At 32.2% G+C, this 57,671-nt stretch carries 50 protein-coding genes and 2 rRNA genes (1 of these 52 running past the window's edge); 27 read left to right on the top strand and 25 right to left on the bottom strand.

Annotated features, from left to right (window positions below):
* The 4 genes from KW502_RS01940 to KW502_RS01925 form a co-directional block, all read right to left on the bottom strand.
* Positions 1 to 53: the 5' portion of an SMI1/KNR4 family protein gene (locus KW502_RS01940; protein ID WP_219038848.1), read on the bottom strand. Its footprint begins 991 nt before the window's first position; 53 of the gene's 1,044 nt are visible here — the first part of the coding sequence; it begins with the start codon at positions 51 to 53; the stop codon falls past the left edge of the window.
* A gap of 121 nt (positions 54 to 174) precedes the next feature.
* A complete protein-coding gene (locus KW502_RS01935; protein WP_219038847.1) occupies positions 175 to 1,311 on the bottom strand; it encodes an adenylosuccinate synthetase in 1,137 nt (378 codons plus the stop codon).
* The gene (locus tag KW502_RS01930) at positions 1,312 to 2,169 is read right to left on the bottom strand and encodes a hypothetical protein (RefSeq protein ID WP_219038846.1); all 858 of its coding nucleotides are present in this window, start codon (positions 2,167 to 2,169) and stop codon (positions 1,312 to 1,314) included.
* Positions 2,170 to 2,171: 2 nt separating this feature from the next.
* A complete protein-coding gene (locus KW502_RS01925; protein ID WP_219038845.1) occupies positions 2,172 to 2,522 on the bottom strand; it encodes a hypothetical protein in 351 nt (116 codons plus the stop codon).
* A gap of 213 nt (positions 2,523 to 2,735) precedes the next feature.
* On the opposite strand from KW502_RS01925, the gene KW502_RS01920 reads away from it, so the two are divergent.
* Genes KW502_RS01920 through KW502_RS01910 form a run of 3 tightly spaced genes read left to right on the top strand, consistent with a single transcriptional unit; the run spans position 2,736 to position 4,680 of the window.
* Positions 2,736 to 3,176, top strand: a complete 441-nt coding sequence (locus KW502_RS01920; protein WP_219038844.1) for an SMI1/KNR4 family protein — start codon at positions 2,736 to 2,738, stop codon at positions 3,174 to 3,176.
* Positions 3,177 to 3,197: 21 nt separating this feature from the next.
* The gene (locus KW502_RS01915; protein WP_219038843.1) at positions 3,198 to 4,103 is read left to right on the top strand and encodes a DUF6892 domain-containing protein; all 906 of its coding nucleotides are present in this window, start codon (positions 3,198 to 3,200) and stop codon (positions 4,101 to 4,103) included.
* Positions 4,104 to 4,110: 7 nt separating this feature from the next.
* On the top strand, positions 4,111 to 4,680 hold the full coding sequence (locus KW502_RS01910; RefSeq protein ID WP_219038842.1) for a putative DNA-mimic protein: 570 nt from the start codon (positions 4,111 to 4,113) through the stop codon (positions 4,678 to 4,680).
* 181 nt (positions 4,681 to 4,861) lie between these two features.
* Here KW502_RS01910 and KW502_RS01905 read toward each other — a convergent pair whose 3' ends face one another.
* The 4 genes from KW502_RS01905 to KW502_RS01890 form a co-directional block, all read right to left on the bottom strand.
* A complete protein-coding gene (locus tag KW502_RS01905) occupies positions 4,862 to 5,464 on the bottom strand; it encodes a hypothetical protein (protein WP_219038841.1) in 603 nt (200 codons plus the stop codon).
* Positions 5,465 to 5,564: 100 nt separating this feature from the next.
* Positions 5,565 to 6,017, bottom strand: a complete 453-nt coding sequence (locus KW502_RS01900; RefSeq protein WP_219038840.1) for a hypothetical protein — start codon at positions 6,015 to 6,017, stop codon at positions 5,565 to 5,567.
* A gap of 203 nt (positions 6,018 to 6,220) precedes the next feature.
* Positions 6,221 to 6,553, bottom strand: coding sequence for a hypothetical protein (locus KW502_RS01895; RefSeq protein ID WP_219038839.1), 333 nt, complete (start codon positions 6,551 to 6,553; stop codon positions 6,221 to 6,223).
* Between the two features lie 116 nt (positions 6,554 to 6,669).
* Entirely contained in the window at positions 6,670 to 7,296 is a 627-nt protein-coding gene (locus tag KW502_RS01890) for a DUF1444 domain-containing protein (protein WP_219038838.1), read from the bottom strand.
* Positions 7,297 to 7,461: 165 nt separating this feature from the next.
* On the opposite strand from KW502_RS01890, the gene KW502_RS01885 reads away from it, so the two are divergent.
* The 8 genes from KW502_RS01885 to KW502_RS01845 all read left to right on the top strand — a co-directional run bounded on the left by KW502_RS01885 (position 7,462) and on the right by KW502_RS01845 (position 17,303).
* Positions 7,462 to 8,079 (top strand): YwqG family protein, encoded by a 618-nt coding sequence (locus tag KW502_RS01885; RefSeq protein WP_219038837.1) that lies wholly within the window; start codon positions 7,462 to 7,464, stop codon positions 8,077 to 8,079.
* 144 nt (positions 8,080 to 8,223) lie between these two features.
* The gene (locus KW502_RS01875) at positions 8,224 to 9,471 is read left to right on the top strand and encodes a hypothetical protein (protein WP_255553947.1); all 1,248 of its coding nucleotides are present in this window, start codon (positions 8,224 to 8,226) and stop codon (positions 9,469 to 9,471) included.
* A gap of 23 nt (positions 9,472 to 9,494) precedes the next feature.
* Positions 9,495 to 10,280, top strand: a complete 786-nt coding sequence (locus KW502_RS01870) for a hypothetical protein (RefSeq protein WP_219038836.1) — start codon at positions 9,495 to 9,497, stop codon at positions 10,278 to 10,280.
* 22 nt (positions 10,281 to 10,302) lie between these two features.
* On the top strand, positions 10,303 to 10,809 hold the full coding sequence (locus tag KW502_RS01865; protein ID WP_219038835.1) for an endonuclease V: 507 nt from the start codon (positions 10,303 to 10,305) through the stop codon (positions 10,807 to 10,809).
* A 347-nt stretch (positions 10,810 to 11,156) separates the two neighbouring features.
* Positions 11,157 to 11,750, top strand: coding sequence for a TetR/AcrR family transcriptional regulator (locus tag KW502_RS01860; protein ID WP_219038834.1), 594 nt, complete (start codon positions 11,157 to 11,159; stop codon positions 11,748 to 11,750).
* Between the two features lie 21 nt (positions 11,751 to 11,771).
* The gene (locus KW502_RS01855) at positions 11,772 to 12,818 is read left to right on the top strand and encodes an efflux RND transporter periplasmic adaptor subunit (protein ID WP_219038833.1); all 1,047 of its coding nucleotides are present in this window, start codon (positions 11,772 to 11,774) and stop codon (positions 12,816 to 12,818) included.
* A gap of 21 nt (positions 12,819 to 12,839) precedes the next feature.
* Entirely contained in the window at positions 12,840 to 15,944 is a 3,105-nt protein-coding gene (locus tag KW502_RS01850) for an efflux RND transporter permease subunit (protein WP_219038832.1), read from the top strand.
* 18 nt (positions 15,945 to 15,962) lie between these two features.
* A complete protein-coding gene (locus tag KW502_RS01845; protein ID WP_219038831.1) occupies positions 15,963 to 17,303 on the top strand; it encodes a TolC family protein in 1,341 nt (446 codons plus the stop codon).
* A gap of 34 nt (positions 17,304 to 17,337) precedes the next feature.
* Here the strand turns inward: KW502_RS01845 and KW502_RS01840 are convergent, their stop codons facing one another.
* From KW502_RS01840 to KW502_RS01820, 5 genes are all read right to left on the bottom strand, one after another.
* A complete protein-coding gene (locus KW502_RS01840) occupies positions 17,338 to 19,089 on the bottom strand; it encodes a hypothetical protein (RefSeq protein WP_219038830.1) in 1,752 nt (583 codons plus the stop codon).
* A 370-nt stretch (positions 19,090 to 19,459) separates the two neighbouring features.
* The gene (locus KW502_RS01835; RefSeq protein WP_255553943.1) at positions 19,460 to 20,596 is read right to left on the bottom strand and encodes a cytochrome-c peroxidase; all 1,137 of its coding nucleotides are present in this window, start codon (positions 20,594 to 20,596) and stop codon (positions 19,460 to 19,462) included.
* 2 nt (positions 20,597 to 20,598) lie between these two features.
* Positions 20,599 to 22,191: a DUF6850 family outer membrane beta-barrel protein gene (locus tag KW502_RS01830; RefSeq protein ID WP_219038828.1), complete on the bottom strand. Its 1,593-nt coding sequence runs from the start codon at positions 22,189 to 22,191 to the stop codon at positions 20,599 to 20,601.
* The gene (locus tag KW502_RS01825) at positions 22,192 to 23,520 is read right to left on the bottom strand and encodes a DUF4876 domain-containing protein (RefSeq protein ID WP_219038827.1); all 1,329 of its coding nucleotides are present in this window, start codon (positions 23,518 to 23,520) and stop codon (positions 22,192 to 22,194) included.
* Positions 23,521 to 23,530: 10 nt separating this feature from the next.
* Positions 23,531 to 26,191 carry a TonB-dependent receptor gene (locus tag KW502_RS01820; RefSeq protein ID WP_219038826.1) on the bottom strand — a complete coding sequence of 887 codons (2,661 nt, stop codon included), beginning with the start codon at positions 26,189 to 26,191 and terminating at the stop codon, positions 23,531 to 23,533.
* A gap of 312 nt (positions 26,192 to 26,503) precedes the next feature.
* On the opposite strand from KW502_RS01820, the gene KW502_RS01815 reads away from it, so the two are divergent.
* Positions 26,504 to 26,692, top strand: a complete 189-nt coding sequence (locus KW502_RS01815; protein WP_219038825.1) for a hypothetical protein — start codon at positions 26,504 to 26,506, stop codon at positions 26,690 to 26,692.
* Between the two features lies 1 nt (position 26,693).
* Here KW502_RS01815 and KW502_RS01810 read toward each other — a convergent pair whose 3' ends face one another.
* Positions 26,694 to 27,995, bottom strand: coding sequence for an NAD(P)/FAD-dependent oxidoreductase (locus KW502_RS01810; RefSeq protein ID WP_219038824.1), 1,302 nt, complete (start codon positions 27,993 to 27,995; stop codon positions 26,694 to 26,696).
* A gap of 126 nt (positions 27,996 to 28,121) precedes the next feature.
* Between KW502_RS01810 and KW502_RS01805 the strand changes: the two genes are divergently transcribed.
* The 4 genes from KW502_RS01805 (at position 28,122) to KW502_RS01790 (ending at position 33,531) form a co-directional block, all read left to right on the top strand.
* Positions 28,122 to 28,616, top strand: a complete 495-nt coding sequence (locus KW502_RS01805; RefSeq protein WP_219038823.1) for an RNA polymerase sigma factor — start codon at positions 28,122 to 28,124, stop codon at positions 28,614 to 28,616.
* Between the two features lie 4 nt (positions 28,617 to 28,620).
* Positions 28,621 to 29,238 (top strand): DUF8845 family protein, encoded by a 618-nt coding sequence (locus KW502_RS01800; RefSeq protein ID WP_219038822.1) that lies wholly within the window; start codon positions 28,621 to 28,623, stop codon positions 29,236 to 29,238.
* A gap of 100 nt (positions 29,239 to 29,338) precedes the next feature.
* On the top strand, positions 29,339 to 32,251 hold the full coding sequence (locus KW502_RS01795) for a PEP/pyruvate-binding domain-containing protein (protein ID WP_219038821.1): 2,913 nt from the start codon (positions 29,339 to 29,341) through the stop codon (positions 32,249 to 32,251).
* A 2-nt stretch (positions 32,252 to 32,253) separates the two neighbouring features.
* Positions 32,254 to 33,531 (top strand): serine hydrolase, encoded by a 1,278-nt coding sequence (locus KW502_RS01790; RefSeq protein ID WP_219038820.1) that lies wholly within the window; start codon positions 32,254 to 32,256, stop codon positions 33,529 to 33,531.
* A gap of 10 nt (positions 33,532 to 33,541) precedes the next feature.
* Here the strand turns inward: KW502_RS01790 and KW502_RS01785 are convergent, their stop codons facing one another.
* The 4 genes from KW502_RS01785 to KW502_RS01770 form a co-directional block, all read right to left on the bottom strand.
* Positions 33,542 to 36,358: an Npt1/Npt2 family nucleotide transporter gene (locus KW502_RS01785; protein WP_219038819.1), complete on the bottom strand. Its 2,817-nt coding sequence runs from the start codon at positions 36,356 to 36,358 to the stop codon at positions 33,542 to 33,544.
* A 22-nt stretch (positions 36,359 to 36,380) separates the two neighbouring features.
* A complete protein-coding gene (locus KW502_RS01780; RefSeq protein WP_219038818.1) occupies positions 36,381 to 37,298 on the bottom strand; it encodes a serine hydrolase in 918 nt (305 codons plus the stop codon).
* Positions 37,299 to 37,451: 153 nt separating this feature from the next.
* Positions 37,452 to 38,273 carry a lysophospholipid acyltransferase family protein gene (locus KW502_RS01775; RefSeq protein ID WP_219038817.1) on the bottom strand — a complete coding sequence of 274 codons (822 nt, stop codon included), beginning with the start codon at positions 38,271 to 38,273 and terminating at the stop codon, positions 37,452 to 37,454.
* A gap of 42 nt (positions 38,274 to 38,315) precedes the next feature.
* Positions 38,316 to 38,957 carry an NUDIX hydrolase gene (locus KW502_RS01770; RefSeq protein ID WP_219038816.1) on the bottom strand — a complete coding sequence of 214 codons (642 nt, stop codon included), beginning with the start codon at positions 38,955 to 38,957 and terminating at the stop codon, positions 38,316 to 38,318.
* Here KW502_RS01770 and KW502_RS01765 point away from each other — a divergent pair.
* The gene (locus KW502_RS01765) at positions 38,951 to 39,709 is read left to right on the top strand and encodes a peptidylprolyl isomerase (RefSeq protein WP_219038815.1); all 759 of its coding nucleotides are present in this window, start codon (positions 38,951 to 38,953) and stop codon (positions 39,707 to 39,709) included. The two genes, KW502_RS01770 and KW502_RS01765, sit on opposite strands and share 7 nt — an antisense overlap.
* A gap of 2 nt (positions 39,710 to 39,711) precedes the next feature.
* Here KW502_RS01765 and KW502_RS01760 read toward each other — a convergent pair whose 3' ends face one another.
* Positions 39,712 to 40,335 carry a trimeric intracellular cation channel family protein gene (locus KW502_RS01760; RefSeq protein WP_219038814.1) on the bottom strand — a complete coding sequence of 208 codons (624 nt, stop codon included), beginning with the start codon at positions 40,333 to 40,335 and terminating at the stop codon, positions 39,712 to 39,714.
* On the bottom strand, positions 40,336 to 41,049 hold the full coding sequence (locus KW502_RS01755; RefSeq protein WP_219038813.1) for an RDD family protein: 714 nt from the start codon (positions 41,047 to 41,049) through the stop codon (positions 40,336 to 40,338).
* A gap of 36 nt (positions 41,050 to 41,085) precedes the next feature.
* On the opposite strand from KW502_RS01755, the gene KW502_RS01750 reads away from it, so the two are divergent.
* From KW502_RS01750 to KW502_RS01715, 8 genes are all read left to right on the top strand, one after another.
* Positions 41,086 to 42,051 carry a stage II sporulation protein M gene (locus tag KW502_RS01750; protein WP_219038812.1) on the top strand — a complete coding sequence of 322 codons (966 nt, stop codon included), beginning with the start codon at positions 41,086 to 41,088 and terminating at the stop codon, positions 42,049 to 42,051.
* A complete protein-coding gene (locus KW502_RS01745) occupies positions 42,044 to 42,910 on the top strand; it encodes a hypothetical protein (protein WP_219038811.1) in 867 nt (288 codons plus the stop codon). Before KW502_RS01750 ends, KW502_RS01745 begins: the two co-directional genes overlap by 8 nt.
* The gene (locus tag KW502_RS01740; RefSeq protein WP_219038810.1) at positions 42,911 to 43,657 is read left to right on the top strand and encodes a DUF4129 domain-containing protein; all 747 of its coding nucleotides are present in this window, start codon (positions 42,911 to 42,913) and stop codon (positions 43,655 to 43,657) included.
* Complete coding sequence (locus KW502_RS01735; protein WP_219038809.1) at positions 43,657 to 44,853, top strand: DUF4350 domain-containing protein; 1,197 nt, start codon at positions 43,657 to 43,659, stop codon at positions 44,851 to 44,853. The genes KW502_RS01740 and KW502_RS01735 overlap by 1 nt, the downstream gene beginning before the upstream one ends.
* A gap of 41 nt (positions 44,854 to 44,894) precedes the next feature.
* Positions 44,895 to 45,908, top strand: coding sequence for an AAA family ATPase (locus KW502_RS01730; RefSeq protein WP_255554020.1), 1,014 nt, complete (start codon positions 44,895 to 44,897; stop codon positions 45,906 to 45,908).
* A gap of 1 nt (position 45,909) precedes the next feature.
* A complete protein-coding gene (locus tag KW502_RS01725; protein WP_219038807.1) occupies positions 45,910 to 47,241 on the top strand; it encodes a DUF58 domain-containing protein in 1,332 nt (443 codons plus the stop codon).
* Positions 47,242 to 47,348: 107 nt separating this feature from the next.
* The gene (locus KW502_RS01720) at positions 47,349 to 47,759 is read left to right on the top strand and encodes a DUF2141 domain-containing protein (RefSeq protein ID WP_219038806.1); all 411 of its coding nucleotides are present in this window, start codon (positions 47,349 to 47,351) and stop codon (positions 47,757 to 47,759) included.
* A gap of 116 nt (positions 47,760 to 47,875) precedes the next feature.
* The gene (locus KW502_RS01715) at positions 47,876 to 48,814 is read left to right on the top strand and encodes a hydrogen peroxide-inducible genes activator (protein ID WP_219038805.1); all 939 of its coding nucleotides are present in this window, start codon (positions 47,876 to 47,878) and stop codon (positions 48,812 to 48,814) included.
* A 68-nt stretch (positions 48,815 to 48,882) separates the two neighbouring features.
* Here the strand turns inward: KW502_RS01715 and dnaK are convergent, their stop codons facing one another.
* Positions 48,883 to 50,799, bottom strand: coding sequence for a molecular chaperone DnaK (gene dnaK / locus KW502_RS01710; RefSeq protein WP_219038804.1), 1,917 nt, complete (start codon positions 50,797 to 50,799; stop codon positions 48,883 to 48,885).
* Positions 50,800 to 51,108: 309 nt separating this feature from the next.
* Between dnaK and KW502_RS01705 the strand changes: the two genes are divergently transcribed.
* A complete protein-coding gene (locus tag KW502_RS01705) occupies positions 51,109 to 52,542 on the top strand; it encodes an L-serine ammonia-lyase (RefSeq protein WP_219038803.1) in 1,434 nt (477 codons plus the stop codon).
* Between the two features lie 78 nt (positions 52,543 to 52,620).
* Entirely contained in the window at positions 52,621 to 54,030 is a 1,410-nt protein-coding gene (locus KW502_RS01700) for a hypothetical protein (RefSeq protein WP_219038802.1), read from the top strand.
* Positions 54,031 to 54,091: 61 nt separating this feature from the next.
* Here KW502_RS01700 and lon read toward each other — a convergent pair whose 3' ends face one another.
* The 4 genes from lon to KW502_RS01680 all read right to left on the bottom strand — a co-directional run.
* On the bottom strand, positions 54,092 to 56,539 hold the full coding sequence (gene lon / locus KW502_RS01695) for an endopeptidase La (protein ID WP_219038801.1): 2,448 nt from the start codon (positions 56,537 to 56,539) through the stop codon (positions 54,092 to 54,094).
* Positions 56,540 to 56,852: 313 nt separating this feature from the next.
* A complete protein-coding gene (locus tag KW502_RS15575; RefSeq protein WP_219038800.1) occupies positions 56,853 to 57,143 on the bottom strand; it encodes a sugar transferase in 291 nt (96 codons plus the stop codon).
* Between the two features lie 182 nt (positions 57,144 to 57,325).
* Positions 57,326 to 57,434: ribosomal RNA gene (gene rrf, locus KW502_RS01685) — 5S ribosomal RNA — on the bottom strand.
* 121 nt (positions 57,435 to 57,555) lie between these two features.
* Positions 57,556 to 57,671, bottom strand: a 23S ribosomal RNA gene (locus KW502_RS01680); the annotation flags it as partial.

Raw genomic sequence — 57,671 nt, 5'->3', positions numbered from 1 at the left:
TCGCTCCATTGTTGCTGAGTTAATTCGTCTTTATATGCAATTGTACTTTTCATAATAGCTTCTTTTTTACAAGAAGCTAAGGTATTCTAGAATAGCGTGGAGCGCATCCCCGAAAAAGGTGATTTTAAAAAATACGCGTTTTAATTAGAGAATTTTTTAGCTTAAAAAAACAGCTTAATTTGTAGAATTTATTACTTGAATGGTTTTTGAACTAGGACCATAACTCCCGTATATTTCTAAAAACGAAACCGAAATTTCTTGAAGTAAATTTGCTACCGAAAAATCAGGCAACTGATCTAAACAGGTGATCATTAATTTTTTAGTAATTGGTAACTGTTGATGATGAATGGCATCGCAACTCAATGCATAATTAAGTAATTCAGGATCTAGAGCTTTTGTACGGAATTCACCCTGAAACTCATTAGTCACATTCGCTTCATTTTCGTTATTGATCAAAGTGACATTTGGCATATCGCTCATAGGACCATTACCGTGGCGAGTTTGATAACATCGCGTTACATAATAAATACTAATCTGAGTATCGTTTAATTCTTTTTCAATAAGCTGAATGGCATTTTTAGAAGTAGTTGAACTCCAGGTAGTATGCGGATAAAAACCGTGTTGGGTATCTAATAAAATACCCTGACTGCCTTCAAAAATAAAATGCTGAAATGAATTTGCTAACTCAGCTAATTTTGCAATGGTATAGAAAGATTGCATTTCAAGACAACTTTCTATAAAAAAAGCTTCATTATAATTTTTTAATTCATTCTCATAATAAGTTTGAACTGTTTGTGGTTGTTGAGAAAGTTTGGCTTCGTAATAGTTTTTAATGCTATTTAATCGTTGTTCGATTACCCATTTGTAACGTAAATCATTCGCATAAAAATATACTTCTTCTCGATTGCGAGCAATAGTAGCGCCAAAACCCAAACCACAAGAACCGTGGTTTTGTTGCTTTTCTAAAGCTCGGTTATATGCGATATCATAAATCGTAGAGATCATCGCTAACGGATGAAAATACAAACGAGGACTGTATGCTTTTAAAAAACGTCCTTCTTGTAAAATAGCAGGCGGAAAAAGTGTGGTATGCTCGCTATAATAAGTAGGCACACCTTGCAAAGTACCCGAACCGAAATTACTAAAGGTGTGTTCTAGATTTTCTGTGGTAACCGTATGCCCTACTTGATGCCCGCCAGAAAATCGAACCACCAAGCTTTCTTCAGGTTGTTGCGATGCCAGAAAATCGGTTGTTACTCCTTTTCCGGCATCACCAAAACCTAAATCTATAACAATGCTAGACTTCGGCATTTATAGCATATTTTCTACATCGGTATTTGTAGTTTTTTCAGTACTACTACCTATATAGGGTTTATGATTTTGAATCACTACTTCAGCAATGCGTTTAGCAACTTTTCTATAATCGGGTAATTCTATAAAGTTTTCACCTAGTAACTCTTTCCAATTTCCTTTTCGAATTTCTTTTTTAGACCAATCGTTATGCTCTAAATGAATATGATACACGTTGTATTTTTCTTGTGCTTCTTTAATAATTGCTTCTGTACTTATGGTTGAAGCTTCATTGGTACACGTGTATTTACGAATAATTTCTGCTGGAAGCTCTTTAAAAACAGGCTCATCACCAATGGTAAATAAAAAGCCTTTTTGTTTTCTTTTTTCCCAACAATCTATAGCGGTATGGCGTGCCGCAAATAAATGCGCCAAATTATACCCTTCTTGATTGTTACCGCCACCGCCGCCTTCTAAATATACGCGTGTTAACCAGCGGTCTAACAATTCGGCAGAAGACTCAAATTGCCCAACTTGTAATGGGGCGCTATCGTAAACAAAATCACCCAGTCCCATAAATAAAACTTGCGGATCTTCTATACCTGCTTCCATCAATGAGCCTATAAGATCTGGCAAAGCTTCTTTAACAATTAGCTCGGGTACAAAACCCATACTACCGGTAACATCTAGACCTACAATAATAGAAACCGATTCTGGGTGCTCTTCAGAATCTCTAGATTCACGCACTAAGGCTTTTGACGGATCCATTTCTGGATCTATATTTCTGGCAGTAAATATCTCTTCGCGAGATTTATTTTGATATCCTTTAGAATTTCTTAACTGTTCGTAAGCTTCGTTACTAAATCTTCCTCCTCCCATAATTATAATTCTTCTATTTTAGCTCCAAATAAATACGCATAGCGTTTTTTGGCCAATTCTAATTTAATTTCTAAGTTTCTTATTTTAACCGCCATTTCTAAGTCTTTGGCTACATAATCTTTAGCATCAAAATCTGAAGCCAAAACAAGACTATTAGCGTCTGCAGGACTCATATCTAGCATATTTTCTTGTTCGCGTTTTAAGCGCTTTAAAGACAAGGCTAGATCTTCGGTTTCTCGTTTGTACATTAACTGCGCATCTTCTGCAATTGCATTAGCACGGTCGTCTCTTATTTTATCATTGTTGCGCTTTAATGAATCTAAAAAAGCGGCTTGGTTTTGAATATCTGCCATAATTGTAATTTCTTACAAAGTTAACTCTTCAGTCTCCTTATTATTATCCCTGAATTCGGGGAATTTTAATCTAATTATAGATTTTCAATATGTACTAAAGAAAACATTAGTACTAAAATTCAAAATCACTGAAAACGGTTACTTTATTTGGTTGAAATGTTTTCAATTTTGTAATCAAATTATTCACCAACTGTTTAATAAAATTCACATCGTATGAGATTAGAATTTAGCGAAACCTTCCAGCAAGAATTACCTAGCAAGTATTTAAAATTTCTTAACGACCATCCAAATGGTATTGACATTGAACATAACGAATATGATGACACCCGTTATTGGAATATGATGGGAAAAACAGAGTTATTAAAACGTTGGACAATGAATGGAGTTGGTGAAGCCGCGAATTACGAATGCTTAAAGCTTTATACCCATATCGAAGGAGAGAATTTAGACGAACTTTATATAGATTCAGCTTTTGGACGTGTTGAATTAAAGCGTGTAGCCAAAGGTTTTGTGATTGGTCACGAAAATGGAGATTACCTGTACTTAGATCCAGAAAGTAATTTTTCGGTATGGATCTATTATCACGATGGTGGTGATATTACTAAAATTTCAGAATCTTTTGATCTGTTTCTGAAAACGATAAATATTTTATAAATCCCTATACCCATTTGTATTATGCTTCATTTAGAATTAAATCCAGATTCGTTTAAAATTAATTCTGTTTCTGTTGAATTCCCTATTTCCATAGAAAAATTACAAGGCATTATTGGTAACAATTACAGCACACTTAAAACCAAAAACAACACGCTTTTTACGTGGAATGATTTAGGGATTATTGCTTTCGCTAAAGATGGTAAAAACATAGAAACACTAAGTCTTGAGTTAGAGCAAGAAGTGTATAAATTTAGTCCGTCTCAAACGTTCTCCGGAACGTTTCTTTTCAACGAAGAAGACATTATAAGTTATTATCATAAGTACGAAGAAAAACACGTAAAACTTTTTAAAGGAGACACAACTGGTGCATTGGTTTTAAATACCATAAGCGCTTGGTTTGATATACGAGAAGATAAGGTAAAGGCTATAGAACTTAGTACTTACAAGCCTTACAATCGAGCTGAAGGTATACCAAAAGATAAATATGTAATTAACAAACCTGATGAAGAACTCATCACATTTACCGATTTTGGGTTTAAACTCTCGGTGATTGAAGAGTTAATGTATACTCAAGGTTTATTGACTCCTAAATTTGATGTACACGAATTTGGGAAATGGTATACAAAAAGAGAAATTGATTTGGAAGAAGAAGGCTACTACCCTATTGAAGAAGTGACGCAATACTTTAAAGACTTTCCTGTTCCTAAACGTTTAGCGCCAAGACTTACAGAAATATACCAAGATGGCGGTAACGATATTTATATGAATTTAATACCGTTTTCGGGGGGTGAAGAAGACTATTGGGACATTGAAAGTGTAGCCGATGTTAAGCACTTTCCCAACTTAAAAAAAGTAACCTTATGTTACGCCAAAGACCATATTGTTGAAGATTTTGAAAAATTAGGTGTTGAAGCTGAATGGCTTTAAAAAAAATATGGGATTACAGATTTCAAGCGGCTTATTAATTGAATTTAAAGAAAATAAACCCGAAGGCTATGAATATTATAAAGCAGAATTAGAAAAAGTAAATAAATTACTGCTAGAAAATGATATAGAAGCACACCAAGAGACCGAAGATAAAGAGCTAGAAACTTTGGCATTAGGAGGTATGCCATTCGCATACCTTCATTATTTAAGACGTTTTTTTGCTTACAATATGGTTCACGAAGATTGGACTCCAGAAGTATTCGACTCAGCTGCCGAACCTACTGATGATCCCATTCTCGAAGAGGAATCTATGATGATGTATAGTCATTTGCTTACCCATTCTGATAGTGCAGGATTTTATATTCCGCAAGAATTTGACGAAATTATTTTTGAGACCGATGAGACCCCAGTACAAGGTGGTATAATAGGTTCTTCTTACCGACTTTTAAAAGAATTGAAAGAAATCGCTTCTAAATTGGGGGTGATTTTAGATAAAAATGATCAAGTGACCAACAGAGATGCGATTAAAGATGATATCTTCAACAATCGTGATTTTTGGATAGAAAAAGAGGTATAGCTAACGCTATATGATGCTGCTATTTACAGTATAGCTAATAATACAGTGATTATATTTCATTAATTGAAATTTGAATATCTGTAATAAATAGAAAACACCAAAAGAGCCCGTTTTTTGGGCTCTTTTAATTTATACGCTGTTAAAAACATTCTTCCGTTTATAGAAAAAAATTTTCTGCTACTTAATAAGCCGAATCTTTTGTATTTCGATTATCAATTTCTATTGCTCTTTTATAAAAATCTCTGAATTCAATTTTATTATATTTTACGCGCATAGCAGACAAAACATCACATAAACCCAAACTACACCAATCCCAAAGCATCGTATCGAAGTTATATTTATACATTTGTTTCCCTACTTCTTTCCTAATTTTTTCAGTTTCGATTTTATCAATACCGACTTCGGTTAAGAGTCTTTCAACCCTTTTTTCATCTTCAGTTGTAAATTCAGTGTCTAGATACGGTTCTAAAATCCATTCCCAATTCCTGCTGTGTTTTTTAAGTTTTATTCCATTATTCTCGGCAAACTTTAGTAATTCGGTTTTTTGTTCTGCAGTAACAAAAAGAATATCATGATCTACATATATTCTGCAAAGCCCAAAATATGCACTTATAAAATTAATATTCTTAGCGTTTATCAATTTATGAGGATAAGCAACTGAAGGTTCAAAAGGATATTCGGATATATAAATTTCATTTTCTTGAATTTCTGATTTTTCTATTCCGCACAATAAGTTATTCATCTCATAATTACTTGAATTAAAAAATGCTCCTTTTTTCTTCAATTTAAACGTGATTTTAATAAAATTTATAGTTTAAAATTTGCGATAACCTTTGTTTTAGCACAACACCAGTAATTTTTATCTTCGGTGTGGTTACCAGTTTTTATTTAATTTCTAATTCACAAAGTTTTCCGTTTTTGGTTGAGAAGTGAATTTTAGTTTTTCTTTTTTTGTAATGATAAACTTTTGCGTAAACTACATTATCCCAAACCCAAGTTATCGAGTCTTCAGTTATTTTATTCGGTTTTCCTAGTAGTTTTTCTACATCATCTTTGTCAAATCTGTTCAGTTTTGTGATACCGTTTTTCTTCACCCGAATCATTTTCACAATTCCATTTTTTAGCACGTATTGAATTCCGTTCATTGTCAAAACCCAACCATTTTTAATATCAGTATTTTGACTTTCACCTTGTTTGTCATAAAATTCAGAAACACTTTCAGTTGGTAATTGACTCAAATCTTGTCCAATTCCAATTCCGTTAAATTCTAATAAATTAGAATCAAATTCAGACTGGAGAATCACTTCTGGGTTATATGTAAATTCAGTTGTTCTCAAATTAGTTATAACTTTTGTGCGTGTTGCACAACCTCTTTTTTAATCAAATTTAAAATTAATAGTAGATTTCAATAGTACCATACACTTAGAAAGCAACAATTTAACTATTCATAAAAATCAGAATAATCCTCTTTTCTTAGAAATTTAGACTTGTGTAACGGTTACTTTTATTTTAAATAGTGTTTAGCTAAATCTAAAATTGCTTAACGCCACATAAATTGTTCAAAAACAATATGATGTTCTTTCATATAATCTCCAAATTTCGAATAAGCATCGTTGGCGTTAAAGCGTTGTTTTAGGCCTTCTAAAATAGCTGGTTTATCATTTTCATCGCAATTAAAAAGTCTGGCCATTTTTTTAACTTCTTCCCAAGCTATTATATATTGATATTCATAATCTGAATCGCCCAATCCTTCTTTTACGCGTTTGCCAATATCGTAACCATCAAACAACAATTGATTTTCAGGACTAAAATAAACATGCATAGAAATTTTTATTTCTGGATTTTCAAACTCATAAAGACATACTTTATCCATAGAATCTATTGTTTTTAAATAATATTAGTTAGCTTCAAATTAACTAGCCGTTTTTAAAGAAACCTATTTTTTTATACAAAAATTGCTATAGCAATTAGAGAACTACTAAAACAGATTTAGTCTTCTAAATTTATATGTGCGACGATATTTCCACCTTTTACAATAAAGATAAGGTTGGCGATAGGTGCGTTACCATAACTATCATCATTCCAGGTATGATCATGTAAATAAGAAAACTTATTTAATAAATCTTGTGAGGCATCTCTTGCAATAACCATCATACACGATCTTCTAGGTATAGATACGAATAGTTCTTCTGCACCTAACATTTCATGAGCTTTGAGCATATGACTTTGAGAAAGAATACGCTCACTCGCAAAATCTGGTCCGCTAGCACTTAATGCTTTATTTTCAAAAACTTCAGAATATTCAAACTCAGTAGGATACTCGTCTATATTTTTAAGCGCTTCTTCTATAATATTTCGGCCTTCATACTTTGGTAAGTCATTTTGTGTTAAAAACACAAAATTATCAGGCGTATCTTTACCATAAGCCACTACCAGCTTTAGGTTATTTTCTGCTGGAGAACCTATCATATTCGTTTTTAAAGCGCCTGCTCTTATACCTACCCAATCTGCTGGCTTAATAATAGGATAAATTTTAGCAGACGTGTCGTTAGTCGCTGCTTTGATTTCTTCCATTTCTTTTGGAGATTTTCCTCCTGTATTTTCTGTATTGCTCATAAGTTCTTTTTATTTGATACAAAAGTATTTCTGAGAAAACGAAAACAGCTCACGGAATTCAGCCATTCCTAAAAATAGTAGATCTTCTATTTAAATAATATCCCTGAAAACGGTTACCTAATTTCGAAGATAAGCCTGCATCTTTGTCTATAAAATAAGACACCTATGATGGACCTCCCGAAACTAGAAAAGATCATTAAACAAGGTAAATACGGTTTACATAACAAAGAAGCTTATCTAAAATCTTTAGCTATTCCTTCTATAACTATTACCCGAAAAAATGAGCAAGGCGAAAATTTTGGTGCTAGTAAATTAGGAGGCGACCCAGAAGTTCCGGCAGATTTTGAATGGCCAAAACACGAGTTTGGAGACTATAGATTTATAGCGCAATTCAATTTAAGTGAAATTACATTTCCCTCTGCTCTTCCAAAAACTGGAATGCTAAGTATATTTGTAGCAGACGATGAAGACCAAAACATTTTTTGGGGAGCAGATGAGTATGCAAAAGTCTTTTATTTTAAGGAAGATGAAGAATTACAAACCTATGTAAATACCAATATTAAACCTTCTCTTAGAACTTTTGGATTTCAAACACTATTTGAACAGACCATTGACATCCCACACCGACCAGAATTGTTTAAGGAAAACGAACTCAACAAAAGACAATTGTCTTACGTATGCGATAAAATACCTAGCCTAATTCGCAAAGGAGGCTACAATTATTTATTAGGCTATCCCTATCATAATTCATTAGCCTACGACCCTAGAAAAGGAGAAGAATAGGTTTCGTTACTCACGCTACTTTCAATACGCTCTCTTGAATGGAATTGGCACGATGGTGGCTATTTAATGCTCTTTATAGAAAAAGACAAATTAGCAAAAGGAGATTTCTCTAACATTAAAACCGATGCGGGTTGATGATTGAAAATGAAAGCCGAAAAATTCAACATGATGAATACAGAAAATAATATTTCAACCGCTAAAAACTTCTTGATCAACTTAACTCAAGAAAAACAACATTCAGTAGCATTTGAAGAATTAATAACACATTTTTGCGGAAAGGTAGTCACGTGTTTTTCAGAAATACCAGAGACCGCTACTCCTTTCCGTATTTATGCGGTTGGAGATATAAATCAACTTAAACAAGAAAACCATACTTTCTATATTATTAAAGAATTTTCTTTCAATTACGAGAATTTAAACTCTACAATATTTAAGCAAATACATCTTGGTGAAGCTCCCTTAAACATTCATAATGCCGGCGTGTATTACCGAAAGTTTTTTAATGCTGAAAACTATTTTCACAAGATTGAAGCTGCCCATAATTTTCAGAATTTAACCGAATCGAACAAACAAGGAAAAGCCTTACGAAAAGGGATTTACCTGACATCGATTACCAAAAATATAATTGCTGAAACTGAAGAAGAACTTCATTTTAGACTTTTAAGATGCTCTAGCAATTTTACCGGACCCACAGAAAATTTTAGTCAAACAGATCATCATATCGTCAACAAAATAAATGAAGCGGTAGCTTTCGATTTTGAACAAAAAATCGAACTAAATCACGTGTTGGCGCAGATTTATGAGAACAAAAAGAAAGACGAAAACAATCCCAAAGATGTAAAAGCTAAAATTAAAGCACATTCAGATAAAACAAAAGATATGCCCAAAGAAGGGCTTATCGCTTTTTGCACGTTTTACGATAACTCAAATATTGAAAAACTACATCGTTCAGAAAACGATACATTCGACTGGTTTTATAAAAAGTCTAGCGCTTTAACACGGCTTCATTTTAAATTAAAACCTACTGTAGATGATGCTAGTTTGGTAAAAGAATTTAGCGTAACGCTATATCCAAATTCGGTATTTTTAATTCCGCTTTCTACCAACAGGTTGTACACGCACGAGATACGCCCATCGGTTTTAAATATAGATCAGGTGCCTACCAGAATGGGCTATGTAATTCGCTGTTCTAACCTAGAAGCCGTTTATAAAAAGGAGCAAACTTTCATTAAAGAAAATGAAGAATTGATAAAACTAGAACCGATGAATTCTGAAAAAATGGAAGATTTACGCAGCACGTATTTTGAAGAAAATAAGTCGGAGAAACAAGTTGAATACGGAAAAATTCATTTTAGTATGAATCGCGGCGATTACGAGAAACCTATTTATTAACCTGAAATTTTAGTTGTAGTAAGATGATACCAAAAGAGTTTTATATCTCCAACCTTTCGTTTACCAAAAATATTTTTGAAGAGTTAGCCAATGGAACCGAATTTGAAATCTTAGGCAAAGGCCGTTTAGGAAATAACTTAGTAAAGCCCGAAGAAAACGGAATCCCGATAGTGAGAACGACTACAGCTTTTACAATTTCTGCCAATAAGTTTTCTAAAATACATCAAGAAATCATTGATGGTATTGATAACAACATCAAAAAGAAAAATTTTTCGAAAACCAGATTTAATAATGCGCTTATCGAAATTTATGATGCTGAATATAAAAAAATGAAGTATCATTCTGATCTAGCTTTAGATTTGGCTTCAAACTCATCTATTTGTCTTTTTTCGTGTTATGAATATCCAGAAAAACTAACGTCACAAAACACACGAATTCTAAGAATAAAAGATAAAATAACTGGAATAGAAACCGATATTCCGCTAACGCACAATTCATTTGTATTATTTTTAACCGAAACAAATTCAAGATTTTTTCATAAAATTATACTTCCCGAAAAACCTCAGCAAAAGGAATCTTTTTTAGAGAACAAATGGTTAGGAATCACATTTAGATCGTCTAAAACTTTTATTCAATTTAAAGAAAATATGCCTTATTTTGAAAACGGAACACCACTTAAACTAGCCAATCAAATTCAAGAAAAACAATTTTATACGCTACGCAGACAAGAAAATAAACAACTAGATTTCACCTATCCTGAATTCAATTATACCCTGAGCAAAGCCGATATGCTTACTCCGAACAAATAAACCAAATTAAAACTTCCTACTTATGATTCTTGCTTTTGATACTTATTATTATGATACTAAAGCTAAAACAATTGCCGTAAGCTTTAACGACTGGCAAGACGAAGAACCTTTACACATTTATAGCGAAATAATTGAAGGCGTTTCTGACTATGAATCGGGTGCGTTTTACAAACGAGAATTGCCGTGTATTTTAAGCTTGTTAAATAAAATTAATATCGAAGAAATTAATGCGATTATCATTGATGGTTACACAATGCTCGAAGAAAATAAACTCGGTTTAGGCGGACATTTATACGAAAAATTCGATCAGAAAATACCGATTATTGGTGTGGCAAAATCGCAATATCAGTCTAATACCTCAAACTATAAAACATTATTACGAGGCGGTAGTGTACGGCCGCTTTACATTTCTGCTATCGGGATCGATTTAAAAGAAGCCTACAACCATATTAAAACGATGCACGGAGATTTTAGAATGCCAACCTTGTTACAATTGGTAGATACCAAGACAAAAGAAAAAAACAATTAGCTAAAAATTGTCATTAATCGGTCTTTCGTTAAATTTTCTAGCGAAAGATCGAAAGTGGCTTGCGTTTTTTCATCAACTTTTTTTGCATATTCATTTTTATACGTTCTACTGTTCTTCAACCAATACTCTTACAATATTTATAGCATTTAAATAGTAAGGAATCAACTATCAAATTCAGTGTAAAAGCTGCCTAAAGATATAAGGTTTCTTTAAAATAATTTGCCTCTTACCCTCTTTTAAATAAAATAGCATATCCATTTTAAAGATTAACATTTTTATACAATTTAAAATCTGACTAAATTTGTATTTTTGTCGAATATTAGACATATTTTAATTTTTTGTCGAAAATGAAATCTAAAGAAGACTTTGTAAGAAAACAAATTATAGACGCTTCTAAAACCGTATTTAAAAAATATGGTTTTAAAAAAGCAACGATGGATCATATTGCCAAAGCTTCAAAAAAAGGCAGAAGTACCTTGTACTATTACTTTAAAAATAAAAATGAGGTTTTTGAAGCTTTTGTAAAAAATGAATATGAAAATAGAATTCGAGAAACTTCAACTGAAATTTCTCACGAATTTACCATCAACGAAAATCTTTCTAAATACCGAAAGATTAAACTTGAACATCTTATCAAACTTTCAGAGACTTACCAATATCTATTAAGCGATCTAAAAAAAAACACCAGTTTTTTGTTTCAGTTATTATATGAAATTCGAGCAGAAGAAGTTTCAATTATCGAGAACTGCCTCACTTGGGCTATCGAGAAAGAAGAAATTACTCCAGTTCCTAAAACCGATTTAAATTTTCTAGCGCTAGCTATTGTTACTGCTACCGATAGCCTAGAGAAAGAAATTTTCTTATATCAACGCTATTCAAACGACATGTTCGATCGTTTAGATTGGATTAATCAACTTATCATAAAAGGACTTCAACACTAATACTTTTTAAATCTTAAAACTATGCGCACTATTCGTCTCACTTTGCTAGCCTTTAGCATTTTTCTGGCCATAAGCTGTGGTGAAGAGAAAAAATCAACTCCTATTCAACCCATCGAAGTAAAAACCATAACAATTGGCAAGCACAATTCGAGGGAACAAAATCAGGACATTGGTTTCACTGGTAAAATTATCGCCAATAAAAAGATTAATGTAAGCTTCCAAATTGGCGGAACTATTGAGTATTTAAAAGCCGATATGGGCGATTTTGTTCAGAAAGGTGAATTATTAGCTGAAGTTGATGCCACCGCTTACAAAGAAGAATATCAAGCAAAAAAAGCACAAACCGAATTAGCTAAAGAGAATTACGACCGTATTAATGAAGTGTACTTAAAAGGAAGCATTGCTGAAATTAAAATGATTGAAGCGCGCTCTAAATACCAACAGGCAAAAGCAGCAGCAAACGCCGTTTATCAAAATGTAAAGCATAGTAAATTATACGCGCCTACCAGCGGATATATTGGTGCGAAAATTATGGAAGCCGGAGATTTAGCAAGCCCGGGGCGCCCTGTTTTTCAGTTATTAGATATAAATAAAGTAAAAGCAGCTATTCCTATTCCAGACGAAGAAGTTAATCAGCTAAAAAATGGTGATAGCGCTAAGGTTACAATCAATGCCCTAAAAGATGAAGTTTTTAACGGACAGGTTTCTGAAATTTCCATTCAGTCTAACCAACAAAATCCGGTTTACATTGCACAAATCGCTATCGATAATCCAGACCGAAAAATAAAACCCGGTATGTCTTGCGCTGCCATACTCGATTTCAATAAAAATAAATCTGAAATAAATACTTCAATTGTATTGCCGGTTGAAGTGGTTTCAGTTACCGAAAACGGAGAAAATTTTGTATACATCGCAAAAGAAGGCAAAGCAAAACGAAAAATGGTTACTACCGGAAAACTCTATAATAACGGTATTGCAATTACTTCTGGTTTACAAAATTCAGATAAAGTAATTACTTCCGGCTATCATAAATTAACCGACAATACTCCTATAAAACTAGCTGAATAAGCTAAAAAGTTCGTGTAGATTATGAAAAAAGAAAACAGCTCTGTTATAGAATGGGCTATGAAAAACAAATCGTTTCCGCTTGCTGTTGCCGCATTATTGGTAATTATCGGGCTTATTGGTTTGTTTAAAATGCCACGTAACGAATTTCCAGATTTTACCATTCGTCAAGGTTTGTTAATTGGGTATTATCCGGGAGCAAATTCAGAAGAAGTAGAACAAGAGTTAACGACTAAAGTTGAAGAATACCTCTTTAGTTTTAACGAAGTAGATAAAACCAAAACTTACTCCTATTCTCAAGACGGGAAAATGTATATGTATGTTGAAGTTGCCAATCGTATAGATGCAGATGCTACCGAGCAATTTTGGAATAAACTTAAAAACGGCTTATTAGTATTTCAGCAGCAAAAATTACCCAAAGGCGTTCGTGGAATCATAGTGAATAGCGATTTTGGAAATACCGCAGCTATGATTTTAGCGGTGCAATCTCAAAATAGGCCTTATAAAGATTTACAACGCCATGTGGAAGATATTGAAGACAATCTTCGTCAATTAGAAAATGTGGCAAAAATAAGCCACGATGGTGGTTTAACTGAGCAGATTGCCGTCTATGCCAATCAAAATAAATTAGCAACCTACGGAATTAGTCCAGGAATGCTCATGCAGAGTTTACAAGATCAAGGTTCGATAAATCCAGGAGGAACTTTAGAAGGATCAGAATTTGATCGACCTATTCATATCGATACGTTTATTAAAGATGAAACCGATGTAGCCAATCAAATTGTACGTACAGGAGACGATGGTAGCGTTATTCGAGTAAAAGATGTAGCTGAAGTAAAACGAGAATACGAAGATCCCGATGCTTTTACCACTTCTAACGGAACCAAAGCCATGATCATTACGTTAGAAATGGCGAAGGGAAATAACATTGTTCAGTTCGGAAAAGAAATTGAAGAGCGGTTAAGCAACATAGAACAACAATTACCACGAGATATAGAAATTCATAAAATAGCCGATCAGCCCGATGTGGTGCATAGCGCTATTAGCCATTTTATGAAAGAATTTGGATACGCATTAGTTGGGGTAATTTTGGTAGCACTTTTCTTATTGCCATTTCGAGTAGCTTCTGTTGCTGCGGCAACCATTCCAATAACCATTGCTTCTACATTAGCAGTAATGTATATGCTGGGGTTAGAATTAAATACGGTAACTCTTGCCGCTTTAATTATTGTGTTGGGAATTGTGGTAGACGATCCTATTGTGATTATCGATAATCACGTAGAAAAATTAGACGAAGGCGAATCGATTTGGGAGGCAGCCTACCACAGTGCGTTGCAATTATTTCCATCTGTATTTACGGCGACCTTAGCCATTACCGCTACTTTTTTACCGCTTATCTTTTTCTTAAGCGGTACGGCAAAAGATTTTTTAAGTACGTTTCCGTTTACCATTATGATTGCACTTTTCTTATCGTTGGCTATTTCAATATTTATTGTGCCTTTCTTCAATACCATTTTTATTAAAAGAGGACTTCACGACGATAAGAAAGAAAAGAAAAAGGATAAAAAATCGATGTTAGATCGGTTACAAAACTTTTTCAATAAATCACTTAAAAAAGCGGTAAAGCATTATAAAATCACCTTGGGAGTTGGTATTGCTTCTGTTATTCTGGGCTTTATTTTGTTTTCAACCTTAACACAAGAATTGTTTCCGGTGATAGAACGAAATCAATTTGCTGTAGAAGTGTATTTAGCTAAAGGAAGCAATTTAGATGAAACCGCCAAAGTGGTTAAAAAGTTTGAAAAAGAAGTCTTGAAAGATGACGAACGTGTATTGAATTATACCAGCTTTATCGGAGAAAGTTCGCCTAGATTCCATATGGTTTATGCACCAAATTTGCCGGCTAAAAATTATGCGCAAATTTTAATTACTACTTCTTCTGAAGAGGCTACAGAAGAAGTTTTAAAAGATTACGACAAGCATTATGCCGATATGTTTCCGAATGCCTATTTACGCATGAAACAGCTAAATATGGTGAATAAACCGGCACCAATCGAGGTTCGCCTTTTCGGAAACGATATTGCAAAGTTACGAACCTACGGAGATAGTATTATTAATTTAGCGAGAGAAACTCCAGAAACGATTTGGTCTAGAACTAATTTTGGTGAAAAACAATCTACGATTAATATCGACATAAAAAAGGATGAAGCAGCACAAGTTGGCTTAAGTAAAGAAAATATTGCCAATACAGTGGCGATGTATATGGAAGGTTTAAATGCTACCAAAGTCTATGATGAAGATTATGCGATTCATGTAAAAATTAAAGCCGAAAATAACAAAGCACAAACCGTCGCCGATTTGAGAGAACTTTCAATACTTTCCGCTAAAACAAAAAGTATGGTTCCGCTCCGTCAGGTAGCTAATGTAAATCCGGGCTGGGAAGAAGAACAAATTACCCACCGTAATGGGATGCGTTGTTTAACGGTACGTGTAGATATTAGAAAAGGTGCGGTAGCGAATGTGGTGTTAAAAAAACTTCGTCCTAAAATTAATAATCTTAATATTCCCAATACAATTCGGGTAGATTATGGAGGTGAGTTTGAAATGCAGCAGGAAAATCTTGTTCCTATGGGAATTTCGCTTTCCATTAGTGTATTGGTCATTTTCTTGATTTTAATCTGGCATTTTAAATCTATTAAACACGCAACCTTAAGTTTTATCACCATGCCGTTAAGTATTTTAGGAGCAGCTTTAGGACTTCTTTTAATGCAATATCCGTTTGGTTTTACCTCCTTCCTTGGGATTTTAGCCTTATGCGGAATTGTAGTTAGAAACGGTATTATTTTAATAGACTTTGCCGATGAGCTTCGTTATGAAGAAAATTATAGCGTAAAAGAAGCAACCATTATGGCTGCACAACGTAGAATGCGACCCATCTTTTTAACCTCATCTGCAGCTGCGGTAGGTGTTATCCCAATGATTATTAGTAGGTCTACACTTTGGGGACCTTTAGGAACTGTTATCGCCTTCGGGTTGATGATTTCTATGGTACTTACCTTGTATGTATTACCAGTTTTATATTGGATGTTCTTCAAAAAAGAAGATGAAAATAAAACCGAAAAAGCTTAATATTCAAATTGAAAAGAAATGAACACTAATTTTTCAACATATTTAAAAAAGCTCGGCATTTTTGCACTATTTACGGCAGCTATTACAGCAAATGCGCAAGAAAATTATATCACGCTAGAAAAAGCTAAAAAAGCAGCTTTGCAATATAGCCACGATATTAAAAATGGAAATTTACGTATTGAAAAAGCCAATGCACAAAAACAAGAAGCTTTAGCTAATTATTTTCCAACGGTTGAAGCTTTAGGCGGAACGGTCTATGCTTTCAATAATTTTATAGATCCAATTACTTTATTAGGAATACCAGAAATCGATAATGTGTATTTAGCTTCTGCCACCGCTTCTGAAGTTGTTTTTGCGGGCGGAAAAGTTAGAAATGCGAATAAGTTAGCTGAAGTACAAGTTAGCGCCAATCAAATTCGCGCAGAACAATCTGTAGATTCGGTTATTTTAACTACTGAAAAAAAATACTGGCAATTGGTACAATTACAAGAACAACAAAAAGTAATTACTGCCGCTAAAACATATTTCGCTGAATTGTTGAAACAACAAAACGATTTATTAGATGCTGGTTTAATTGCTAAAAATCAATTACTTCAAGTAAAAGTTAACCAAAGTAAAATTCTACTGAAAGAAAGTAAATTGAGCAATATGCGAAAATTGGCCTTGCTCGATTTGGCGCTGTATACAGGTTTAGATTACGATACCACAACGGTTGCTATAGATACGCTGCACCAAATAGTTCCACCAGAATTAAAGTATGATCATACTGTAAATGTTGCTGAAAATAAAAATTATCGATTACTTGACGAGCAAATTGAAGCTTCAAAATTACAGACTAAAATGGCAGAAGCCAATCAGCTACCACAAATTTCTGTAGGCGTAAATGCCAGCAAATACGGAACTTTTAACGTTGGTTTAGATTCTGATATTCAGCCATTAGCCTTTGGACTGGTACGAATCCCAATTTCCGCTTGGTGGGGAAAAGAAAAGCAACAGATAAAGCAGCGAAAAATTGAAGAAAGAATAGCCATAAATCAATTAAAGAAAGGGCAGGATCAAATCACTGTAGGGATCACAAAAAGTTGGTATGATTTATTAGATGCCTACAAACAGATTGAATATGCCGAAGATAACTTAGAATATGCGGAAGAAAATCTAGAAGTACAGCGTGACAATTACAATAGCGGTTTAAATAATTTATCTGATTTGTTAGATGCACAACGTTTGCAACAAGAAGCGGAAACGGAATTAGTAACTGCTTTTGCCAATTATGAAATAAAAGAAACGGTTTATTTATATCGAAACAATCAGCTAGATGCTCCTACTATAGAAGAACTGTCTGAAGTTGAAAAAGAATAGGTTTACTTTCATTATTAAAATTCTAGTCTTTCGATTAGCTAAAAATTGTCATTAATCGGTCTTTCGTTAAATTTTCTAGCGAAAGATCGAAAGTGGCTTGCGTTTTTTCTTCAACTTTTTTTGCTCCCAATGCTACTAAAAGTTCGTTTAGAGAAAGTGGATTAGTCCATTGCTGCACTAAAGCTCGTGTGGCTAACGTGCTAACTTCACTGTTCCCGGAAACTTTTAACGTTCCCGCTCCAAAATTCAATACCACAAAACATTGTTTTTCTTCTTCAGGAATTAGCATTCCTAAAACAGTTTGCTGTTGTGCTGCATTGGTTTTTAACTCGGTTATCACCTTGTTAGGATTCATCATATAATCTTTATCTACAGCGTCTCCTTTTCCTATTATAATTTTATAGCTTGCATTTGTCTCTCCTTGGTACACGTTATTTTGAATTAAGGTTGGCGCCGTTAAACCTTGCTGGGCATACAAATATTCTATTGCGCCCTCAGTGGCATCTGTAACATCTCCTGAATACATTAAACTACCCTCAGATTGATTGTAGCTAGAATTCCAACCTACTTTTCCACCAATATTTAGTCCCGATAAATCTAAATCTCGTGCGCCCCAAGCATTTTCCCAATAAATACCCACGGCTAATTTGTCACCATAAAAACGAGTTCCTGTCGGCACATTACCCACAAACATTTTTTCTGAAGTAGGCACTCCGTATTTAACATCTTCAGGAATAAAAAAGGTTTTTTCAGACAAGTCGAATCTTCCTTGTAAATACTTCATTAAAAATGCATAATTCTTAGCATTCACATAACTTACCGCGTCTTTTTGCACCCAAGATTTACCGTTTCTTATTCGGTAAACAAACGTGTCTTGACCTTCTTTTCTTGAATAACAAGCAATTAATGCCTTAAACAATGTAAAAGGTGTCGCGTTATCTAGCCAATGTAAATTTGCAGGCGATAGCAACTGCTGGGTTACTTCATTTAGTGGATTATTGACTAAAGGTTTGTGGTGTTTTTTTGAAAGTTTACTAATCTTATTAATCGTTTTTGGCGCTCTATTTTTATACGCCAAAAACAAAGGTTTAAACCGATTAAAAATTTCGGCTAGTTTCTCTAATCCAAAATTTTTAAAAGAAGCAGATGGGTTGTAAGAGCTTGTTTTAATGAGTTCTACTAATTCTTTATTTTTTATAAGTAAGGTTGTATCTGTAGTTCGATAAATAATATACCTTAAAAATTCTACAGGATTTTCTGGATATACCTGATAGTTTTCAGCAATTTTAACCAATGCTTCCTTATTTTTGATTGTTTCTTTACCGGTAAATTGATAGTCTAATTCATCTACTAAAATTGAAAGTACATCATCCACCGTTTCTTCTTTTAAAGCGATACCCGATTGTAATAATGACAAACATTTATGGATCATTTTAGGTTTAGAAAATGCTTGTATTACTTTATAAGTAAGTTTTACATCTGGTAAATTAAGTACCTCGTCAGGAATATATACTTCTGAAGAAAAATTAGTTCCGTAAGTAGATAAATAATGCTGAATTTGTTCTATAAATAGATCAGCTCTTGAGCTTTCTGCTATCTTCTTCCAAGATTTATGAAAACTTTTATTAAGCTGATTTCCGTCTAATTGCTCCTGAGCATAATAGGCTATAATTTGATCTTTTGCCCAAAATGCTTCTGGTTCAATTACAAAACCTAAATCAGAGAGATATGGATTTGCTACTGAAGGTTTAGCGATCACCGCATTAAATAATTTCAAGGTTTTCATACATTAAAAAATTAAGTGAGGAGTAGTTTTCAAGTTGTATAGGAACTCCCTTTACCTATTTTTTTAATAACCAACGAAAAGTATTTGGAATTGCCCTAAAGCTGTTTTATAGGAACTTTTTTTGTCGGTATAATAGTTTTAATAACTTTCTTAATGCAAAGATAAAGGCTAAAAAACGCATGGATATCCTCTTTTTAAGGGATATTATAACCCACGGAATTCAGGTAGTTCAATTCTAAAAGGGGTAGTCATTTCTTACTATTACTTAATGATTTTATTCCCTCACAAAAATCTCTTAAAGAACAACAGTAATCTACACTATACTAAAGATTTTGGATAGTTTTTCAAACGTAAAATAGATAATAATTTATTATTCGGGAAGCTCTGGTGGGGTTTCCCGATGATTTATAGATTCTAAGGTTTTTAGAAATGCAACTAAAGCATATTTTTCTTCTTTAGTTAACTGTAATTTTTTCAGTAAAGGAGAAGTTGTTGGAAATAACGTATCGTTTACTTGATGATCTTTTCGTCTTGGTTGTGGCATTCCGGCGCTGTATAAATTTACAATCCCGAATAAATTTTGAAACAAACCATTATGCATATAAGGTGCGGTTCTGCTTATTTCGCGTAGTGTTGAGGTTTTAAATTTACCCACATCTTCTTTATTTCCAGTAACTTCATAACGCCCTAAATCTTCAAAAGGTCGCCCGTAATACGTTAAACCGGTATTATGAAATTTATTATCTGAAAAATAACCAGTATTATGGCAGTTGATACAACGTGCTTTAGTTCTAAATAAATGCATCCCTAATACCTGCTGATCAGTAAACAGTTTACTTTCTCCATCTATAAATCGGTCAAAACGAGTGCGCCCGCTTACAATCGTACGCTCATAGGTAGCAATTGCTTTTTGAATTCGTTCCTTACTAACTGTTTTATCTCCAAAGGCGGCTTCAAATAAAGCTTTGTAGCCTTCAATTTTAGCAATTTTATCAGCAGCTAATTTTATATGAAAATTCATTTCTAGCGTATCCTGAATAGGAAATTGCGCCTGATCTTCTAACGAACTAGCACGACCATCCCAAAACAGAGTTTCAGCATAAGCCGAATTTAAAATCGTCATAGAATTTCTTCTACCTTCTCTTCTTAAATGCCCATAGCTATGCCGTTTTCCATCGCCCCAACCTAATTCAGAATCATGACAACTGGCGCAAGCAATTTGCCCGCTAGAGGATAAACGCGAATCGAAAAACAAGCTTTTCCCTAAGTCTTTTTTAGCTTCTGAATACGGATTATCTGCTGGAAATTGAATGTCAGGTAAACTTCCTATATCCTTAAAATCAGCTTTATTTATTGTAGAATCTAAGCTAGGTTCTGGCCAAGTAGATGGGTCTCCACTACTATAAACCTCACGTAACTGATCTATATTAAATTCTTGATAAGCTTTAAAACCAAAAAAACTTAAAATAATTGAGAAAATTAAAATTTTGAATAACGTATGTCGCATGCTTAGTAATATACTTTTAAACTCGCTGAAAAAATCCATCTATTTGGAGTAGATTTTTCAAAATATTGTAACTGATTAAACGTTTGGTTATAAGTACCTGAAATATTGAAATAGGTATCTAGATTTTGAATTGATTTTAAGTTTACGCCTAAATCTATAGTACTTTGCCAATTTGAAGCTGAAAATAATTCACTATTGGGAAGGGTCACTTCCTCATAAAAAAGCTTTTGTGTTAAACCGAAAAAATCTTTATCTTCAATAGAATTGAAATAAGAGGCATTCGGGTAATTAAATTGATGGTTTAGAGAAATATTTACTTGCCCACTTACTTTAGGTAAAAAATCTAGATTAGGACTTATTTTATAACGCTTCATCGCATAAATTTTTGGCTTTAAAAACGAAAACTCTAAACGAGATTGTTCTAAAACATCTTGTTGTTTAGAATTTGTAAATCCTAGGCCTAAACCTAGATCGGTAATAGATTTTTCTTGTTGTGTTTTTAAATACCCAAAAAGCAAGTTGGCTTCTGTAACCGAAGCTGAATAAGATTGTCCTCCTTTATTTGTAAGTGTGTTACCTGCTTTGGTATGCAATCCTGAAAACTGAAGTTTTAAATGGCTATTTTCGTTTTGTTTTTTTAGTAGTAAAGCATCTAAAGAATATGTTTTAGGCTCGTATTCTGCAAAAAATTCTTTTTCGTTATGTTTATTAACTACGTTATTCTTCTTATAAGTGTCTTGTTTTTTTTGAAGATAGCTAACATCTATATTTATATTATAAATTTCATTTTTAAGGGTATAGCCAACTGAAACACCTATCTGGTGATAATTACGCATAGTAGACTCCCAAAACGGATTGTTAAACGAGCCATAACCAACTAACCATTTAACAGCTTGCTGATAATTTTTAGGTGAATCGTTACTACCTACCGTAAAATTAGTTTTATTAGTAATATCGGTGGCTCCGTATTTTCCCTGTAAACTTACATATTGAGATGGAGTAATTTGATAATTAAGCCCTGCATGAAATGCAAGTTCGTTAAAGGTTATTTGATCACGAGGATCTCTATCGTTTCTATATTTATTGAAAAGATGGTAATTTACTTCAGCTAAAGCATTCCATTTATCATTTATAGGAAATAAAATTCCGCCATTAATATTGTAATCTTGATTACTCCAATTACCGGGTCTGGCGACTCCAAAATAATGCGGATCTTCCATAAGTCCGTTTTCCGGAAGCTGATAACTTAAGTTCCATTTTAAGTTTTTATAGTATGATTTAGTAATCGATAAATCTCCATAAAATAAAATTCCGTTTTCATTTTGATAAATCCCATTGGTTTGTAATCCAAAATCCTGCATTTGGGAAGGGATTCTAGTATCTTTAAAATCCCCTCCTTCAGCAGTATAAAACAATCCTGTTTCAGTATAGTTTTTTACTGGTAAATACAAGTAATTAAATGGATTAACTCTTTCAGCAGATATAATATCTGTAAAAAAAGTATTTCCTGCTGGTGTAAATTCTTGAGCGCTAAGCGTTCCTAGATTTACACAACATATTGCTATACATAAAAGTAAAAAACGATACCGTTTCATTTAAAAAGTAGTTGTAATTTCTACAATTGGTTTATTTGATACTTCAAAATCGTTGCTACTATTATTCGTATCTTGATAAAATACTTTTCCATCTTTTTCAGATTGTACTTTACGAATTACAGATTCTGAGGAATATCTTCCGCTAATTGTTGCAATTTCTCCTGCATCTACACTATTTGGTAATCTTGGTGGTTTTGGCTTAGCTGTATTTGTATTTTGTAATTCAACTCCGTCTAAAACATATTGTACAGGTACTTGCATATATGTTGATGTATCATCACTAAAATTATCATCGTTGATTGATGGTAATGGTACGGTATTAATTGCTTGGTATTGCTCTTCTGTTGTTCTAAAGATTACTAAAGCTTCACGACCATTGGCATCTAATATTAAATCTTTACCCTTAAAGGTTTTAAAGAGGATATTCAAATTTGTTGAATTTGGATTATCGATATCAGAACTAAGACCATTTGAACCACTTGAAGCAAAATAATCTTGGTAATAGGCCTCGAAAGGTGCCTGACTTAAATCTACCGTTAATGATGGATCTTCTACACCATCTACCTCATCACCTAAGGGAGATTTATGGTTTATAGCAGTGGCAGCTATAATAACACTTTTACCTGATAGTAATGGATACTCTTCTCCACTTCCTGGAATTTGAAGCACTTCTTCGGCATATACATAAGCAGTGTTCGCATTTTCTGGGTCTTGTTGGTTAATAGATTGGCTCCAATCGTACTGTCCATTAGGCAAGTTATAATCTCTAATGGTAGAACTAATACTATTTTGTCCTTTTACCTGAGCAAAATACAAGCCATCTAAATAAATGGTTTTGTTAGAATTATTATGTATTTCTACAAACTGATCGCGGTAAATGGCTCCTCTTGTTACATCAGATCCTGAAAAATAAATTTGCTTAAATACCAAATCTCCAATTTGCCCCGTTACTAAAGAAATTTCAGTAGTGGTGTTTGCTTCTGAAATACTTACATTAGATAAACTACCATTAAATATAATCTCACTATTGGTTTCTTTTCCTGAAAATGCTTTATATTCTTCAGCTGTAAATTTTTTAGAGACATTTACGTTATAGGTACCAGGAACTACTTCTATACTTGCATTTCCTGAAGCATCTGTAATACTAGTGTATGTTTTACCATCTTCTATATTCTCTAAACTAATTGTAGCTTCTTCGGCTGGCTTATTTTCTTCATCTTCTCCAAGATCTACTGTAATTTGATGAGAAACTACCGACAGGAAATTGTCGTCGTCACTACACGATAAAAATAGTAGGCTTATTAAGCCTAAGACATAACACTTTTTCATAAACTATATATTAAAATTGATAATTAATTTGTGCGCCAAAACTTATGGAGGAATTTTCAATCAATTCACTATTACCGTTTTTGACCATTGGTTGATGATTTAAAAAGTTGGTAACATACATCGACAGACTTAAATTGTTTTCAAATTCTTTTGTAAGTCTTAAATGAAAATTGTGATAAAGATGTTTTACTATATCACGTGAATTTGATGGGTTTTGAAGTAAACCTTCAAACTCTTGATTATCTCGATTCGCTTGTATTATAGGAATACGATCTCCATTCCCATTTATATAAGCAAACGGATATATTGATTCTATTGTAGCATAAGTGGTTTTTCGAGTAAACTGTTCTGCCGTTAGCGAAATTAATAACCCTAATTCAGATAAATGGTAACTTGCTGTTCCTCTAAATTTTAAATCATCTGATTTAGATGGAAAGCTTTTAAAAACGCCATAAGGAACATCGGTATTTGCTTGGTCTGAATTAGACGTGATAAACTCGTTAAAAGAGTTATTTTCAGTATATACATATCTGCCAGAAAAACTAAACGAGGTATTTATCGCTTCAATTTTCTTGAAGGTTGCAAAAAACTCTAACCCGGCATCAATCGTTTTTTGAGAATTTTGTGGTAAACTATAGGTTTCTACCCGATTAGAATAGTCCATTACTTGATAATCTGGAGCTGAATTGTCTTCTGGATACGTAAATTTGACTTCAGGATAGTCAAAATTCACTAATTGTTTAACCCCAACAATTCCATCAAAAGTTCTATTATAATAAGCGGTTAGACTAAAATTAGCGAAATTAGCATTATAATTGGTACCTAGCTCATACTTCCAAATTTTGGAAGGTTCTAAATCTAATTTATCAATCGCTATTTTATAGGTTTGTACTAAGTTAAAGGCATAATCATTGGTACGGATATCTCGAATTAAATAATCGTAGTATTTATCGCTTGGGAAAATTTGTGAAAGTGAGGGTGCTTTAGAAGCAAAACCTACACCGCCTCGTATACTCCATTTTCTAGATAATTCGTAACCAAAATTTATACGCGGGCTAACACTTGAGAATCCGTTTTGATTATCATAGCGTACCCCGATATTTGCAAATAAATCGTGCCCATTGGCAAAAGTATAGGTGCTATTATCTTGAAAATAAATCCCATAATTCTTCCGTGGAGTCACTAAATTTCTATACGAAGTAGGTCTAAAACCTACATCTCCAGTACCTCCATTTTCAATAGTAAGATTAGAATAAGCTTCGTCGGGATCAAAACCTGGTCCTCTTCCTTTATTGTCGCTATAACTAAAATTAAAACCAACTGATAAATTATGGTTTAATCTTTTGTTACTAAAAGATTTCCTAATAGATACTTTAGTATTTAAATTTAGCGGTTGACCAAAAACTTCTTTTACAGACAAGTAAGAAACAGGAGTATAATTACCAGTATACAAATTGGTTTCCATCGCTGTAGGAATTACCTGCCCTCCGTTATTTATAAAAAATTGTTTGTAAGAATGTTGTTTAGCATAAGAAAATCCAGTATTAAATTCAATATTATCGACTATAGCTGTATTCGCATTCCAAAACAAACGGTTACTGAGTCGAATTCCTTTATCTTTTTTAAATTTAGCTTCTCTTTTTCCTGATTCATTCTCTTTATCGTACGAAACATCATTTAGGTTATCGTGAAAATTTAAAGAAAAAGAATTGCGTAATTTTTTATCTTTAGAATTTACTGTCCAAATTGCAGAGGCCGTTAACCGATCATAGTTATTCAATTGATCGGTAGGATTATTATTAGCATTTAGATAATTAATAGAAAAACTTAAATTCCCTGCTTTCTGTCCTAGATTATACCCTTTATCTAAACTTACCTGAGTAGTCCCTTGTCGCAAACTAGCCCGCACACGATAAGGACTTAGCCCTGCTTTTCTATCTATTTTAATTAAGCCTGTGGTTAAATTACCATATTCCGCATCCGGTATTCCGGCTATTACTTCTATTTTTTCAATATTAGAAGCCGGTATGGTGTTTAGATCTAATCCATTAGAAGGATTATCTAAACTAGTTAGCCCATTATTGCTGCCCCCGTCATAAGTTTGCATATTTTCATCATTAGAAATTTGCAGACCATCAATCATATACGCAATTCCAAAAGCATTAGTGTTACTAACTCCTGCTGTTCTTAAATTAAGAATTTTTGTTTTTGTAAAATCAGGGGGTTGTATTTTTTGCCCTGGTAATTGCTGTAAAATATCAGATAAACTAAACGATTGGAGTTGATTAACGGCGTAATCGTCTAAAACCAAAGCAGAACCTACTTTGCTTCTTTTAGGTACTGCGGTGACGGTAACATCATCTAACTTAATGTTCTCATCTTTTAGTCGAATTGTTACAATACTATCTAAATCTTCGATATCTTCGTAAGTTAATTCTTCTTCTTTTTTACCTAAAATCTTAAAATTCAATTCAAAATTTTTAAGATCAGTAATTTTTATTGAAAAATATCCTTTTGTATTTGTAATTGTCCATGAATTACTTTTAGTTTCTGTAACAACCACGCCTTCTAAAACTTGATTATTTTCATCACTTATTACTTGACCAGTAAATAATTTTTGTCCGTACGAAGAACAACTGCAAAGTAATAGAACAATAATAATAAATCGCATGAGTTGGGGTTTTGCGGCTGCAAATATATACTTATTTAGATTTATTACAAATAAAAAATATATTTATTTGTAATAAATCTAAATAATTTAAAAAGAAGTAAGCTATTAAAAAATAAAAAGCTGATTATTCGTAAAATCTTATGATTAAAATAAAATAGTATGCTTTAAAGTTTATTTGAAATTTTATAAATCAAAATAATATCTCTATAAAGCACTAACTTCTAAATTTTTACGTAAAAAATTTAATACAATTTTAAATTATAAAATAAAAAGTATTATTTTTATAAATACACTAACTCAAAACCTATTGCCATGAAAAAAATAAAAATTATATCGATAATTGCTATTGTTTTTTTGGCAATAGGGATTTCTTATTTAAACTTTGAAAACCTAAATGTTTTCGAAAATTATAAAGCCTATATTTTAATAGTTTTAGGTATTTTCACCTTTGCTTTTTCTTTTTTTAATCCTATTGGAGTTAATATGGAAAGTAATAAGTAGACTATTCTTTATCTTCTAGCTTTACTTTATGTAATTTAAAAGGTCTTATAATTAACCTTGAGGCTCTATCAAAATTGATGTAGTTATAGGTCCAGTTGAAAAAAGTAATAATTCTATTTCTAAACCCAACTAAAAACCAAAGGTGTACAAACATCCAGATAAACCAAGCAAAAAAGCCACCAAAAGTAGATTTATTTAAATCTACCACAGCTTTATTTCTACCTATAGTTGCCATGGTACCTTTATCAAAATAATTAAATGGCTCTAGCTGTTGTTTTTTTAAAATTCTTTCTAAATTTTTAGCAAGGTGCTTTCCTTGCTGAATTGCAGGTTGAGCAACCATAGGATGCCCTTTGGGATAATTCTCACTTTGCATAAGTGCAATATCACCAATAGCAAAAATATTTTCGTAACCTTCAATTTGATTAAATACATTTACTTGGTATCTATTTGCTTTATCTACAATTGCAGATGCATTTAAACCTTTAACGGGTGAACCGGTAACTCCTGCACTCCAAATAAAAGTTTCGGTTTCAAAATCTAATTCGGTATTCGTTTTTACCAATTGCCCATCATAATCTTTTACCATTGTATTTAGATGAACCTCTACTCCTAAATTCTTTAAAAATTTCTCAGCCTTTTCAGATGCTTTTTCAGACATGGGAGGTAAAACTCGATCTAGTCCTTCAAGAAGGTGAATTCTCATTTCAGAAATATCTACATCTGGATAATCTCTAGGAATAATATTGTTTCTAACCTCTGCAATAGCTCCGCTTAGCTCTACACCTGTAGGCCCGGCACCAGCTATCACAAAATTTAATAATCTTTTTCTTGCTTTTTTATCTTGAGTGATGGCTGCCTGTTCTAAATTTTCAAGAATCAAACTTCTAATATTTAAAGCTTGCGGAATCGTCTTCATCCACATCGAATTTTCTTCGACACTTTCATTACCAAAGAAATTAGTTTTAGATCCGGTAGCAATTACTAAATAGTCATAAACCAATTCACCTATATCAGAAAAAATAGTATGATGTTCTGCATCGATAGAAGTTACATCTGCAAGTCTAAAAAATGCATTTTTCTTTTTTGTAATCACTTTCCTTAAAGGATAGGCTATAGAATCTGCTTCTAAACTAGAGGTGGAAACTTGATATAATAGAGGTTGAAAAGTGTGGTAATTCCTTTTATCAATTAAAACAACTTGAAATTTTTGAAGTTTAATGAGTTTCTTTGCCAAATTCATGCCGGCAAATCCCCCACCTATAATTGCAATTGTTGGTAATTTTGAAGATGGAATATTCATAGTAGGTATATTTTGAAAACAAAATTAAGGTGTGCTAAACAATTATTATGTTAGCATAGTTATAATTTCTATAAAAATTGTAACAAATAAGTAAACTTGTATACTTATAATAAAAACCATCGTGTCTTGAGTAAAAAAACTGAACATATTTTTGTGCAATTGCTGGAAGAGAACCAGAATATTGTGCATAAAATTTGTAGGCTTTATACTAATGATCAAGATGCGCATAATGACTTATTCCAAGAAATTACCATACAATTATGGAAAGCTTATCCCAAATTTAGAGGTGATGCTAAATTTAGTACTTGGATGTATCGTGTTGCATTAAATACAGCCATTACTTTATATAGAAAATCTAAACGAAGTGTAAAAACTCAAGAGTTTGAAAATGTAGCTTTCAAAATTAAAGCACAAGAATATGATGATACGGAAGAAAAACAACTCTCTGTTATGTATGCTGCCATTAAACAATTGAATGATATTGATAAAGCTTTGGTGTTTCTGTACTTAGAAGATAAAAATTATACTGAAATCTCTGATACGCTAGGTATTACAGAAGTGAATGCAAGAGTGAAGATGAATAGAATTAAAAAGAAACTAAAAAGTATTTTAAATCCGTAAGCCCATGGATGAATTAGATTTATTAAAAAAAGACTGGAAGAAGCAAGATGCTCACCTTCCGCATATAAAAGCTAAAGAAATTTACCCTCTTTTACTAAAGAAATCTTCTTCAATTGTAAAATGGATTTTCTTAATTAGCATTGCCGAATTAATTTTGGGTGTATTGCTTAACTTTTTTACAGCTGATCAAAGGTTTTGGGAAATTATAGAAGATATACATTTAAAAACCGCTAACATAATTATGTATATTATTGATTATATAGTTTTAGGTTTTTTTATCTTCATGTTCTACAAAAGATATAGAGCTATTAATACTACAGATAGTGCTTCAGCATTAATGAAAAATATTTTAAAAACTAGAAAAATAGTTAAATACTATATTATTTATGTTTTAACATCTTCAGGAATTACATTTTTTATTGCTTTTATTTTTACGCTTCTTTATAGTAATAAATTTGAAGGCTTAAGAACTAGTATCAATTGGAATAAAGCTATAGCAATAGGTTTAATTGTAACAATTATTTTTATTGGTATTTTATGGGGAATCTACACCCTACTTTACGGTATTCTTTTAAGAAAGCTTAAAAAGAATTACAAAGAAATTAAACGATTAGAAATCTAAACTTTATAAGTACTCAAACATTTACTTAAGAGTGTTTTAACAGTCTCTATGGTTAGTTTTGTGTTTTAGGATGTAAATTATCCACTACCAAAACTAACCTATGAAATTTAAATTTTTACTCTTCTTTATTGTACTTACCGTATTTCCTGTTTTTTCACAGGAAGTTTCTAACCCAGAGATAAAAAAAATCGTTCAAGAATACAAAGATCTTCATCGAGGTCCGTATTTAAAGATTGAATGGTTTTGTGATGATGGCACACAGCGAGATTCCAAAGACCCTTGTCCCGATAGAATTGGCGGCATTCAGCATGCAAGCTACAAACCGCTTACCATAAAATTACAGCAGCAAAATCATTTATTCTTTGCAGATATTTTAGCCTATACTGATAAAGGTGATTTTTGGGATGCGAATAATGAACATTCCAGACTCAAGCAATACCAACTTAATAAATACTTAGAAAGTGTAGATAATGGTTGGATTATGGAAAAAGCTCAATATTATAGAGGTTCTGTACAATCGGAAGATGAACAAGAATGGGGAATCGATTTTTTCAATTGGTTATTGCTAAGTAATACAAGAATAGAAGAAAATTACTTTTTAATTCGTCAAAGTTTAAAAGACATTCCACACAGCGGAGACAATCAAGAAGCCCAACAAATAAGAAGTTTATCTAAAGTTATTGCTGAAGAAAATTCAAAGTTTATGGATGCTCGAACTAAAATTCATGGGCAACCCGATAAAAGCGACATTCAGTTAGTTGAAGATTTTATTAAAAATAATAAGAGTGATATTTCGAAACAAGAACTTCAAAAATTAGATTCTCTCACTCGAGTGATGAAACAATTTTATGCACCAACAGATTTAAATTACTTTTTACAAAAAGCCAAAAAATTTCCAGAAAACAGTTTTTTAAGAAATCAATTAGAAAAATTAGGCAACCAAGAGAAAGATTCTATTAGTCCTCAAAATTTAATTGAAGAAGCAGCAAATTTAATGTGCGAAATAAGAACTGAACTTCCTTACGTGCAAAGCACCTCAGACCAGCTTACTGCTTTAGACATTTCTTTAAAACTAGAAGAAATTATTTTTAAAACTGCTCCAGACTGGCAACCTTCTTCCCTACTCGAGCAATTAGATAAAATTTACGCGCTCAGTTTAGCCTCTGCAAGTGCTGGAAATGTAGAATGGTGGGAGTGGAACCAAGTAGACCATTTATTACAACCTCAGCATTTAGATAAAATTACAATTGAACAATTAAACAAAAAATTAAGCTTAGCTAGAAGTCAAGTAGAATGGAGCACCTCGATGGTAAAAGCTATTTACGGAGATGTTGTAGAAAAATATAATGGCTTTGAGTCTAAAGCAAAAGGATTTATCGATGATCGTGTACGTTCTTCTTTAGCTTTAAGGTTAGGAGAAACAGTTAGCGAATTGGGAGATTTTATTAGAAAAGAATCTCAACTTTCTAATCAAATTCTAAACCTTAACCATACAAGTAGTTTTAGAGGATTAAATCCTGGCTACGCTTTCGGAAAACTTATTGTAGTAGAAAATAACTCAGAAAAATTAGAAGTTTCTCCTGAGAATATATATGTATTTCAAAGTCCACCTTCAGACTTAAAGCCAGTAGCAGGCATTGCCACCGTGGCTGAAGGAAATTTAGTTTCTCACGTGCAATTGCTAGCCAGAAATTTAGGAATACCCAATGCGGTTTTGAGTGCTCAAAATCTGGAAGATTTAAAAAAATACGATGGGGAGCATATTTTTTACGCAGTATCTGACCAAGGAACCATTATCATGAAAGAAGAAAATGAGATGACTTCTGAGGAAAAAGAATTGTTTAGTAAAGACAAAAAACGAAATGAAAATAAAATAAGCGTACCTATAGAAAAAATTAATCTTCGTCAAAAAACGGTATTAAATTTAACCGAAGTAGATGCAAGTAGTTCTGGTAAAATTTGCGGACCAAAAGCTGCTAATTTGGGTCAGTTAAAAAGTATGTTTCCTGATAACGTTGTGAATGGTGTAGTAGTACCTTTTGGTATTTTTAGAGAACATATGAATTTACCAATGCCAAAACAAAAAGGTTCGTATTGGGAATATTTAACCTCTACCTTTGCTGAAGCAGAAGAAATGCGCTCACATCATATTCCTGAAAGTGAAGTGCAAAATTGCCAACTAGACCGATTGAGTTTACTGTGTGATGCTATAAAAAACATATCGCTAAAACCTGAATTTATAAACAATTTAGAACGTGGCTTTCAGAATAACTTCGAAACTTCAATTGGTGGCACGCCCGTATTTTTAAGAAGCGATACCAACATGGAAGATTTAGGTAGTTTTACGGGAGCAGGTCTTAACCTTACTGTTTTTAATGTAAGAGAACGAGGTAAAATTTTAAATGGAATTAAAGAAGTTTGGGCTTCGCCTTATACAGAGCGTAGTTTTAAATGGCGCCAACAGTATTTAAATAATCCTGAAAATGTATTTCCTTCTATATTAATTATTCCATCTGTAGATGTAGATTATAGCGGAGTAATGATCACCAAAGGTATTAGCAATAACAATGCTGAAGATTTAACGGTTGCTTTTAGCAGAGGCGCTGGTGGTGCGGTAGATGGGCAATCTGCTGAGTCTTGGTTGCTAGATTTTAATGGTGAAGATATGTTACTATCACCAGCAAGAGAACCTTTTTATAACCGTTTGCCAGAAACTGGTGGCTTAACTAAAAAATCTACTGCTTTCAATTCTTCTATTTTAAATCAGGCTAATAAAGATGAAATAAAAGCATTAGCCCAAAATATTAGAAAAACCTTACCTGAAAAAACAGAAGCTTCTAACACCGGCCCTTATGATGTGGAGCTAGGTTTTCAGAATAATAAATTATGGTTATTTCAAATACGTCCTTTTGTAGAAAATAAAAATGCAAAAAGCTCAACATATTTACAATCTATTTCTCCAAAAGTTAATGCTCAAAAAACAATTCAATTACAACATAAACTCGCTATCTAATTATGAAACTACCCAACAAAAAATATACAATTCTTAGTTTAACTTTACTCATCAGCTCTTTCGTTCTGATGAGTTTTTACCCTATAGATGGTTATGAGTCTACAGGTATTACAAGATTATTAAGATTAGAAAGAATTAAAAATGATACTACTCAAACTATCAATCTACCCAGTGGAGCCTTACTTCCATTAAACTGTATTAATCTACAACTTACCACCGTTAATGATTCGATTAACTCTATTTTAAAAGAAGATAAAGAGTTTTCTAATAAAATAAAAAAAGTTATTCCTTCAGGTAACTATTCATTAACAGTTTTAGACATGAGTGACCCTAATCACTTAAAATATGCCGCTCACAAAGAAACTATAGGTTATCAACCAGGTAGTGTAGGCAAGCTTACTGTGGTAACTGCAATATTTACTCAATTGTATAATATTTGTCCGCAATCTTGGGAAGCAAGAAAATCATTATTAAAGACTAAAAAAGTAAGAGCCGGCGCTTGGGCTTTATATGACCATCATACCATTCCGGATTATAACATAGAGACCGATAGATTAGTAAAAAGAAAAGTTAAATCAGATGATGTGTTTACACTTTACGAATGGGTAGACCACATGATGTCTGTTAGTAATAATGGAGCTGCAAGTGTAGTATGGCGTGAAGCTTTACTTATGGCTGCTTTTCAAGATGAATATGAATATATTACTGAAGAAGATGCAGATGAATATTTTAAAAATACATCTAAAAAAGAATTAACGCTACTTGCCAATAAAATCGTTAATGAACCTTTACGCAAAATAGGTATTAGCAAAGATGAATGGCGTTTGGGAAGTTTCTTTACTTCTGGTGCTAATAAATATGTAGGTGATATTGGCGGAAGCATAGGTACACCGTTAGGATTAATGAAATATTTAGTACAATTAGAAAAAGGAAAAGTGATAGATAGTTTTTCTAGTCTTGAAATTAAAAGGTTAATGTATATGACCGATAGACGTATTAGATATGCATATGCTAAAGAAATTAGAGACGCAGCGGTTTATTTTAAATCTGGTTCTTTATATTCTTGTGATCGTTCTAATGGAAAGACTTGTGGTGAATATGCAGGAAATGTATATAATTACATGAATTCTGTAGCTATTGTTGAACACCCCAATGGCGTAAAATACATGGTATGTTTAATGACTAATGTTCTCAGAAAAAATTCCGCTTGGGATCATATGGTTTTGGCCTCTAAAATAGACCAAGTTATAAATGCTCAAAATGAAGAGCCTACTTCATAACAACAATATTTTATTTACCCTTTAAATTACTAAGCGCGTTTATTGCAAACGTGCTTATTTTTTTGTTCTGATGTTTTGTTAAAGGCTCAACTAAGGGCAGATACTCATTATTTACATTATTTAATTGTGCAATTAAGTATAAAACTGCTAATTTTATTTTTTGATCTTTTGCTTTCAACAACATTTCAAAACATTTTTTTTCTGTAGGAGCCACTAAATTTTTACTTTCTCCTTCTGAAGCGATGATAGTATTTTCAACTAACGGTAAAAGTGTTTGTTTTAGATTTGCTTGTAATAAGTTATCTAAAAACTCTATGGCGTTTGCTCTAATTTCTTGTTTCTCACTCAAAATACCTTGGTAAGCAATTTCAATATCTTTTTGCTGGTACCTAAGACCTAACAATGTAAAAATTTGTTCTAAACCATGATCTAATCTTCGTTCTAATAAATCTATTAAACTATTTCTGGCAGAAAATTCTTCTACATCTTTATCATTAGTTAGTATTTCTTCGTACTTAGAAAAAATCTGCTTTTGTATTTGCATGGCAGATAAAGTACGATGGTACAACTTACATTCTTGTAATATATGCTTTACTACATCACGCTTGCTAAACTTTAAATAAGGAGAAGTAGATTTTAATTGATGTAAAATTTTTGCAGATTCTAAGCGCACAATTAAATCTTTATTTCTTAAAAGTTTAAATAAAGCATTTACAGCTTTTTGTCCGCCAAAAGCACCTATAATTTCGGGAATAAATTGTTTAGAATTCTCGTGAATCTGATCGTAATTCAATTTAAAAATTAATTCTTTTATAATTGCATGACCATAATTTTTTAACGCTTTTGTTGCATCTTCTCTAAATTTTTTATGCTGAAGAAAATCTAACAACGTTGGTAAAAACAATGGGCTAGAACTTATTCCTGCCGCTTTTATAGCTGCTCTAATTACCTCGTCATGTTTATTGTTAAAATGAGCTGTTATGTAAGAGTAAAACCTAGAGTTTTCTGCATAACCAATGGTTTGAATTAACTCTATTGTTTCTTCAATACGGTGGGTAGCACTAGGTAGGTTAATATTTTCTATCTGTTTTACAATTCTTAAATTTAACTTGTAACGCTGAGCTAATTTCTTGTTATCTCTTGATTCTATAGCCAAGCATAAAAGCGCTGCTGATGATATATAAGGATCATTGTGGCTTAAATATTGATCAAATAATTCCGTGTCATTAATAGCTGTATGCGTAAGTAAGTAACGCATAGCTGCTAATACTACCTCATCATTTTTTTGATGAATTAAATTTTTTACTTTTTCTATAGCCGTTCCTTTATCTAATAAATATAAATTAGATATAGCTGCACTTTTCACCTCATTAGAAGGATGCGTTAAGAGTTTAATTATAAGGTTTTTTAAGCGCTTATCAGAGACATTACTTATCTTATTCAGCATAAATAATATTTCGCTTTCTTCTCCGTTTTCTATAACTTTAATAATCGTTGCGTTAGTAGAAACACTTTTAGATGTCTTTTTCTTCCTTTTCGTTTTTTTGGCTGTAAAACTGATTAAATTTTCTCTAAAAGATTCAAAATAGGTAGTTCTCACTTTAAAAATAAAAAATAACCAAACACTTAATAGAATTAAAATTAATATGGAAACTTGGTAGGCTTCAAAATCTAAAGCTTTCACAACAAAAATTAGTAAACAACCAGCAATACCTGTAGCTACACTATCTACTACAACATCTATAAAAGATTTTGTTTTATTTTTCACCTCTGTAGGCACGGGCAATACTAATAATTCTGAAGCGGCTTTATTAATAGATTGCTTAAAACTACCATCGACTGCTTTTATTAAAACCACAGCCCATAGCTCTGGAAATACAATAAACAAAATTACTGCTAAACCAATTCCTAATGGAAGAATTAATAGTGTAGAGGCCACTCCCCAAACTCCCACAATTTTACGGGTAAGAAATAACTGTATCACTAATGAAGTGACATTAAAGGTAGAAAACCAAAATCCAAAAAATGAAGCTAAGTCATCTGAATTAGAAATAGCTTTAGAAGCCATATCGCTAAACTGATAATCGACCAGCTTTGCAACGATTACACCTACTCCAATAATTCCTGCAATATAGGTTAAGTGTTTAGACTTTAAAATAAGTTTAAATGAAGGCTCTTTAGAAGCATAAGTACGCTGTTGCTGCCTAAACACACCTAAGTTTTTAACTCTTTTTCTCCAAATAACATGAAGTAATGGTATGCACGCAAACATAATTAGTGCAGCAATAATCATTAAACTATCGTTACCTATAACAGGGGCTAAAAGATTGGTTAAGTAACCTCCCAGAATGCCTCCAGATATAGCACCAGCACCAATAAAACCAAATAAACGTTTGGCTTCTCTAATATTATAAACCAAATTTGCTAGCACCCAAAATTGTGAAGTTGCTAATACTGCATAAATAGCTACCCAAACATAATAGAAATAAAGTAACCAAGTAGAAAAATACTGTAAGCTAAGTAATACCTTAAGCGAGATAAATACCAAACTAGAAATAATTAAGGTTGCGGTAATTATTCTAAGTAGAGAAAATCTTTTTAGTGCTTTGTTATAAAAAAAAGAACTTCCCACAGCTACCAAGGCTACCATAAGAAAAGCGTAAGGTAAACTCTGAGAAGTTAATTTAGATAAAAACAACGCATTAATTGTAGGCTTTACAATTAATAGCGTTGTAATTATTAAGAATATGTAGAGTTGCATTAAAAGAGAAACGCCTAATTCTCCGCTTCTAATTTCAAATGTTCTCTGTATAAATTTTCTTAGCATTCTTTTGGTTCAACTACACTTATTAAGTAGTTTCCAAAGAACGTGATTTTTTAATTATGTTTTCAACAGGAACTATTAAATCTCTTATAATTTGTTCTCCGTTAGGGTCTTCAATTAAAGCTACAACAATGTATTTTCTACCATCTTTACCCCAAACTAAAGCAGAATCTGCATGATAATTTCTCCAAGAACCAGATTTTCTAAATACTCTGGCATTAGGAGCAATCCTATCTAAAGTATTTACAAACTTGTGGTGCAAGTGAGAGTCTTCCATAATATCTAACATATTTTTAGATTTTTCTGGAGAAACTAAATTACCTGTAATCATTTTATAGTAAAATCTACATACTTGTTGAACAGTAGCGGCATGGCTTAATCCTTTAATAGGATCTGGATTTCTTGCTCCACCAGCAGCATATCTTTTACCTACCCAAAGACCACCTCCGTTTAGCTCATCATATAATTTATACTCTGGGCTTTTTAATACACTTGCTATTTTATCGTAACCTAGACGGTCAATCATTCGTGTAGAAGCATGGTTATCAGATCTATTAATCATTAAATTTAGATCTCTAGTCACTTCTGGTGTTTCTACTAATTCACATTTTTCAATAGCATCCATAGAAGCTAATAAAATTGCTATTTTAGGTAAACTCGCAGCATACATCATTTCATTACTATTGACACCTGCATAATGTGCATTATTCACATCATTAAGATCTACAATACCAATAGACATTTTTTTATTTTTTATTAACCGCCTCCATGTAGGGTTCTTCATCACTTCATCTTCTAATAAAACCTGAAGAGGATCATTAGCTATTTCTGTAAGTGGTGTGATTTCAGCTAAATTAGCAACAGGTAAACTCTGCTGTGCATTTGCACATAAAGCTGTTAGCATAAAAATATTTAAGAAACTAAGGCTGATTTTTTTTAACATATATAAAATTTAATTTTAATTTACTTGATTCAAATTTAATCAAAAACCAATCATAATTAACTTAAAATCAGTTTTTAACATTCTACAAAATACAAATCAAGTCTCGTGCCAATTAATATTTTATATGTTAAAATCTATAAATTTTAACAATTACTAACTATCTGAGTCTTCTTTATAGCTCCATCTTCTCATTTCGTTTAATTCTTCTTGAATTTTTAATTCTTTCTCAGAAATCACTTTTAGAAAAGAAGGGTGTTGCTCAATAGCATATTCTATTTTTGAAATTATTTCATCGTAACTTTCATTTTCGTAATCTATCTCTAAAGGTTCTTTAATTACCATAGATTGTAGAATTCCTCGTTTTTTAATACGAATGCCTTTTCGATCAAAAGACCTTCTAAAACCATCAATAACAATAGGAACGACAATAGGCTTGTATTGTTTAATAATATGTGCAGTTCCTTTTCTTATAGGTTTCCATGGACGTGTTGTTCCTTGTGGAAAAGTAATTACCCAGCCGTCATCTAAAGCTTTACCTATATTTGTAATATCACTCATTTTTACTTGGCGATTCACTTCTTGCCCCTTGGCGCGCCAAGTTCGTTCTATAGATATACTTCCCGCATAGGCTAGAATTCTTGCTAATAAACCAGCTTTCATGGTTTCTTTAGCAGCTATGTAATAAATATTTAATTTAGGATTCCAGAGGTAACCTACATTTTTTATACTATCTACTCTACCACTCAAGCTTGCATTAAATACATGAAACATGGCTACTACATCAGCAAAGTAGGTTTGGTGGTTAGATACAAAAAGAACATTATTATCGGGGAGATCTTTAATAATTTCAGATCCCTCAATAGTTAAGTTATTAAAACTTCGGTAGCGCCTATGCGTCATAGCTCCCAAAATTCTAATGATCCACTTTTTTACTAAAAGAATATGTCCGAATGGATTCTTTTTTAATATTCCCATTTTATTTTTATTAGAACCTCCAAATATAATAAATTAGCTGACTTATAACATTTCTTTTAAAAGTGCTTTTACCTCATTTAGCATCATTCCAGTAGCACCCCATACAATCTGATTATTTAAATTAAAAGCTGGCACGTTTACATTTTTAGCGTAAGAGGTTGATAGTGTTTCTTCTATTAAACTTTCTTCTGCTAAAAAATCACTCAATTTAACTTCTAAAATCTCTTCGACCTCACTTTCTTGCTTTTTAAAATTTGGAGTATAATGAGCTATTCCTAAAAAAGGTTGCACCCAAAAATTAGAAGGTGGTATGTATATTTTAGTTAACTTCTTTTTCACTTCTATCTCTTCAGGCTTCACCCCCACCTCTTCATACGTTTCTCGCAATGCAGTTTCTTCTAGATCTCTATCTATCTTTTCTTTTCTTCCTCCTGGAAAACCTATTTGAGCAGAATGTACCCCTTTATAAGTTTTTCGAAGTATAAGGATGAGACAGGTTTCATTAAATGCATTAGGATAAAATAATGCCATTACTCCTGCTTCCTTAGGGTTTCTAGCAGCAATATCTAGTTTATTTAATTCTAACGCTCTAAATTTAGGAGACATTTGTAGGTGTGCTTTCTCTCCTAAAACCTCAAAATTTTCTATTTTTGAAATCGAATTTTTAAATTCTGAAAATGTCATACCTTTCAAAATTAATAAGTATTATTAGTGTGATTGCAATTTTTAGTCTTGCTAGTTGTGAAGATACTAAAAGCAATAAGAGTTCTAAAAAAAGTCAACAAGAACTTGAAGAAAAAGCAAAAATTGCTAGACAAGATAGTATTATCAATTCTATACATATTCCAAAAGACGGGAGTAAAACTAGCGTAGATATTAATGAGATTACGACAGTAAAACAAGAACAACTAATTCCTTTTTTAACTGAATATGGAAAAGATAATCTCGAAGATCGTGTAATTATTTATAGTAGTTTTGGAGAAATACACGTAAAATTATATAAAGACACACCATTGCACCGTGCTAACTTTATTAGATTAGCTAAAACCGGATATTTTAGTACGACTTTTTTTCATCGTGTGCTTGACAATTTTGTAGTACAAGGTGGTAATAGCGATAATATTTCTACTCAAAAAGTTAGAGCAGCAATTGGTGATTATTTAATACCTAGTGAATTTTCATCTTCCCATCAACATCACCGCGGAGCTTTTTCTGCGGCTAAATATGCAGAACAGAATGTTAGTAAAGCTTCTTCTCCTTTCGAATTTTTTATTGTTCAAGGAAAACGTGGTGCTCACCATCTAGATAATGACCACACCATATTTGGAGAAGTTACTAAAGGAATGAATGTGGTCGATAAAATGGCGAAAGTAAAAACAGATGAGAGCGAATGGCCAATTAAAAACATTTTGATTGATAGCGTTGTAGTCTACTAACATTAGGGATGATGATCATGGCTTAAATAGACTGAGGGTAATCTTATATCAAAATATACCGCTAAAGACCTTACAATAATCACCACAGCTCCAGAAATGGTAAACACCAGCTCTGAGCTTAAGTTAAATTTTAATAAAATAAAATAGGTAATTCCTCCGAGCATACAAGCAGTGGCATAAATTTCTTTAGTTCTAAACAATAACGGAATCTCATTACATAAAATATCTCGTAACACTCCACCAAAACAAGCAGTCATCGTTCCTATGGCAATACAAATTATAGGAGGAAATTCTGCAGAAAGCCCCTTTTCTACTCCAATTACAGTATACAAACCAATCCCAACCGTATCAAATAGAAATAATGATCGCCTTAAAAAAACGAGCTTTTTTCTAAAAATAATAGCAAAAATAGTAGTGATTAAAATTACGTGAACATATGTAAGGTTTCTCATCCAAGCTACAGGAAAACCTATTAAAATATCTCTTAATGTACCACCACCTACAGAGGTTACAAAAGCAATAATTAAAATTCCGAAGGGATCCATTTTCTTTTTCATTGAAGATAAAACTCCAGAAATGGAAAAGGCTATTACTCCTAAAATATCTATAACTAAATAATAATCCATCTACTGTTGGGTGTAATAATTATAGTCTGAAATAATTTTTTCGACAAACTGAATAGGTTTTTCTTGGGGAGTAACTTCCATCATTTGGCTTGCTTTTTTAGATAAAGATAAGATGATGGCATGATTACTTTCTCTTTTTGCTTTCTGAAATAAATTTTTAATGGTTTGTATCTCATTGTCGTTAAAAATTGTGACTTGAGGATATTCTGGCAGATAATCTTCTGCTACCTCTACATTTAAGGTTTGATGTAAAAAAACACGTTGCTTTTCAGATATTACTGTGGTTTTTGCGGCAATATCGCCTAAACGCTGTCCTCTTCCATTAAATAAATAAACCACTAATGCTAAAGCTCCACTAGTCATTGCTAATTCAATTAAACCTAACAACCAGCGAATGGCAAAATTAGAAAAAGCCGCTTTCGATCCGTCTAATTTTACAACTCTAATTCTTAATAATGCTTTCCCTAAAGATCTACCATTAAAAAAAGTTTCGCTAAGCACAGGATATAAAAACGGAGGTAAACCTACTAAAAGCATATAAATCCATTGTTCTCTACTTCCTAAAGAAAGAAAACTTAACAAAATAGAGATTAAGATCATATATGCAGCGATCACTAGTACATCTACGATAAAAGCTAGTACGCGATCACCTAAATTGGCGATATTTTGATTGATGGAAACATTTTGAGCTGTTTCTATTTGAAAATTATCCATTTAATATGTTTCTTTGAAATCCAATCTTCAAGAATTATGCGTGAAGCTGCATTTGTTAAGCAAAATAAGAATAAATGGAATAAATTTGAAAGCGTTATTCAAAATAATATAAATATTCCTCCTGAAGAATTATCTTCACTCTATTTAGAAGTGACAGACCACTTAAGTTATGCCCAAACTTTTTACCCTAATAGCAATACCTTAAATTACCTTAATAATTTATCTGCTAGAGCTCATCAAAAAATTTATAAAAGCAAACCTGAGTCTAGAAACCGTCTAGTTAGCTTTTTTACGAAAGAATTTCCTCTAGAATTTTATCACTACCAAAAGCAATTACTCATAGCTTTTCTTTGCTTTGTGCTCTTTGCCATTGTAGGTTGGCATTCTGCCAGCACAGATCAAAGTTTTGTGAGAATAATTATGGGTGATGCTTATGTAAATATGACCTTAGAAAATATAAAGAATAATGACCCCATGAAGGTTTACAAAGAAATGGGAGAAATGAATATGTTTTTAGGCATTACCGTAAACAATATTAAAGTAGGACTTTTTGCTTATGTTTTAGGCATTTTTTTTGGTATTGGTACAATTTTTATCACGATGAAAAATGCGGTTATGCTAGGAAGCTTTCAATATTTCTTTTATGAAAAAGGATTGTTATGGGAGTCTGTAAGAACCATCTGGATTCATGGCACCATAGAAATATCTGTCATTATTGTAGCAGCTTCTGCTGGCTTAATTTTAGGTAAAGGCATTTTATTCCCTGGCACTTACAGTAGAATGGAGTCTTTTGTAAACGGAGTAAAAGCAGGATTAAAAGTAGTCTTAAGCACGGTTCCTCTTTTTATTGTTGCAGGTTTTTTAGAAGGTTTTATTACTCGGCATACAGAAATGCCTGATGTGATAGCTGTGTTAATAATAAGCTTATCTTTGGCTTTCATATTATTTTATTACGTTTATTACCCAATACATTTACATAAATTAAAGAACAAACATGCATAAATTTATTCCCTTCAAAAAAGAAAGAGAACTAGGTGATATTTTAAGTGACACTTTTAAGTTTACAAGAGAAAATTACAAACCGCTATTAAAAGCATTAGTAAAATTTACAGGCCCTGTATTTTTATTACAGCTTTTTGCTTTAGGTTATTATAATTATACCACCGTTGGGAGTTCACTTTTCTCTAATAGCTTAAGTGGTTTTAATTTAGGTTTTAATATGGTACTTAGCTTTTTATTTTTAATGCTATCTTCTATAGCTTATCAAGCTTTTATGTACGGAACGATACAGCAATGCATTCGCTCATACATTAAAAATGACGGTAATATTAGCATTGATGAAGTAAGCGAAGGAATGAGTAAAAACTGGTCTTCTTATCTAGGTTTAGGCTTTGGTATTACCATTATGATTTCTATAGGTACTATGTTTTGTTTTCTTCCCGGTATTTATTTAGCCGTTCCGCTTTCTTTGGTATATAGCATTAGAACGTTTGACGAATTAAATTTTTCTGAGACCATTTCTCATACTTTTAATTTGATTAAAAACAACTGGTGGATTACATTTTTCACACTCTTTTTAATGTTTATTATCGTCTACCTTATTAGCATGATTTTTCAAATCCCTGCATTAATTTATACCATTGTAAAAACCATGACAGTCGTTCAAGAAGGCTCATATTCAGACCCAAATGCTTTTTTTGACTGGGTATATTTAATTCTTACTGTTGTTGGTAGCGCTATTTCTTATGTTATTTACGGTATTTTAGCAATTTGTGTAGCGTTTATTTACTTCAATTTAAATGAAGAAAAAAATCATACAGGAGCATACGAAGAAATTGATAATTTAGGAAAAGAAGAGTAAATGAGATTTTTTCAACTCACTATCATTTTTATTTTCGCTTTCATTAGTCGGCTATCATTTGCTCAAGAAGATACCTTGGTGAAACAAAATTTTGAGTATGATCAAACTCAAAACCTTACTCCAGTTTCTTTTAGTAAAACTCAGCTAGAAGATTATAAAAAAAATAGTGATTTTGATTACAGTGAAATCTCATCGCAAGTTTCATGGTGGACGCAATTTAAACGTTGGTTAGCTAATATTTGGAGTGAATTTTGGCAATGGCTTTTAGGAGATTTTAAAGCCCAAGGCTTATTGGCATTTCTTATAGAAAACCTACCGTATATCATTCTATTTGTGGTGCTTTGTTTTGTAGTCTATCTATTTATTAAATTAAATCCTGCAGGAACTTATAAAAACAATCCGAAAAGCGGAGAAGTATTTTTATCTGAAGAAGAAAAAATTATTTACACCGAAGATATTAATCAACTTATTGAAGAGGCATTGCAAAACCAACAATACCGCTTAGCCATTCGCTATTCTTATTTATTAGTATTGCGAGAATTAAAGAATAAAGAGATTATTGATTATCAATTTCAAAAAACAAATCACGATTATTTAGCTGAAATAGAATCGAAATCACTTCATCTTCAGTTTGAAAAAATTACCAAATGGTACGACTTTGTTTGGTATGGAGATTTTACCATTTCTAAAAATGATTATAACATTGCAGCAAAAGATTTTTCTGCCATTAAAAATCAACTTAACTAATGGGTAGAAGTTATAAAATAATACTTGGCACGTTGCTATTTCTATTAGCCGCTCTGGTTTTTTTAGAAGCTAACCAAAAAGATCCCGTTAATTGGTTTCCTAGTTATTCTAGAACAGATAAAATTCCGTTTGGCACTTATGTTTTTTATGAGCAACTTCAAGAAAATTTTGAAGTAAACAATGTAAATATTCCGCCATTTGAGTTTTTAGCAGACTCTACCAAAACCGGAACTTATTTCTTTTTAAATGACGCTGTTGGTTTAGATAAAATAGAAATAAAACGCCTATTAACGTGGGTAGAAAAAGGCAATACTGCCGTTGTTTCTGCAGATTACATAAGCTATTCTTTATTAGATACCTTAAAAATTACTACTGCTGAAAAGATTAAAAAAAACGGACTCAATAATCTACCGCAATACAATTTCGCTAACAAAAAATTAAAAAATAATAATTATTACGAGTTAAATAGAGACCAAACCTTTTTTTATTTTGATTCTCTTAAGGGCTCAAAACAAAAAGTTTTAGGGTTTGGAAGACTAAAAGATGATACTTCTAAACCCAAAGACAGTCTCACCAATTTTATAGAAAATAAATTTGGCAAAGGAAAGTTTTTACTTCACACCTCTCCTCAAACTTTTTCTAATTTCTTTCTTCTACAAGAAAACAACCAAGAATATGCTGAAAAATTCTTAGCCTACATAGATACGCAAAAACCTATCTATTGGGACAATCATTACAAAAATGGTAAAATTATTCGTACCTCTCCGCTTTACATTCTTTTAGGAAATAGATATTTTAAGTGGGCCTATTATTTTGTAATAATAGCTGTTGTTCTATTCATTTTTTTTGAAGGAAAACGAAAACAAAAAAGTATACCTGTAATTAAACCCTTGAGAAATCAAACTTACGAATATACTCAAACCATTGCTGGTATGTATTTAGACCAGAAAGATTACCGAACTATTGCAAGAAAAATTAGAGATCAATTTTTTATATTTATTTATAGAGAATTTAAAGTTAACGTTAAAGAACAAAAAAATTACCGAGCACTTTTAAAACAACAAACAGAAGTTTCGGCTAGCGAAATTGATGAGTTGTTTACTAAAATTAAAAAAATAGAAGTAAAACCTAGCTTCACCAAAAAAAATATCGAAGAGCTTAACCGCTTAATAATTGAATTTAAAAAGAACATATAATGGATAATGATCAAGAAAAAAATCTATCGCAAGATCAGCCTATGCAAACTATAGAAAACACTTCATCTCCAGAAGAAAATGAAGCTATTAATTTTAATAATCGTATTCCTTTAGATGAATTAAAAGCAGCGGTAGAAAAATTAAAGCACAATTTATCAAAGGTAATTATTGGGCAAAAAGACTTTATAGAACTTCTAATTGTTGGGCTTCTAGCCGATGGTCACGTTTTAATTGAAGGTGTCCCAGGAATCGCCAAAACAGTTACTGCAAAATTATTTGCTAAATCTATAGAAACCGAATTTAGTAGAATTCAATTCACACCAGATTTAATGCCAAGTGATGTATTAGGAACATCTATTTTAAATGCTAATTCTTCTGAGTTTGAATTTAAACCAGGTCCTATTTTCTCTAACATTATTTTAATAGATGAAATTAACCGAGCTCCTGCAAAAACTCAGGCTGCGCTTTTTGAAGTCATGGAAGAGCGACAGGTAACTATCGATGGAAAAGAACATAAAATGGCACCTCCTTTTATGGTATTAGCCACACAAAACCCTGTTGAGCAAGAAGGAACTTACGCCTTGCCAGAAGCCCAGTTAGACCGTTTTATTTTTAAAATAAAAGTAGACTATCCTTCTTTAGAAGAAGAAGTTCTAATTTTACAATCACATCACGAACGTAAACAAAGAAAACCTATAGATATTCTTGAAGCAGTAATCACCCCAGATTTGCTAAAAAACTATAGAAAACAGATTCATGAGATTGTGATTGAAGAAAAAATCATTAATTACATCGCTCAAATTGTCACCAAAACTAGAAACCATCCGCACTTATTTTTAGGAGGTTCTCCAAGAGCTTCTATTTCTATTATGAATGCAGCAAAAGCTTTTGCAGCCATTAACGGTAGAGATTTTGTAACTCCAGAAGACGTTCAAAAATCACTCAACCCCGTATTAGGGCATCGTATTATTTTAACGCCCGATAAAGAAATGGAAGGAATGAGTACAGAAAATGTGATTGAAATGATAGTAAAATCTATCGAAATTCCAAGGTAATTTGATCAAGCTAATTAAATCATTATATTTTAGTGAGCGTTTTTTTTATGCGCTCTTTGGTATCGCTACGTTATTTCTTATTTCGTATTGGGCTAAACCTATTTACTCCTATGTTTGGTTAATCGTATTGGTTTTTATGGTCATTGTTCTTACAGAAATTATTGCGCTCTTTAAAACCAATAGTTTAATGGGAGACCGAATTTTAGCTGAAAAGTTTTCTAATAGTGATGAAAATGAAGTCGAAATTACCCTAAAAAATAAGTATAATTTTAAAACCGAAATTGAAGTTATTGATGAAATTCCTGTTCAATTTCAAAAAAGAGATTTTTTAAAGAAAATTTCAATTTCAGCAAAAGAAAAAACTTCATTTACCTATTTATTACGACCAGTAGAGCGTGGTATTTATACTTTTGGAAGTGTAAACTGTTTTGTGAAATTTGGTTTAAAATTAACTAAAAGAAGATTTAAATTCAATAAAGATCAAGTGGTAAAAGTTTACCCTTCTTTTATTCAAATGAAGAAATACGACTTTCTTGCTATGGATAGAAGAGTGAATATGGCCGGACTCAAAAAAGTGAGAAAAATTGGTCATACTATGGAATTTGAGCAGATTAGAGAATATGTTTTAGGTGATGATATAAGAACTATTAATTGGAAAGCCACTGCCAAGCATAGAGATTTAATGGTAAACCAATACCAAGATGAAAAATCTCAACCCATTTACTCACTTATTGATACCAGCCGAGTGATGAAAATGCCATTTGAAGGTTTAAAATTAGTAGACTATGCCATTAATAGTAGTTTAGCGTTTTCCAACATTGCACTTAAAAAAAATGACAAAGTTGGTTTATTAACCTTTTCTAATAAAATACAAAAATTCTTAGCTTCTTCGAGCAAAAAAACACATTTACAAACTATTCTAGAATCGCTTTATAGTGTAGATACTAAGTTTTTAGATAGTGATTTTGGCACCCTATATGCTTATACCAAAAGAAAAATTACCCAAAGAAGTATGCTCATGCTGTATACTAATTTTGAGCATATCTCCTCATTACAAAGACAGCTTCCTTATTTAAAGGCCCTGAACCGTAAACATTTGTTAGTAGTTGTTTTTTTTGAAAATACTGAATTAGAACAATTAATAGAAAAAGAGGCACAAAATATATTTGAAATAACCGAACAAAGTGTAGCAAGACAGTTTAAAAACGATAAGCAAATTATGGTGAATGAATTGCAACGCAACGGCATACAAACCGTTCTTACTTCTCCTAAAAATCTCACCATTAATACCATTAATAAATACTTAGAAGTAAAAGCTAGAGGTTTACTTTAAAAGTTTACAACTCATCTGCTTCATTTAACAGTTGAGAATCAATCAATTTATACTAAAGAATAGATAAGCTTTCTTTGCTTTATTAATAACCAATAAACATTAATAATATGAAAGCTATTTTAATTTGTTTAATGATTGCACTTGGAGAATTTGTAATTGCGCAAGAAACTACGAACCTAACCATTAAAGTTGAAAATATTTCTAACGATGAAGGACAACTTATGGTCGGTTTGTACACAGAAAATAACTTCTTAACTAAGAAACCTCCCTATTCGCAACAAGTGAAAATCAAAAATGGTAAAGCAACCATTATTTTTAACGATGTACCTGTAGGTGAATATGGTATTTGTTCTTTTCATGATGCCAATGCTAACCAGAAAATGGATTTTCAAGCTAATGGAATGCCAGTAGAAGATTATGGAATTTCTAATAATCCTATACTTTACGGGCCTCCAACTTGGGGTGATGCTAAATTTGAACTTACAGAAGGAAATCAAGAAATTACCATTCGGTTTTAATCATTTTTTTACTGTTAATTTTAAGTCGGCTGCTGATTAGCCGACTTTTTATTTCACAGTTTTTTAATAGATTAATTTGATAGTTGTCATATCTTTGTATCTAAAATACAAATAGTATGACGATTACACAGTTACATTATGTATTAGCCGTTGCTGAAAATCAGAATTTCACTAAAGCTGCACAAAAAGTATTTGTAACGCAACCTACCTTAAGTATGCAAATACAAAAGTTAGAAGATGAGTTAGAAGTGCAAATTTTTGACCGTAGCAAAAAGCCTATTGAACTGACCGAAGTTGGAAAAAAAATAGTTTTTCAAGCTAGAAATATTGTTAATGAAAGTGATCGTATTCAAGATATTGTAGATCAACAAAAAGGATTTATAGGTGGTGAATTTAGATTGGCAATTATCCCTACGATTATGCCTACATTATTACCTATGTTTCTAACCAACTTTATTAAAAAATACCCTAAAGTAAAACTTAAAATTGAAGAATTACATACGGAGGCCATTATAGAGAAATTAGAAGATGGGCATTTAGATGCAGCAATTGCAGCGACCCCTTTAGAACACGAAACTATTAAAGAACGAGTTCTCTATTATGAGCCCTTTGTTGCTTATACACCACCAGGCCACCGCTTATCAAAACAACAAAAAATAAAACCTGAAGAATTAGATGTTGATGATATTTTACTTTTAGAAGATGGACATTGCTTTAAAGAAAATATTCTAAACATTTGCAAGAGCAACAAAAATGCAGATCATTCTTCATTTCAATTGGAAAGCGGAAGTTTTGAAACCCTTATTAAACTTGCTAACGAAGGTTTAGGAATGACGCTTCTTCCCTATTTACATACCTTAGATTTGCCAGAAAAAGAAAACAATAACCTTAGAATGTTTGAAGAACCTTCACCAGCTAGAGAGGTGAGTTTAATTTTCAATAAAAGCGAATTAAAAATGCAAATTATAGATGCGCTGCAAGATATTATTTCTGGTGTAGTGCGTGGAGCAGTAGCGTTTCAGAATGTAAAAATTGTGAGTCCACTACAAAAATAATTTTCAATTTAATCCATAAAAAAAGCCGCTTTTTCAAGCGGCTTTTTAAGTTTTATCATAAGAGCGAATTACTTCACTTCTTCGTAATCTACATCATCAATATTATCACCATCAGCTTCAGGCTGACTTCCAGTAGCACCTTGTTGTGCGCCACCTTGGGCTCCTCCTGCTTGTTGTGCTTCAGCTTGAGCTTTATACATCTCTTCAGAAACAGATTTCCAAGTTTCATTTAACTTATCTAAAGCTGGAGTAATTTTCTCTAACTCTTTAGTTTCGTATGCTTTTTTCAATTCTTCTAAAGCATCTTCAACTGGTTTCTTCTTATCATCAGAAAGTTTATCTCCAAATTCTTTCAATTGCTTTTCAGTTTGGAAGATCATCGCATCAGCTTCGTTAAGTTTTTCAACTTTTTCTTTAGCTTCTTTATCTGCTTCAGCATTTGCTTCTGCTTCAGATTTCATTTTTTCGATTTCTTCCTCTGTTAATCCAGAAGAAGCTTCGATACGAATATCTTGTTTTTTACCAGTTGCTTTATCTTCAGCGCTTACTTTAATAATTCCGTTAGCATCAATATCAAAAGTTACTTCAATTTGTGGAGTACCTCTTTGTGCTGGTGGAATACCATCTAAGTGAAATCTACCAATCGTTTTGTTATCTGCTGCCATTGGACGCTCACCTTGCAAAACGTGAATTTCTACTGAAGGCTGGTTGTCTGCTGCGGTAGAGAAAACCTGAGATTTTTTAGTTGGGATTGTGGTGTTAGACTCAATTAATTTAGTGTTTACACCACCCATAGTTTCAATACCTAAAGAAAGTGGAGTTACATCTAATAAAAGAACGTCTTTTACATCACCAGTTAATACACCACCTTGAATAGCCGCACCTACAGATACAACTTCATCAGGGTTTACACCTTTACTTGGTTTCTTACCAAAAAAGCTCTCTACAGCTTCTTGTACTGCAGGAATACGTGTAGAACCACCTACTAAAATAATTTCATCAATATCACTCTTAGATAAACCAGCAGCTTTTAATGCTTTCTCACAAGGAGCGATTGTTCTTTTTACTAAATCTCCAATTAATTGCTCAAATTTAGATCTAGAAAAAGTTCTTACCAAGTGTTTTGGTCCGCTAGCGGTTGCTGTAACATAAGGTAAATTAATTTCTGTTGAAGTTGAAGAAGATAATTCAATCTTAGCCTTTTCAGCAGCTTCTTTTAAACGCTGAAGTGCCATAGGGTCTTTTCTTAGATCGATATCTTCATCTTTGATAAACTCTTCAGCTAACCAATCGATAATTGTTTCATCTACATCATCACCACCTAAGTGTGTATCACCATCTGTAGCTAATACTTCAAAGACTCCATCACCTAATTCTAAGATAGATACATCATGCGTACCACCACCAAAATCAAATACAACGATTTTTTGGTCTTGACCTTTTTTATCTAAACCGTAAGCTAAAGCCGCTGCAGTTGGTTCGTTAATAATTCTTCTTACTTTAAGACCAGCGATCTCACCAGCTTCTTTAGTTGCTTGACGCTGAGAATCGTTAAAATATGCAGGTACTGTAATTACAGCTTCTGTTACATCTTGACCTAAATAGTCTTCCGCAGTTTTCTTCATTTTCTGAAGGATCATTGCAGAAAGTTCTTGTGGAGTATATAAACGACCGTCAATGTCTACACGAGGAGTATCGTTATCACCTTTTACTACATTGTAAGCAACTCTACCTGCTTCTTTAGAAGACTCTGAGAATTTATTTCCCATAAATCTTTTAATAGAAGCAATTGTTTTTGTTGGATTGGTAACTGCTTGACGTTTTGCAGGATCCCCAACTTTAATTTCTCCTCCTTCTACAAATGCAATCACAGAAGGAGTTGTTCTTTTACCCTCAGCATTAGGCACTACAGTTGGCTCATTACCTTCCATCACAGAAACACAAGAGTTGGTAGTCCCTAAGTCTATACCAATTATTTTACTCATAATTATATTTTTAGTTTTTTTCAATTTTTTAAACTCGGTAACAAATAGTCAATCTTTATGCCACCAGAATTTTTATGACAGGTTGTCATTTTAGTTATTCAACATGTTATTAAATTGACACAGTTTTGGAATAATATCTTTAAAAATTGACAAATCTCCCAGTCATAAACTTTTAAAATGACTTTTGTTTTATAGCAACCAAATTTAATTTTGTTGAAAAATTTATCAATATTTAAATTCTAATTTATAGTTAGCTCAATTATTTCTGTCATCTTTGCGAATAATTCATTTTGGTTTAAAAAGATTTTTATGAAGAAAATTGAGTGTATTAGCGTTTTCGATATGCTTAAAATTGGAGTTGGCCCTTCAAGTTCGCATACATTAGGACCTTGGCGTGCTGGCCAACGTTGGATTGCCGAATTAAAAAAGAAAAACAATTTTAATTTAGTTGAAGAAATTAAAGTAGATCTCTACGGTTCGCTCTCGCTCACAGGTAAAGGGCACGCTACAGATATTGCTTCTATTTTAGGTCTATGTGGTTACGACCCTGTAACTATGGATTTAACTAAAATGGAACCTTTAATAGAATCGATTAAAGAAGAAAAGAAATTACTTTTTAACAGAGAGATTCTCGTAAATTTTGACCCGAAAACTCAGGTAGTTTTCAATAGAAAATTTTTAGATTTTCACCCTAACGGTATAAAATTTTCAGCGAAATTAAAAAATGGTAAAAAGACAAGCTCCTGTTTTTATTCTATAGGTGGCGGTTTTGTAGTGAAAAAAGAAAGAAAAAATGCCAAGAAGAAAATAGAAAATTTTGAACAATTTCCTTTTCCTACTGAAAAAGCTACAGAGCTTCTCGCTTACTGCAAAACTGAAAATAAAAAAATCTCTGAAATTGTTTTAGAAAACGAAAAATCGTTAAGAAATAAAGAAGAAATTGAGCAGGGTTTAAAAGATATCTGGCAGATCATGTTAGAATCAATGTATATAGGTTGTCATACAGAAGGTATTTTGCCTGGCGGTCTAAAAGTACAACGAAGAGCTTTTAACATGCATAAACGCTTAATAGACGAAGTAAAATACAATAATCCGCAGCAATGGCTAGAAGGAATTAGAAATACAGAAGTGAAATTTAGACAAATTCTAAAATGGGTAAGTTGTTACGCATTAAGTGTAAATGAAGTAAATGCATCTTTAGGACGTGTAGTTACAGCTCCCACCAATGGTAGCGCAGGAACTGTACCAGCGGTTTTAATGTATTACATGACTATCGAAAATCACGAAGCCAATTTTGATCACGTAAAACAATTTTTATTGGTTGCTGGAGAAATAGGAAGTCTCTTTAAAAAAGGAGCCACTATTTCTGCAGCCATGGGCGGTTGTCAAGCAGAAATTGGAGTCTCATCTGCCATGGCGGCTGGTGCTTTAACTGAATTATTAGGCGGAACCCCTGAACAAGTTTTAATGGCTAGTGAAATTGCCATGGAACATCATTTAGGGTTAACCTGCGATCCTATAGCCGGTTTGGTTCAAATACCATGTATCGAACGTAATGCTATGGGAGCCATAAAAGCTATTAATGCCGCAGAAATTGCTTTAGAGACAGATGCTTCCCAAGCAAAAGTCCCTTTAGATAAAGTTATTGAAACGATGTGGGATACCGCAAAAGATATGCATGCCAAATATAAAGAAACCTCTGAAGGCGGCTTAGCCGTTAGAGTAAGTTTATCTGATTGTTAATCAATATATCTAAAACAAATAATACACATAAGAGTTATTTATGTAATTAATTTTTATTTTTGAGCAAAATCAACTCATATGAAAATAAAAATTTTAATTATCAGTTTCTTAGTGTCTTTTTTTAATTCAACTAGTGAAAAAGAGTTTTCTTACGCTCTACCTAAATATTATAAATTAAAAAGTACACTATCATTAAAAATTGCTAACCAAAAGACTTTGCACTTAGCGGTTGCAAAAAATAAAAATTCTAGTGAATACAATTTAATTCCCTTCTTTATGAACAAAGAAGGGAAAGTAAATAAACTTTCCACCCTATCTTTTAAAGACGAACCAGAGTTGGTTTCTTTTCATATTGTAGGTAATCAACTAACGCTAATTAATTATCAAAATGATCAATTAATTATTGATGATCTAGCTGTGGATGGAACTTCTTCAAAACGAAAAATTATTGAAGATACTGATAAACCTAAAAACATTATTACTGAAGCTCACGAAACTCTTTTTTTAAAAAAAAATGAAAAAGAAAAAAATATTCAAGTGACTCGCGTTTCAAACTCAGAAAATATAAATGAATTAAATTTCAAGATTCCTTCTAATCTTGAAAATAGTTTTGATCGCATATTTGATTCGAAACTGCAAATTATTAATACGGAAGAATTTGTAAAAAACGGATCTATTTCTAATTTTCAAGCGTATTACAAAGACGATAAAATTAATCTTATTTTTAATGAAGATGAAAAAGATCAAAACATTAGTTTAATCGCTATTGACTTGCAAGGAGAGAATCATTTTAAATTAATGAATTTTAAAACTCCTGAAATGGAAAAGCTAAAAAATTCTAATTCATATTTTAAAAACAATAAATTATTTGTAATTAATTCTGGTAAGGATGATATTCAATTAAATGTTTTTAATGCTGAAAAAGAGAATTTATTAAAAAACCTTTCTTTAAAAAAGAATTTATCTCACTTAGCCAAAAACAAAGAGGATCTTGAAGATTTTATAGATAATGCTAGAAAATCTAAAAACAAACCAACTGTCACTATTAATGAGACTAAAAATGGAAAACTAGCTGTAAGAATGGATTATGTGAATAAAAATTCTTATCACTATTACGATTTTTGGTGGATGCAATGGCAATTTCACTGGCAAATGCAAATGCAGCATACGCAAATGATGAATCAAGTACCAAGAAGTTTTGGTCCTAATATTACTTCTTTAGAAATAGACGACTTATACTATAATGAGAAAGATCACTCTTACACTTTAATTTTAGATGAAAATTTAGAAATAGACAAACAAAAAAATAAATTTGAAACTATATATCCTATTATAGAAGAAGAAAAATATAAAAAGCGTATAGAAGAAATGGAGAAAAATCTTAAAATAGAAAATACAAGTTTAAGCTTTTTAAATACTACCTATCGATTGTTTTATTCTAATAAAAATGAAAATAAACTTTATATAAAAACATTCAACATAGATTAAATAATTCAACTAAAAAAGCCGCTGAAAATCAGCGGCTTTTTTATATTTAGAAATTATAAGATTACAATTCTTTATGATTTTTAACATTCTCATTAGTAATAGCATGTTTAAGGACATCGCTCATATCGCTTACATAATGAAAGGTAAGACCTTTTAAATAGGTCTCATTAATTTCTTCAATATCTTTTTTGTTCTCTTCACAAAGAATAATTTCTTTAATTTTTGCGCGTTTTGCAGCGAGTATTTTTTCTTTGATACCTCCTACGGGTAATACTTTACCTCTTAGCGTAATTTCACCAGTCATCGCTAAATTCTTTTTCACTTTCTTTTGAGTGAATAAAGAAACTAAAGAAGTAAGCATTGTAATACCAGCACTTGGTCCGTCTTTTGGCGTAGCTCCTTCTGGCACGTGAATATGAACGTTATACTTCTCTATTATTTCTGTTTTTATACCAAATTCTTCTGCATTAGATTTGATATATTCCATAGCGATAGTAGCAGACTCTTTCATTACTTTACCAAGGTTACCAGTAATGGTTAAATTACCTTTTCCTTTAGATAAAATAGATTCTATAAATAGAATATCTCCACCAACACTTGTCCAAGCCAAACCAGTAACTACACCGGCAACATCATTATTTTCATATTTATTAGACTCACGAGCAGGACCTAGTATTTTAAAAATATCTTCCGTAGAAATTTTCACGTCATATTCTTCTTCCATGGCAATATTCTTAGCCGCATATCTTACCACCTTGGCTAATTGTTTTTCTAAACCACGAACTCCAGATTCTCGTGTATATCCTTCAATTATTTTTTCTAATTGAGCTTTCCCTAGTTTAATATCTTTAGCGGTAACTCCGTGCTCTTTAATTTGTTTAGGTAACAAGTGTTTTTTTGCAATTTCTACTTTTTCTTCAATTGTATAGCCAGTCATATTAATAATTTCCATACGATCTCTTAAAGCTGGTTGTATGGTATTAAGACTGTTTGAAGTTGCAATAAACATTACTTTAGATAAATCGAAACCTAGCTCTAAAAAGTTATCATGAAACTCGCTATTTTGCTCAGGATCTAAAACTTCTAATAAAGCTGAAGAAGGATCTCCTTGGTGACTATTCCCCAATTTATCGATTTCATCTAAAACAAATACAGGATTACTAGTTCCTGCTTTCTTTAAACTCTGAATAATTCTACCTGGCATCGCACCAATATAAGTCTTACGATGACCTCTAATTTCTGCTTCGTCACGCAAACCTCCTAAAGATATTCTTACATACTCTCTACCTAAAGATTCTGCTATAGATTTCCCTAACGAAGTTTTACCAACTCCCGGAGGGCCGTATAAACAAAGTATAGGAGACTTCATATCATTACGGAGTTTAAGTACTGCTAAGTATTCTATTATTCTGCGCTTCACTTCTTCCAATCCGTAATGATCACGATCTAATATCTTTTGCGCTCTTTTTAAATCGAATTTATCTTTGCTAAATTTATTCCAAGGTAAATCTAAGAACAAATCTAAATAGTTACGCTGAATAGAATATTCAGCCACTTGCGGATTCATTCGTTGCATTTTAAATAATTCTTTATCAAAATGCTTCGAAATTGTTTTACTCCATTTTTTATTTTTAGCCCGCTTGCGCATATCTTCAATCTCTCCTTCATCAGACACACCCCCCAATTCTTCTTGAATGGTTTTTAATTGCTGATGAAGAAAATATTCACGTTGTTGCTGACTCATGTCACTTTGGACTTTCGATTGAATATTATTACGAAGTTCTAATTTTTGAAACTCCATATTCATAAACTTTAAAGTCGCTAAAGCCCTTTCTTTTAGATCTGCATTCTCAAGCAAATTTTGTTTTTCTTCTACAGATAAATTCATATTAGAAGAAATAAAATTAATTAAGAATGAATGACTCTCAATATTTTTTATTGCAAAAGAAGCTTCTGACGGAATAGTAGGACTATCTTTTATAATCTGAAGTGATAAATCTTTAATAGACTCTATAATTGCAGAAAATTCTTCATTTTCTGTCGTAGGTTTTGTTTCTGGAACAGATTCTACCGTTGCTTTAAAAAATGGTTCACTTACAACCATTTCATTAATTTTAAAACGTTTTTTACCTTGAATAATAACAGTAGTATTACCATCAGGCATTTTTAAAACTCTTAAAATTCTAGCCACAACGCCTAACTCGTGTAAATCTTCAGCATTAGGGTTTTCTACAGTGCTATCTTTCTGAGCAACTACACCAATAGTTTTATCTCCGTTATTTGCTTCATTAATTAGCTTTATTGAGGCATCTCTTCCAGCGGTAATTGGAATTACTACTCCAGGAAAAAGAACCGTGTTTTTTAAAGGTAAAATTGGTAAAACAGATGGCAGTTCTTCTCTATTAATTTCTTCTTCATCTTCAGGGGTCATTAACGGAATTAATTCCGCATCTTCATTAACGCCTTGCAATGACAAATTGTCTATATTAAAAAAATTTGATTTACTCATAAATGTATTTTGGTCAACTTGACAGGAATCACCATCAAGTATTGTATAATTTCGTTGATAATCTATTCAATTGAAGAACTTAAAGCTTCAACTACTAAGAGTCCAATTCCTGTGCCAAATAAATACGATGATATTTACTCTTTTGGTTTCATAGAAATCAATACCTCTAGGAATAAATATTTCTAATTATCCTCATAGAACCGAATTTATAGTGCAAGTTGTATATGAAGATATGTATTGAAAAAATTAATTTATAAACTTACATGTAAAAAATAGTTTATTAAAATTAACTATTAGATTTTAGATGATAACCTTAAGACATTTCCCCTTTAAGATTATTTATTAATTGCTCAAGTTCATCTAATTTATAGTTTCTATAAAATTCAATTAAACTAGTTTTCTGCTCGAAACGAGTATAGGTTTTAAATATAATAATTGTAAATGGTATACCATTACATCCTATTCGCTGTTGAAAAAATAAAGGTGATCCAAGTATATGAATAAATAATACTGAAGCTAAAAATAATAAAATTGGAAATATACATAGCAGAAAGAATAATGCCATTAAAAAATCGAAAACAGGCTTAATTAATTTTAAATACAATTTGAGGATAGGTATTTTAATCTCGCAGGATAAATATAATCAAATAATACGCACTATCGAATATATATTTTATTTGTCCACAAAAAATAACAAAAGTAGCTCTAATATATAGACTTATTCTCACATTTTAAAAATCGTGTATATAAAAAAACCCCTTCATCGATAAGATGAAGGGGTTTAAAAGAAGGCGGCGACATACTCTCCCACAATAAGCAGTACCATCTGCGCTAACGGGCTTAACTTCTCTGTTCGGAATGGGAAGAGGTGAGCCCCGTCGCTATAACCACCTTAAATTGTCAGTTTGATTTACCAAACTCTAATAAGTTAACATACAAAAAACAAAAATAAAGAACCATTGAATATAAGATAAAATCGATTAGGTAAGTTTCAGTCCCCGAACAAGTCGGGGACTATGCATAAGCAATACGGGTTATTAGTACTACTTGGCTATGACATTACTGCCTTTACACCTATAGCCTATCAACGTGATCGTCTCTCACGACCCTTAAAAGAAATCTCATCTTGTGG

This window comes from Mesonia aestuariivivens, assembly GCF_019311235.1.
Classification (GTDB): Bacteria; Bacteroidota; Bacteroidia; order Flavobacteriales; family Flavobacteriaceae; genus Mesonia; species Mesonia aestuariivivens.
The sequence above is the reverse complement of the archived record's forward strand: the minus strand, read 5'-3'. Positions and strand labels throughout refer to the sequence as shown.

Excerpts from the sequence above, each read along its gene's own strand:
- KW502_RS01715 (WP_219038805.1), top strand. The coding sequence starts at position 47,876 with ATGACGATTACACAGTTACATTATGTATTAGCCGTTGCTGAAAATCAG.
- KW502_RS01740 (WP_219038810.1), top strand. The coding sequence starts at position 42,911 with ATGAGATTTTTTCAACTCACTATCATTTTTATTTTCGCTTTCATTAGT.
- KW502_RS01700 (WP_219038802.1), top strand. The coding sequence starts at position 52,621 with ATGAAAATAAAAATTTTAATTATCAGTTTCTTAGTGTCTTTTTTTAAT.
- KW502_RS01830 (WP_219038828.1), bottom strand. The coding sequence starts at position 22,191 with ATGAAACGGTATCGTTTTTTACTTTTATGTATAGCAATATGTTGTGTA.
- KW502_RS01845 (WP_219038831.1), top strand. The coding sequence starts at position 15,963 with ATGAACACTAATTTTTCAACATATTTAAAAAAGCTCGGCATTTTTGCA.
- KW502_RS01750 (WP_219038812.1), top strand. The coding sequence starts at position 41,086 with ATGCGTGAAGCTGCATTTGTTAAGCAAAATAAGAATAAATGGAATAAA.
- KW502_RS01935 (WP_219038847.1), bottom strand. The coding sequence starts at position 1,311 with ATGCCGAAGTCTAGCATTGTTATAGATTTAGGTTTTGGTGATGCCGGA.
- KW502_RS01720 (WP_219038806.1), top strand. The coding sequence starts at position 47,349 with ATGAAAGCTATTTTAATTTGTTTAATGATTGCACTTGGAGAATTTGTA.
- KW502_RS01705 (WP_219038803.1), top strand. The coding sequence starts at position 51,109 with ATGAAGAAAATTGAGTGTATTAGCGTTTTCGATATGCTTAAAATTGGA.
- KW502_RS01895 (WP_219038839.1), bottom strand. The coding sequence starts at position 6,553 with ATGGATAAAGTATGTCTTTATGAGTTTGAAAATCCAGAAATAAAAATT.
- KW502_RS01785 (WP_219038819.1), bottom strand. The coding sequence starts at position 36,358 with ATGCTAAGAAAATTTATACAGAGAACATTTGAAATTAGAAGCGGAGAA.
- KW502_RS01825 (WP_219038827.1), bottom strand. The coding sequence starts at position 23,520 with ATGAAAAAGTGTTATGTCTTAGGCTTAATAAGCCTACTATTTTTATCG.
- KW502_RS01870 (WP_219038836.1), top strand. The coding sequence starts at position 9,495 with ATGATACCAAAAGAGTTTTATATCTCCAACCTTTCGTTTACCAAAAAT.
- KW502_RS01915 (WP_219038843.1), top strand. The coding sequence starts at position 3,198 with ATGCTTCATTTAGAATTAAATCCAGATTCGTTTAAAATTAATTCTGTT.
- KW502_RS01890 (WP_219038838.1), bottom strand. The coding sequence starts at position 7,296 with ATGAGCAATACAGAAAATACAGGAGGAAAATCTCCAAAAGAAATGGAA.
- KW502_RS01920 (WP_219038844.1), top strand. The coding sequence starts at position 2,736 with ATGAGATTAGAATTTAGCGAAACCTTCCAGCAAGAATTACCTAGCAAG.
- KW502_RS01865 (WP_219038835.1), top strand. The coding sequence starts at position 10,303 with ATGATTCTTGCTTTTGATACTTATTATTATGATACTAAAGCTAAAACA.
- KW502_RS01800 (WP_219038822.1), top strand. The coding sequence starts at position 28,621 with ATGGATGAATTAGATTTATTAAAAAAAGACTGGAAGAAGCAAGATGCT.
- KW502_RS01875 (WP_255553947.1), top strand. The coding sequence starts at position 8,224 with ATGAAAGCCGAAAAATTCAACATGATGAATACAGAAAATAATATTTCA.
- KW502_RS01885 (WP_219038837.1), top strand. The coding sequence starts at position 7,462 with ATGATGGACCTCCCGAAACTAGAAAAGATCATTAAACAAGGTAAATAC.
- KW502_RS01780 (WP_219038818.1), bottom strand. The coding sequence starts at position 37,298 with ATGTTAAAAAAAATCAGCCTTAGTTTCTTAAATATTTTTATGCTAACA.
- lon (WP_219038801.1), bottom strand. The coding sequence starts at position 56,539 with ATGAGTAAATCAAATTTTTTTAATATAGACAATTTGTCATTGCAAGGC.
- KW502_RS01860 (WP_219038834.1), top strand. The coding sequence starts at position 11,157 with ATGAAATCTAAAGAAGACTTTGTAAGAAAACAAATTATAGACGCTTCT.
- KW502_RS01770 (WP_219038816.1), bottom strand. The coding sequence starts at position 38,957 with ATGACATTTTCAGAATTTAAAAATTCGATTTCAAAAATAGAAAATTTT.
- KW502_RS01850 (WP_219038832.1), top strand. The coding sequence starts at position 12,840 with ATGAAAAAAGAAAACAGCTCTGTTATAGAATGGGCTATGAAAAACAAA.
- KW502_RS01755 (WP_219038813.1), bottom strand. The coding sequence starts at position 41,049 with ATGGATAATTTTCAAATAGAAACAGCTCAAAATGTTTCCATCAATCAA.
- KW502_RS01855 (WP_219038833.1), top strand. The coding sequence starts at position 11,772 with ATGCGCACTATTCGTCTCACTTTGCTAGCCTTTAGCATTTTTCTGGCC.
- KW502_RS01730 (WP_255554020.1), top strand. The coding sequence starts at position 44,895 with ATGCAAACTATAGAAAACACTTCATCTCCAGAAGAAAATGAAGCTATT.
- KW502_RS01760 (WP_219038814.1), bottom strand. The coding sequence starts at position 40,335 with ATGGATTATTATTTAGTTATAGATATTTTAGGAGTAATAGCCTTTTCC.
- KW502_RS01810 (WP_219038824.1), bottom strand. The coding sequence starts at position 27,995 with ATGAATATTCCATCTTCAAAATTACCAACAATTGCAATTATAGGTGGG.
- KW502_RS01815 (WP_219038825.1), top strand. The coding sequence starts at position 26,504 with ATGAAAAAAATAAAAATTATATCGATAATTGCTATTGTTTTTTTGGCA.
- KW502_RS01835 (WP_255553943.1), bottom strand. The coding sequence starts at position 20,596 with ATGCGACATACGTTATTCAAAATTTTAATTTTCTCAATTATTTTAAGT.
- KW502_RS01795 (WP_219038821.1), top strand. The coding sequence starts at position 29,339 with ATGAAATTTAAATTTTTACTCTTCTTTATTGTACTTACCGTATTTCCT.
- KW502_RS01925 (WP_219038845.1), bottom strand. The coding sequence starts at position 2,522 with ATGGCAGATATTCAAAACCAAGCCGCTTTTTTAGATTCATTAAAGCGC.
- KW502_RS01790 (WP_219038820.1), top strand. The coding sequence starts at position 32,254 with ATGAAACTACCCAACAAAAAATATACAATTCTTAGTTTAACTTTACTC.
- KW502_RS01930 (WP_219038846.1), bottom strand. The coding sequence starts at position 2,169 with ATGGGAGGAGGAAGATTTAGTAACGAAGCTTACGAACAGTTAAGAAAT.
- KW502_RS01775 (WP_219038817.1), bottom strand. The coding sequence starts at position 38,273 with ATGGGAATATTAAAAAAGAATCCATTCGGACATATTCTTTTAGTAAAA.
- KW502_RS01745 (WP_219038811.1), top strand. The coding sequence starts at position 42,044 with ATGCATAAATTTATTCCCTTCAAAAAAGAAAGAGAACTAGGTGATATT.
- KW502_RS01765 (WP_219038815.1), top strand. The coding sequence starts at position 38,951 with ATGTCATACCTTTCAAAATTAATAAGTATTATTAGTGTGATTGCAATT.
- KW502_RS01820 (WP_219038826.1), bottom strand. The coding sequence starts at position 26,191 with ATGCGATTTATTATTATTGTTCTATTACTTTGCAGTTGTTCTTCGTAC.
- KW502_RS01910 (WP_219038842.1), top strand. The coding sequence starts at position 4,111 with ATGGGATTACAGATTTCAAGCGGCTTATTAATTGAATTTAAAGAAAAT.
- KW502_RS01840 (WP_219038830.1), bottom strand. The coding sequence starts at position 19,089 with ATGAAAACCTTGAAATTATTTAATGCGGTGATCGCTAAACCTTCAGTA.
- KW502_RS01735 (WP_219038809.1), top strand. The coding sequence starts at position 43,657 with ATGGGTAGAAGTTATAAAATAATACTTGGCACGTTGCTATTTCTATTA.
- dnaK (WP_219038804.1), bottom strand. The coding sequence starts at position 50,799 with ATGAGTAAAATAATTGGTATAGACTTAGGGACTACCAACTCTTGTGTT.